The sequence below is a fragment of the Streptomyces sp. NPDC002490 genome, assembly GCF_040296045.1.
Taxonomy (GTDB): Bacteria; Actinomycetota; Actinomycetes; order Streptomycetales; family Streptomycetaceae; genus Streptomyces.
Map to the genome: position 1 here is coordinate 57672 of NZ_JBEOWM010000020.1, position 57671 is coordinate 115342.

Consider the following 57671-nt stretch of genomic DNA (forward strand, 5'->3'; position numbering starts at 1 on the left):
AGGTCGACCACGTGGCGCACGAGGCCGCTGCACGTGCCCGGGTCGCCGCCCGCCAGGCCGCGGAGTACTCCCGGCCCCGGCTCCAGCACGCGGTGGCCGCCGCCGGCCCGGCGCGGGACGAGGCCGCCTCCCGCGGGGTGGCCGCACTCGCCGCCCTCCGGGGGCAGGTATCCGCGGACGAGGTGCACCGACTGATCCGACGGTCCACCCGGCGCTCCCGGGCCCGACGGGTGGGGAAGGGCGTCCTCTTGCTGGGCGTCACCGCGGGTGTCGCCTTCGCGGTCTGGAGGTGGTGGGACAGCCAGGCCAACCCGGACTGGCTGGTGGAACCCCCCGCGGCGACGGAGGTGCCGGAGACCGCGGACGTGGATTCCCCCTCGGCACTCGACCCCGAAGTGGAGGCCAAGCAGGCGCAGACGGACGCCGCCTCGGACTCCGACCGCGAGTGAGCCCCGGGCGCGGCGTTTCACGTGAAACGCCGGGCCTACGCTCCACGTCCGTCGAAAGCGCCCTTCGGGCCAGGTCGACTTCGTTCGGGGAAGGGGCGGGCGGGGTCACGGGGGTCCGGGGCGGCCGGGCACGCGGAAAGTCGCGTCCCGACGGGAAGGCATAGGGCGTGCGGCGCCACGGGGGAGGGAACGCAACAGCGGCTCACCGCTGGGCGGGGGCGTGCGGTCCCGTGCGGGCGTCTGCGGGGTGACTCAGTCCGTTCGTCGTCGGGGTGTCGGGATCGTCGTCGTCCCGAGTTCCCGGTCCATCCGTCAGCGGCTGCTGCAGGTCGGCGTCGTCGTCATGAGGAGCGGCGAGAGCGGGGGCGCGGTCCGGCACGACCGGGAGTCCTAGGGGCGGGCTCCGGTCCGTGGGCGGTCGATCCGTGAGCGGTCGGTCCCTGGGCGGTCGGTCCGTGAGCGGTCAGTCCGTGAGCGGTCCGCGGGGTCCGGGTCGCACGGCGGGGGCCGTCGGGGGGGCACGACACCGGCGGGTTCACACGGGGCCGGACGCACGACGGGGAGGGCGACGGGGAGCACCGGATGCGCGGGGCTCGCGCCGGGTGCTCAGGAAGCGGCGGCAACGAGCGGTCCCGGTACGGCGGGAGCGTCCGGACCGGCGGGGCCCGACGGGACGAGGCCTCCGCGGCCTTGGCGGGCGGAGCCGTGGGGGCGCGGCAGCGGAACCGCGCCGGAGTTGCCTCGGACGTTGGCCGGGGCGCTCACGGGAGCCTGGTCCGGGGAGGGCGCGGGGAGCTGTGCGGGGATCAGCGGACGGGACGGGGCCTGTGCGCCGCGGTGCGGTGCGGGTGCCCGGAGGCCGGGATCGGCGAGGGCGGCGTTGACCATCTCGGTCAGGGCCGCGTCGAAGTCCTGGGACGCGGTGCAGGCGCGGCAGCTGGGGGAGGAGCCGTGCGCCTCGGCCCGGATCCGTTGCTTCATCGTCGGTGGCAGGGACCTGAGCTGTCGTCCGGGCGCCGCCGCCGGAACCCGGGCTTCGCGCACGGTCGGGGCGGGGTGGCGGGTGGCCTCGGTCCGCACCACCGGGGTGGCGGCGGCGGGGGAGGCGAGCCCCAGGGCGGCGAGCACCGCGACGATCGCGGCGACGAGCGCTGTCCACAGCGCCGCGAGCTTGTTGCTGACCATGATTCCTCACTTTCGGGTTGGGCGATTTGCGTACTTTCCTCATCATGTGTATGCGGGGCCGAGAGGGAAGGACCGACGGGGAGTGGCGCCGCGATCGTCAGATGAACACCACACGGATGGAGTCATTCGCCCGGAAAAAACGCCACATGCGGCGAACATCACCATGTGGTAGGGCAAGAGCGGAGCGCCGCCCTCCGCGGAACCCGCGTCGGGACGCCCCTCCCGGCGGCGGTCCGCACCTCCCCGGTAGGTCACCGATCGGTATCGACCGGTGTGTATAGTCGGGCGCCAGAGGTCCCCTACGTCAACGAAAGACGAGGTCGCGCGGTGAAGAAGCTTCTCCTGGTCGCCCTGGCCGCCATCGGCGGGCTCCTCGTGTACCGCCAGATCCAGGCGGATCGCGCCGAGCAGGACCTGTGGACGGAGGCGACCGACTCCGTGCCCACGGGTTCGTGATCAACCACAACCTTCACTCCGAAGGCCCTGGCCAACCGAACGGCCGGGGCCTTCGTGCGTTCCGGTCGGGTGGCGGCCGGGGCGCCGGATCGCACGGGTGGCACGGCCGCCGCGGGCGATGACTCCGGCCGACGAGGGGATGGGCGCGTGAGGGCGCGGCTGGCGAAGCGGTGGTACCGCGGGTTCGGGGGGATGGTAGCCGCGGGGACGGTGCTGTGCGCGGCGGTATCCGCCACCGGCCCGGCGGCTGGCGCACCGCGGGAACGGCCCGAACCGTACGCGTTCACCCCGGACGCCCGCTCGGTCGAGGGGGCGTCAGGGACCGCCCAGGCCCGGCGCCTGGCACCCGGCAAGACCTACCGGAGCGTGCTGCCGAAGGCCGGCAAGCGCTATTTCCGGCTGGAACTGGGCGCGACGGAGAACGCCTACGTCTCCGCGACGGCCGTTCCCGCCCCCGGTACCGAGGTCACCTTCAAGGACGGCTACTCCCTCGCGGTGGAGAACGGCGACGGCATCACCTGTCGGTCCGCCCGCGCCCGCTTCGGCTCCTCCGAGAGCCCCCGCCCGCTCACCGCCTGGGCGGCGCGCACGACCGGTCCGGGCGCCGGCAGTTGTCGGAACGCGGGCCCGTACTACGTGGTGGTCGAGCAGGAGGGCGAGGCCCCGCGGACCGCCTGGGACCTGGAGCTGCGGTTCTCCGCGGAACCGCAGCTCAGCACGCCAGGCCCGAGCGAGGCCCCGACGCCCGAGGCGTCCCCCTCGCCCGCCCCGGTGGCGGGCGCGGCCTCGACCCGGGCGGGTGGCAGCGGCTTCGCGACCGCCCCCCGGCTGGGCCACGGCGTCTGGCAGGACCACATCCGCCCCGGGCAGACCCTCTACTACCGGGTGCCCGTCGACTGGGGCGAGCGGCTCTCCGCCCACGTGGAACTCGGTTCGCTCACCGACGGGGTGGCCGGGCCGGACGGACCCGACGGACCGGACGGCCCCGGCGGCGGTCGGGGCCTGGGCAGGTTCGTGCCGTCCGCACTGGTCGTCGACCTGTTCAACCCGGCCCGGGGCCCCGTCGACCAGGTCCAGAGCAGCTACGACGGCAAGCAGAAGGTGGCCGCCCTCGGGACGCTGCCCCCGGTGCGGTACGAGAACCGGTTCGCGGGTTCCGACCGGGTGAACGGCATGCGGTTCAGCGGACGGTACTACCTGGCCGTGCACCTGCGGGCCGCCGTGGCCGAGCAGTTCGGGGACGAACGCATCGGGGTGAAGCTGCGCCTCGGCGTCAAGGAGGCCCCCGCCGGCTTCGGCCCGGTGCCCGTGTACGACGGGCAGCCCCTGCCCGCCGAGGAGTTCCGACCCGCCGCCGAGGAGGAAGGGCCCGAGCCGGGAACGGACGGCCCCACCGCCTCCGCGTTCGCCCGGGGACCCGTGATGCGGACGGTGGCCTTCGCGGCGTTCGGCACCGGGACGGCACTGGTGCTGGTGCTGGTGGTGTGGACGGTGGTGGCCCGGCGCGGTTCCCCGGGCGCCGACGCACCCCGGACCTAGGGCGGCGGCTCAGGCCCGGGGCAGGGCCCACAGGCCCACGGCGAAGCAGATCAGCGCCAGCACGAGCAGCGGCACGGCGACCTTCGCCGGCGGCCCGGGCCGCCGGCGACGGCGGTGCCCCCGGGGTGGCTCCGCCGTCCCGGGAAGCCCCCCGCCGGCGCCGTCCGCCGGGCCGGGGCGGGGACCGCGGAGCGCCCGACCGCCCTGCCCGTCCGCCGTGTCGGCCTCGGCGAGGCCGACCGGATCGGCGGGAACGGGCCGGGAGTACGGGGGATAGCCGTCGTACGGCCCCGCCACGGCCCGCCCGGCGACCGCCGCCGGGACCGGCGGCCGGGCAACGGGCGGCAGCGCGGGCTGCGGCGGGTGCGCCGGCGGCGGGACGTACGGGTCGTGGACGGGCAGCGGCGGATGGGGGTGCGCCGCTGCGGGCGGTTGCGCGGGGGCCCCGGGCGGGGCGAGGGGATAGCCGTCCGCGGTGGGGGTGCGCGGGTCGGGGGCCGCCGGCGGGGGCGGACCCGGGGCGAAGGCGCCCCCCGCGCGGGCGCCGGGGGTGTTCGGGCCGTGCGGGAAGGCGCGGAAGGCGTCGGGGACGCGGGGGAGCCCCGAGGCCCGGGCCTCGGGGCCCTCGGGGCCGAAGCCGGGCGGCAACTCCGCGATCTGGTGGAACACCTCCACCACTTCCTCGTCCGGCCCGGGCTCCGGCAGCATCTCCGCGGCCGAGGCCAGGGCCTTGCGGGCGCCGGTCGCGGTACGGAATCGACCGTCCGGATCGGGTTGGATCAGCCCCGCGATGACCTGCCACAGGGGCTCGTCCACCCCGAGCGGCGCCGAGGGGGTGCCGTGCTCGGTGAAGTGCTCGATCAGCGCCTTGGCGTCCGGTTTGGCGCCCGTGAGCAGGTAGAGGGCGACGAGACCGACGGCGAACAGGTCGGCGGGGAAGTCGGGTTCGGCCCCCAGCAGTTGCTCGGGGGCGAAGTAGCCGGGGGTGCCCACCACGTAGTCGGTCTCGGTGAGCCGCGGCTCGCCCTTGCGCATCGCGATGCCGAAGTCGGACAGCCGCAGATGGGGACGGCCCGCGCCGGTGGGCTCCAGCAGGATGTTCGCCGGCTTGATGTCCCGGTGGACGACGTCCTCCGCGTGCACGGCCGCGAGCCCGGCGAGCAACTGGTCCAACAGGGTGCAGACCAGCCGGGGCGGCAACGGCCCGTAGTCACCGATGAGATGGGCCAAGGAGCCGCCGGCGACGAGGTCCATGGTGAACAGGACCTTGTCGTCGTCGGCGGCCCAACTGGCGGGGGCCAGCACATGGGGGTGGTCGATGCGGAGCGCCTGCTCGCGCACGAACCTCAGCAGGGTGTGGGCGTCGCTCTGTTGGAGGACCTTGGCGGCCACGTACCGGCGCCGCCGGTGGTCCCAGGCGCGCCAGACCGCGCCCACTCCCCCGCGTCCGATCGGATCGACCAGTTCGTACCGGCCGGCGAAGACCTCGCCCATCGTCCTTCGTCGCTCCCCGTGTGGTGCCGCCGGCCGGGCGGCGGCTCAGCTCTGGTGTGCCTGGTAATGGGCGACCGCGTCCGCGGTGCGTCCGGCACCGTAGACCCGGAGGAACTCCGCCAGCTCGGGGTGGGTGGGTGCCAGGGAGTTCGCCGCGTCGATGATGTCGCCCGCCGCGGAGACCGAGCGCAGCAGCGACTGGATCTCGCGGACGACGCGCTTGACGGTGGGCGCACCCGAACTGTGGGTGGGCTGCGAGGTGGTGCTCAGCACCGAACCCCCCTGGGACTTCTTGATCTCGTCCATCCGCTCGGTGGCCTCGCCCGCGCTGACGCTGCCGTCCGCGACCTGGGCGGCGAGGTCCTGGAGCAGTTGGACGCGCTGCACGACCGCCGGGTTGCCGATCTTGGCGCGTTGCCCGCTCATCAGCTGCGACAGCATGGGCGCCGACAGGCCCAGCACCCCGGCCAGCCGGGCCTGGTTCAGACCGAGGTCCTCGATGAGCCTGCGGAAGAGGGCGCCCAACGGCTCCCCGTACCAGTTCCGCTGGAGCTCCCTCGCTCTTGCGGTGGCTTCCTGCTGCGCGGCGTCCATTGCGTCTCCCCATCGCTTCCCCAAGAACCGCGGTTCGCTGTCGCGAAGCGCGTGCGAGCATCTTACGGAGAGTGGTCGTTCCCGGGGACCCCAAACCTTTTGCGGAATTCCGGGGGTGACCCGGTACCCTGTTCCACGAGCGGATGGGCCCGACCGGGCGATCCGTCTCCCCCACGGGGCCTTAGCTCAGTTGGTAGAGCGCTGTCTTTGCATGGCAGATGTCAGGGGTTCGACTCCCCTAGGCTCCACTCCCAGCACCCCCTCTGACCTGCGGAAGCACGGTCAGAGGGGGTGCTTTTCTTCCCGCCCGTCCGTACGGGCGGGTCAGCACCGCGAGGCCGACGCGCTTCCTGGCAGGTCCGCACGGGCGGGGGCCGTGCGCACCGACCCGTGCGCTTGCCGCGGCGGCTCCGCGACGAGCGGGTGCCGCCCCCGTGACGGGACACCTTGCCCTGGCCCGACGAACTGCTCGGCGAGGGGGCCGGCGCCGGCCCCCTCGCCGAGCAGTTCATGCGGCCCCGCCCCTCCCGTACCGGTCGGGGGAAATCCGTGCACGATCGGCCCAGCGGACGGAGTTCCCCGCCGGGAATTCCCGCGATTCCGTTCCGGATCGGTGGAGAGGTGGTTCGCCGAACCGATCGGAAAGGCCCTCACCCGCCGCCCCGCCCCGGCCCTCCCGTTCGCGGATCGCACTCGAATCGAACACCAACGCCCGGGCGCCCCGCCCGACTGGGGCGGGCCCGAAGGAATATCGTAAAACCGCCACCCACCCCCGGGAAATCGCCACACCGGGGCCCTTTTCGGCCTCGTACGGACGAGCGGAAATTCCCTGCGATCGAGGACGAACCCGGCCATGGAGACCTGTTCCGGAATTCCTGTCAGCCAGCATCCACCAGGGGAAACGCATGCCAACCGGAGGATCGTGGTCGCCGTCGGTGGCATCGGCCGCCGGGCCGTCTAGCCAGCTGACGAACCCATACGCTAGGCGATTTTGGCCAACCCGGCGGCGATCATCGTCACATTGAGGGCGTTACGGAAAGTTCCTAGGGTGTGACGGGTCGCGTTCATGCTGCTCATCAATGGGGGATCACTTGCTGTCTCACGATGAAAAAGAGCTGTTCGGTACGCGAGGTTACGCACGGCGCGAATCCGCGGTCATCCAGGGCGGTCGCGAGATGCGCATGGGGATCAATCCGCCGCTCATCACGCCCATTCACATGACGGCGGCCTACGAATTCCCGGACGCGGCGACGGCCGCCGGGATATTCGGGCTCGAAGAGGACGGTCACGCCTACAGCCGGCTGGGGAATCCGACGCTCCAGGTGCTGGAGGAGCGCATGGCACAGATCGACGGCGGGGTGGCCGCCCTCAGCGCCGCCACCGGACAGGCCGCGGTGACGCTGGCGGTGCTCAACCTGGTCACGGCGGGGGACAACGTCGTGGCGTCCAACGAGTTGTTCGGCGGCTCGTGGAGCCTGCTCAGCGCCACCCTGAAACGATTCGGCATACAGACCCGCTTCGTCAGCCCCGAGGACCCGGAGAACTTCGGGCGGGCCACCGACGACCGCACGCGGCTGTACTTCGGCGAGACCCTGCCCAACCCCCGGCTACGGATCTTCCCCATCGCCGAGGTGGCCGACGTCGGAGCCCGGCACGGGGTGCCGCTCGTCATCGACAACACCCTGCAACCGTTCGTCTGCCGCCCGTTCGAGCACGGCGCGGCCGTCACCGTCTACTCGGGCACCAAATACCTCGGGGGCCACGGCGCCGCCCTCGGCGGACTCGTCGTGGACAGCGGGAACTTCGACTGGGACCGATCGGACCGCCATCCCCTGATGACCCGGCCGGACCCCGCGTACGGCGACGTCGTCTGGGGCGAACAGGCCCGCAAGCTGCCCGACACCGCGGCCGCAGCAGCTACCTCTTCAAGGCCCGCGAGACCCTGCTCCGCGACTTCGGCATGAGCATGAGCCCGTTCAACGCCTGGCTCATCCTCCAGGGCATCGAGACCCTGCCCCTGCGCATGGCCGCCCACTCCGAGAACGCCGCGAAGATCGCGGAGTTCCTGGTCGGGCACCCCAAGGTCGCCCTGGTGCGGCACCCCGGTCTCGCGGAGGGGGACGAGGCCAAGCGGGTCGCGCGCTACCTGAACGACGGCACCGGGCCGATGGTGACCGTCGAACTCGCCGGCGGACGGGCCGCAGGCGCCCGGTTCATCGAGGCGCTGAAGCTCTTCTCCCACGTCAGCAACATCGGTGACGTGCGGTCACTGGCCACCCACCCCGCCTCCACCACGCACCGCCAGCTCCCCGAGGCCGACCTCTCGGCCGCCGGCATCACCCAGGGCTCGGTACGCCTCTCCATCGGCCTGGAACACCCCGACGACCTGGTGCACGACCTCGCTCAGGCGCTGACCGCGGCCTGACGCACGCACACCACCGACACGGGGGGACACCGTGACCATCGACTGCCCGGCACCGGTCGGCCCGTACGTCGCCCACCGGCACCTCTTCTCGGCCGACCACCCGCTGCTCCTCGCCTCGGGCGTACCCCTGCCACGGGTGCGGGTGGCCTACGAAACCTACGGCGAACTCAACACCGCCCGCGACAACGCGGTCTTCGTCTGCCACGTCCTGACCGGCGACTCGCACGTGGCCCGACACGACCGCGAGGACGCGCCCGGATGGTGGGACACCCTGGTCGGCCCCGGCCGCCCGATCGACACCGACCGCCTCTTCGTCGTCTGCGCCAACGTCCTCGGCGGCTGCGCCGGCACCACCGCCTCCTGGCCCGCCGGCACCCGGCACGCCCCGGTGGACGTCGCCGACATGGTCGCCGTCCACCGCGAGCTGCTCGCCTCCCTCGGCGTCCACCGGCTGCGCGCCGTGGTCGGCGGCTCGTTCGGCGGCATGCAGGCGCTCGAATGGCTGCTGCGCCATCCGACCGACGCCGAGGGCTACTTCATCGTCGCCGCCACCAGCCGGCAGAGCGCGGACAACCTGGCCTGGAACGCGATCGCCCGCGCCGCCATCCGCAACGACCCCGAGTTCCACGACAGCCACTACGCACCGGGCGGCGGCCCGCGGTGCGGCCTGGGGACGGCGCGGATGATCGCCCACCTCACGTACCTCTCCGAGGCGTCCCTGCACCGCAAGTTCGCCCGCGAGGGCCGCCGCCCGGGCACCCGCCGCCACCCCTCCCCCGTGGTCCAGGGCGACTTCGCGGTGGAGAGCTACCTGGAACACCAGGCCGACAAGTTCGTCCAGCGCTTCGACGCCAACAGCTACCTGCTGCTGATGAGCGCCATGGACCGGTTCGACGCCTTCGCCGCGCCGGACGCCCTCGCCACCGCCGAGGTCCCACCGCGGGTGCAGCTGTTCAGCTTCGCCCGGGACCGGCTGTACGGCCCCGACCACAGCCAACGGATCCAGCGGCTGTTGGCGGCCCGCGGCCTGTGCGCACCGCACCAACGGGAGGAGAGCTGCGACATCGGGCACGACGCCTTCCTGCTGGACGTCCCGCCGCTCCTCGACGCCGTGGCGGGGTTCCTCCGCGCTCTCGAACCGAGCCGCACGCCCCCCTCCCGCACCCTCGCCCCCCGCTGACCGGGCACCCGAGCCGCAAAGGAAGAACTGATGAACTCCAGTCACCGCATCGGGGTGGCCCAGGGCACCGCGCTGTTCGTCGGCGCGGTGCTCGGGGGCGGCGTCCTGGTGCTGCCCGCGCTCGCGGCGGAGGAGGCCGGGCCCGCCTCCCTCGTGGCCTGGGCGCTGCTGGTCGCCTTCTGCATCCCCGTCGCCAGCGTGTTCGCGGCGCTGGGCATGCGCTACCCGGACGGCGGCGGGGTCGCCACCTACGCGGCGAAGGCGTTCGGGCCCGGCGCCTCGGCGCCGGTCGGCTGGCTCTTCTACTTCGCCGTCCCGGCCGGCGTCACCAGTGCGGCCATCGTCGGCGGCGCCTACGTCGCCGACGCGCTCGGCGGCGGACAGGGCATGACGCTGACCGTCGCCGCCCTGTTGCTCCTGGGCTCCTTCACCAGCAACTGGCTCGGCCTGCGGCTGTCCGGCGGCCTCCAACTCCTGCTGGTGGGGGTGCTCGCCGCGCTCCTGGTGGTGGCCATCGTCGTCGCCGCGCCCGACGCCCGCGCGGACAACCTCAGCCCGTTCGCCCCGCACGGCTGGCTGGCCGTGGGGCACGCCGCCACCCTGCTCTTCTTCGCCTTCTCGGGCTGGGAGGCCGTCTCCCACCTGTCGGGCGAGTTCAGCGACCCGCGCCGCCAACTGCCCGTCGTCACCGCCCTGACCATCGTCACCGTCGCGGTGCTCTACCTCGGCATCGCCTCCACCAGCGTCGCCGTGCTCGGCTCGGACCCGGAGCGGAGCGAGGTACCGCTCACCCTGCTGCTCGAACGCGGCATCGGCGACTGGGCCAGCGCGGTCACCGCGGTCGCGGCGGTCCTGCTCACCTTCGCCACCACCAACTCCTACATCGCCGGCGGATCCCGGCTCGGCGCGGCGCTCGGCCGGGACGGCGACCTGCCCTCCTGGCTCGCCCCCGGCCACCAGGCCGGTCAGACGCCCCGGCGCAGCCTCGCCGTGCTCGGCGCCCTGGTCGCCGCCCTGCTGCTGGCCGCCGCCGCCGCGGACATCGGCCTCGACCCGATCATGTCCGCCGCCTCGGCCTGCTTCGTCGCCGTGTACATCGCCGGGCTCTCCGCCGCCGTGAAGCTGCTGCGCGGCAGCCGCCTCGGGCAGGCGGGCGCCCTCGTCTCGCTCGCCGTGGTCCTCGTCGTCTTCTGGTTCTACGGCGCCTTCCTGGCCCTGCCCGCCGCCCTGGTGATCGGCGCCAAGCTCTTCCGCCTCGCCGCCCGCCGCCGACGGGCCCCCGCCCCGGGCCGTGCCCCCGACGCCGAGCCGGCCGCACGGCCCGCCGACCGCACGGCGTCCCCGTGAGCCCCCCGGCGTCCGTCGGACGCCCCGGAACCGCCCCGTCCCGTCCCGTCCCGGAGAGGACCCCATGAAACCCGTCCCGCTGCGCGTCGCCCTGCTCGGCTCCGGCTCGGTGGGTTCCGAAGTGGCCCGGCTGCTGACCGCCCGCCACGAGGAACTCGCCGCCCGGATCGGCGCACCGGTGGAACTCGCCGGCATCGCCGTGCGCCGCCCCCGCCCGGGGGCCCACGGCCCGGACGGCACCCCCTTCACCACGGACCCGGCCCGCCTGGTGTCCGGCGGCGAGATCGACGTGGTCGTCGAGCTGATGGGCGGCACCGAGCCGGCGAAGTCCCTGCTGGTGGCGGGGATGGAGGCGGGCGCCTCGGTAGTCACGGCCAACAAGGCGCTGATCGCCGCGGACGGCCCCGAACTCCACGAACTCGCCCAGAAGCACGGCGTGGACCTGGCCTACGAGGCCGCGGTCGCCGGCGCGGTGCCCCTGCTGCGCCCCTTGCGGGAGTCCCTGGTCGGCGACCGGGTGCACCGGGTGGTCGGCATCGTCAACGGCACCACCAACTACGTCCTGGACCGGATGGCCAGGACCGGGGGCACCTTCCGCACCGCGCTCGCCGAGGCGCAGCGCCTGGGGTACGCCGAGGCCGACCCCACCGCGGACGTGGAGGGGCACGACGCCGCCGCCAAGGTGGCGATCCTCGCCCGGTTGGCCTTCGGCACCCGGCTGGCCCTGGACGACGTCCACCGCGAGGGGATCTCCGCCGTCACCCCGGCCGACGTCGCCCATGCCGCCGAAGAGAACGCGGTGATCAAACTGCTCGGGGTGTGCGAGCGCACGGAAGCCGGCGTCAGCGCGCGCGTCCGGCCCGTACTGGTGCCCCGGGAGCACCCGTTGGCGGGCGTCCGGGGCGCGTACAACGGCATCCTGGTCGAGGCCGAGGCGGCCGGGGAGCTGATGTTCCACGGTCAGGGGGCGGGCGGCGCCCCCACCGCCAGCGCGGTCCTCGGCGACCTGGTCGCGGTCTGCCGCAACCGGGTGGCGGGCACCACCGACCACCACCGGCCGCCCGTCGACGCCCTGCCCCCGGTCCCGATGGCCGAGGTCGGCGCCCGGCGCTCCCTGAGCATGCTCGTGGCCAACCGGCCCGGGGTGCTCGCCGAGGTGGCCGCGGCGTTCGGCGCCCAGGGCGTCTCCCTCGTCACCATCCGCCAGGACGTGCTGGGCGCGGAGGCCACCCTCTCCGTCACCACCGGCACCGCGACGGACGCCGCGGTCGGCGCGGTGGTGCGGGACCTGCGGGCGCTGGAGTCCGTGCGCGGGGTGAACCGGAGCTTCCCCGTCCTCGGCGACGGACCGGACCGTCGACCGTGACCGACGCACCGCACGACCACGCCGCCGGAAGGGCGGCAAGAGGAGGAACCATGCGAGGACCGGCCATCCGCACCACCGCACCCGACCGCACCCGCGGGACCGCGCGCCCGGAGTCCGCCCGATGAGCGGGTCCAGGGTCCTGGAGACGGCCGCCACGGCCCGGCGGGCGGCCCTGCCGCTGGCCGCGCTCTCCCGCGCCGAGAAGGACGCCGCCCTGGAGGCGGTCGCCGATGCGCTGCTCGCCCGCTCCGGCGACGTGCTGGAGGCCAACCGCCGGGACGTCGAAGCGGCCCGGGCCGCCGGCCGGTCCGAGGCCGTGTTGGACCGGCTGCTGATGGACGGGGCCGGGCTGGAGGGGATCGCCGCCACCGTGCGGCAGGTGGCCGCACTGCCCGACCCGATCGGCGAGACGCTGCACTCCGCCGTGCTGCCCAACGGCCTCGACGTGCGACGGGTCCGGGTGCCGCTGGGCGTGATCGGGTTCGTCTACGAGGGCCGCCCGAACGCCACCGCGGACGCCGCGGCGCTCTGCCTCAAGAGCGGCAACGCCGTCCTGCTGCGGGGCTCCTCGGTCGCGCGGACCACGGACGCGGCGCTGATCGCGGTGGTCCGGGGCGCCCTGGCCGGCACCGCGGTCCCGGTCGACGCGGTCCAACAGGTGCCCGGCGACGGCCACGGACCGGTACGGGAGTTGATGACCGCCCGGGGCCTGGTCGACCTGCTGATCCCGCGCGGCGGGGCGGACCTGATCCGGACCGTGGTGACGGGCGCGACCGTTCCCGTGCTCGAAACGGGCGTCGGCAACTGCCACGTCTACGTGGACCGGGACGCCGATCCCGGCACGGCGATCTCGGTGCTGCTCGACGCCAAGGCGCAGCGCCCCTCGACGTGCAACGCGGCGGAGTCCCTCCTGGTCCACGCCGAGGTGGCGGACGCGTTCCTGCCCGGTGCGCTGGCCGCCCTGCGCGCGGCGGGCGTCACGGTGCACGGGGACACCCGGGTGGCCGCCTACGACCCATCCGTGGTGCCGGCCACCGAGGCCGACTGGGGTGCGGAGTACCTCTCGCTGGACATCTCCGCGGCGGTGGTGGACTCCTTGGACGACGCGGTGGCCCACATCCGGCGGTACGGCTCCGGGCACACGGAGTCGATCGTCACCCGTTCGCGCCCGGCCGCCCGACGGTTCACCTCGCTGGTCGACTCCGCCGTCGTCGCCGTCAACGTCTCCACCCGGTACGTCGACGGCGGTGAGATGGGCCTCGGCGCGGAGGTCGGCATCTCCACCCAGAAGGTCCACGCCCGCGGGCCGATCTCGCTCGCCGAGTTGACCACGGCGAAGTACGTCCTCACCGGCGACGGCCACGTCCGCGGCGCCGCCGCCGCACCGCCGGGCCTCGGCTGCGACGCCCTGGCCGGCGACTGAACGTGCGGCGGGGGCCGGCCCCCGTGGTCCCCGCCGCACCCCCGGGGCGTCACACGGCGAGCCCGTTCATCACCACCTGGCCGGGCTCGTCCTTCTGGTACCCGCGCCAGGCCGCGGCGAGCCGGCTCACCGCCTCGTCCAACTCCTCCTCGGCGAGCAGGAAGGGCAGCCGCAGCCGGTCCGCGTCGCCGCCCGCAGGGTGCAGCGAGGCGCCCGGCAGCACGGCGACCCCGTGCCGCAGCGCGGTCTGCGCGAAGGCGGAGGCGTCACCGTCGGGCAGCCGCACCCACAGGGTCTGGCCGCCCTCGACGGGGCGGAAGTCCCAGTCGGGCAGCCGGCGGGCCAGCGCGGCGCACAGGTGGTCGTGGCGCCGGCGGAGTTGCCCGGCCCGGCGGCGGGCGAGGCCGTCCAGGTCGTGCAGCAGTTCGGCGGCGCCCAGTTGGGAGAGGACGTTGCTGCCGAAGTCCTGCGGGGCCTTCAGCCGGGCCAGCCGGGACACCAGCGGGGCCCCGGCCCGTATCCAGCCGACCCGCAGCCCGCCCCAGGCCACCTTGCTCAGCGAACCGACCGTGATGACCGGGGCGTCGGTGTCGAAGGCGGCGAGCCCGGGCGGTGCGGTGGTGCCGAAGGCGAGCGAGCCGAGCACCTCGTCGTCGACGAGCGGGACCTCGTGGCGGCGGGCCGCTTCGACCAGGCGTCGGCGGACCAGGGAGGGCACCACCGTGCCCGTCGGGTTGTGACAGGTCGGCACCAGGTAGGCCAGCGCGGGGCGGTGCTCGGCCACCGCCCGGCACCACGCCTCCGCGTCCAGGCCCGTCGGACCGCTGGGCACCCAGTCCACGACCGCCGCCGCCTCGCGCAGCAGTTCCAGGGCACCGGGGTAGGTCGGTGCCTCGACCAGGACCCGGTCGCCGGGCGCGACCAGCAGCCGCACCAGCAGGGCCAGGGCCTGTTGGGCGCCGGTGGTGACGAGGATCTGCTCGGGTTCGGTGGCCGTGCCGCGCTCGGTGTAGTGGCGGGCCAGTGCGGTGCGCAGGGCCGGGTGCCCGGCGGGGTGGTAGCCGAGGTCCGGGGCCGGCTCGGCGAGCCGGGCCAGCCCCACCCGGTAGGCGTCCAGGAGTTCGACGGGCGGCGCGTCGGGGGCGGCGCAGGCCAACTGGATGACCCCGTCGGGCGGTTCGAGGAAGTTGAGGAACATCGGATGGGCGGTGCCGACCGTGCCCGGGGAGCGGGCGGGGGTGTCGGCCAGCGCGGAGGGGGCCACCCAGGTGCCGCTGCCCTGCCGGCGTTGGAGCAGCCCCTCCAGACGGAGCGGCTCGTAGGCGGCGACCAGCGTGGCCCGGCCCACGGCCAGCCGGTGCGCCAACTCCCGTTCCGGCGGCAGGCGGGTGCCCGGCGGGAGGTCGCCGGCGTCGATGAGTTCACGCAGCCGCCGGGCGAGCAGCAGGTGCAGCGGACCGCGCCCGGCCGACCAGCGGCCGAGTTGGAAGACCAGGAGACTCGCGTCGATTGGCTTCATCAGCAAGCCAATATACCGGGATTGGCCCTGCCGTGCCCTGGGCTTCGCGGTGAGGATCCTTGACATGCCCCTTCCTCCGCTGCTCCACGACCGAGCCGGCGACCCCGGCCGTTGCTCCCACGAACGCACCGGCGCCAACCTCGCCTCCCTCGCGGTCCATTCGGGCGACCTCACCGGGCTCGCCCCCCAGGCGCTGGAGACCGCCCTGGCCGACCTGGAGGACGGCGTCGCCGCACTCGCCACCACCACCGGCGCGGCGGCCCTCGACGGCGTGCTCGCCTGTCACCTGCGCCCGGGCGACCACGCCGTCGCGCAGTGCTCCCCGTACGGCGGCGGCCGGGCGCGGTTCCGCGCGCTGGAGCGCACCCGCGGCGTGCGGATCAGTTACGTCTCGGGCCGCAGCACCCGGGAGGTCGCCGAGGCGATCCGCCCCACGACCCGTCTGCTGTACCTGGAGACCCTCGCCAGCCCGTCGGCGGACGTCTGCGACCTGTCCGCCATGACGTCGCTCGCGCGCGGGGCCGGGCTCACCACGGTGGTGGACAACACCTTCGCCTCCCCGGTGCTGTGCCGACCGCTGCACCACGGGGCGGACGTCGTCCTGCACCTGACGACCGCTTACATCAGCGGCCACACCGACATCACCGGCGGTGTGGCCGTCTTCGCCGACGAGCAGCGGCACCACCGGGTCCGCGGCCGGATCCGCGCCCTGGGCGAGGAGGCCGACCCCTTCACCGGCTGGCTCACCCTGCGCGGCCTGCGCACCCTGTCGCTCCGGATGCGCCAGCACTGCCAGAACGCGGGCGCCCTGGCCCTGCGCCTGGCCGCGCACCCCGCGGTGGTCGCCGTCCACTGGCCGGGCCTGCCCGACCACCCGAGCCACCGGGTGGCCTCCCGGCTGCTGACGGACCACGGCGGACTGCTCGCCTTCGAGGTCGACGGCGGCCACGAGGCCGCGCGCCGGTTCGTCGACCGGGTGACCCTGGCCCAGTCGAGCACCGCCCTCGGCGGCATGGAGACCCTGGTCCACCATCCGGAGGGCTCCGTCCTGCGCGCGGTCGGCGCGGGCGAGGGAACGGTCCGGGTCTCGGTGGGCATCGAGGACCTCGACCACATCTGGTCCGACTTCGTCCACGCGCTCCCCTCGCCCTGGTAGCGGCGGGCGCCCCGGCGCGGGTCGCCCGCCGGGGCGGTACGCAGAAGGCCCCCGGACCGACGGTCCGGGGGCCTTCACGCTGTGGGGCTAACAGGATTTGAACCTGTGGCCTCATCCTTATCAGGGATGCGCTCTAACCAACTGAGCTATAGCCCCTCCGCGCGCTGCGCTGACCTCTGAAGATTAGCGCACGACGCGCCCAGTCCCAAAATCGGTGGTCGGCCCCCGGGCGGGGGCCGTGGGCACCGGCTCCGCCGCGGCTACTCGTCCTCGGCGAGGGTCAGCTCGATGCCGCCGACGAAGCCGGCGGACAGGTTGTAGATGAAGGCGCCGAGGGTGGCCAGCGCGGTGGCGAGCACCACGTCGATCACCGCGATGATGCTGGTGAACATCAGTACGCGCGGCAGCGACAGGAACGACTGGAGGTCGAAGCCGTTCGACTCGTTGGAGCCGGTGGCCTCCGAGATCGTGCCGCCGACCGTCGAGAACACGCCCATCGCGTCCATGACCATCCACAGCACGGCCGCGGCGATGACCGTGCAGATCCCGAGGGCGATGGAGAGCAGGAAGCTGACCTTCATCACGGACCACGGGTCGGCCTTGGCGACCCGCAGCCGCGCCTTGCGGGTGCGGGGCGTGGTGCGCGCACCGGTCCGCGGCCGGCGGACCGCGTCCCCCGGGGTCGTCTGGTACGCCTGGGGCGGGTGGTAGGGCTGGGCGGGCTGCTGGGGGCGTTCGCCCGGCAGCGGGCCCTCGGCGCCGGCGGTGCCGCCGGTGGCGGTGGTGGCTCCCGCGGAGGACCCTCCCGGGTAGCCCTCGTGCTGCTGGGTCCGGGGACCTCGGGTGTCCGTCACAGTTCCCCCCTGGGAGACGTGGGATTCTTCGTCGGACGCGGGAGGACCCGCGGCGGAGCCCCGGGCGCCGTCCTCACCGGCGCGCGTGCCGGTGGGTGCGGCGGACCGGGTCGGTCGACCCGCCGCCCCGGCGCCCGTGGCTCCGCTCACGTGTCCCTCCTCGCGCTACTCGGCCGCGGGCACCGTGCCCTCGTCCGTGCCCCGGTCCGCACCGCTGGTGCCCGTGACCTCGGCTGCCGCACCGGTGCCCACACCGTCCTCGGCGTCCTCACCGTCGACCTCTTCGGCCTCACGACCGGCCTCGGCGTTGCGCGCGATGCCGACCACGGCGTCGCGCTTGCCCAGGTTGATCAGTTGGACGCCCATGGTGTCACGGCCCGTCTCCCTGACCTCGCTGACTCGCGTGCGAATCACACCGCCGCCGAGCGTGATGGCGAGGATCTCGTCCGTCTCCTCGACCACCAGCGCACCGACCAGCGAACCGCGGTCCTCCACGATCTTGGCGGCCTTGATGCCGAGGCCGCCGCGCCCCTGGACGCGGTACTCGTCGACGGGGGTGCGCTTGGCGTACCCGCCGTCGGTGGCGGTGAAGACGAACGTACCGGGCCGGACGACGTTCATGGAGAGGAGTTGGTCGCCCTCGCGGAAACTCATGCCCTTCACCCCGGAGGTGGCCCGCCCCATCGGGCGCAGCGACTCGTCCGTCGCGGTGAACCGGATCGACTGGGCCTTCTTGCTGATGAGCAGCAGGTCGTCGTCGGCGGAGACCAGTTCGGCGCCGATCAGCTCGTCGTCGGAACCGTCCTCGGTCTCGCGCAGGTTGATCGCGATGACGCCGCCGGAGCGGGGCGAGTCGTAGTCCTTCAACGGGGTCTTCTTGACCAGCCCGGCCTTGGTGGCGAGCACCAGGTAGGGCGCCGCCTCGTAGTCGCGGACGGCGAGGATCTCGGCGATCGCCTCGTCCGGCTGGAAGGCCAGCAGGTTGGCGACGTGCTGACCGCGGGCGTCCCGGCCGGCGTCCGGGAGTTCGTACGCCTTCGCCCGGTAGACCCGCCCCTTGTTGGTGAAGAACAGCAGCCAGTGGTGGGTGGTCGAGACGAAGAAGTGGTCGACGATGTCGTCTTCCTTGAGCTTCGTCCCGCGCACGCCCTTGCCGCCCCGCTTCTGGGAGCGGTAGTCGTGGGTCTTGGTCCGCTTGACGTAGCCACCGCGGGAGATGGTGACGACGATGTCCTCCTCGGCGATCAGGTCCTCGATGGACATGTCACCGTCGAAGGGCACCAGCTGGCTGCGCCGGTCCTCGCCGTACTTCTCGACGATCGCCGCGAGTTCCTCGCTGATGATGCCGCGCTGACGCACCGGCGAGGCGAGGATCGCGTTGTACTCGGTGATCTTCGCCTGGAGCTCGTCGTGCTCCTGGATGATCTTCTGGCGTTCCAGGGCGGCGAGCCGGCGCAGCTGCATCTCCAGGATGGCGTTCGCCTGGATCTCGTCGATCTCCAGCAGCCCCATCAGGCCCGAGCGCGCCACGTCCACGGTGTCGCTGCGCCGGATGAGGGCGATGACCTCGTCGATGGCGTCCAGGGCCTTCAGCAGGCCGCGCAGGATGTGGGCGCGCTCCTCGGCCTTGCGCAGCCGGAAGCGGGTGCGCCGGACGACGACCTCGACCTGGTGGTTCACCCAGTGGCGGATGAACGCGTCCAGCGAGAGGGTGCGCGGCACCCCGTCGACCAGGGCCAGCATGTTGGCGCCGAAGTTGGCCTGGAGGTCGGTGTGCTTGTAGAGGTTGTTGAGGACGACCTTGGCGACCGCGTCCCGCTTGAGCACGATGACCAGGCGCTGTCCGGTGCGGGAGCTGGTCTCGTCGCGGACGTCCGCGATCCCGCCGATCCTGCCGTCCTTGACCAGGTCGGCGATCTTCTGGGCGAGGTTGTCCGGGTTGACCTGGTAGGGCAGCTCGGTGACCACCAGGCACTGGCGGTTCTGGATCTCCTCGACCTCGACCACCGCGCGCATGGTGATGGAGCCGCGACCGGTGCGGTACGCCTCCTCGATGCCCTTGCGGCCGACCACCAGGGCGCCGGTCGGGAAGTCCGGGCCCTTGATGCGCTCGATCAGCGCGTCCAGCAGTTCCTCGTGGCTGGCCTCCGGGTGCTCCAGGCACCACTGGGCGCCGGAGGCGACCTCGCGCAGGTTGTGCGGCGGGATGTTGGTGGCCATGCCGACCGCGATGCCGGCGGCACCGTTGATCAACAGGTTGGGGAAGCGGGCCGGCAGGACGGTCGGCTCCTGGGAGCGGCCGTCGTAGTTGTCCGTGAAGTCGACGGTCTCCTCGTCGATGTCCCGGACCATCTCCATGGACAGCGGCGCCAGCTTGCACTCGGTGTAGCGCATGGCGGCGGCCGGGTCGTTGCCCGGGGAGCCGAAGTTGCCGTTGGAGTCCACCAGCGGCATCCGCATCGACCACGGCTGCGCGAGGCGGACCAGCGCGTCGTAGATCGAGGAGTCGCCGTGCGGGTGGTAGTTGCCCATGACGTCGCCGACGACGCGGGCGCACTTGTAGAAGCCCTTCTCGGGCCGGTAGCCGCCGTCGTACATGGCGTACAGCACGCGGCGGTGCACGGGCTTGAGGCCGTCGCGGACGTCCGGCAGCGCGCGCGACACGATGACGGACATCGCGTAGTCGAGGTACGAGCGCTGCATCTCCGTTTCGAGCCCGACGGGCTCGATGCGCACCGTGGTGCCCTCGGTGTCGGGAGCGCCTGCGGGGTTCTGGTCGGTCATTGCTGGTGCGGGTCCTTTCTGTGCGGTCGGACGGAGACCGACTCAGATGTCGAGGAAGCGGACGTCCTTGGCGTTGCGCTGGATGAACTGGCGGCGGGCCTCGACGTCCTCGCCCATCAGGACGGAGAAGAGGTCGTCGGCCTGGGCGGCGTCGTCCAGGGTGACCTGGCCGAGGACGCGGTGCTCGATGTCCATGGTGGTGACCCGCAGCTCCTCGGCGTTCATCTCGCCGAGGCCCTTGAAGCGCTGGATCGAGTCCTCCTTGATCCGCTTGCCGCTCTGCCGGCCCAGGTCGATCAGGGCGTCCCGCTCCCGGTCGGAGTAGGCGTACTCGAAGTCGTCCCGACCCCACTTGATCTTGTAGAGCGGGGGGCGGGACAGGTAGACGTGCCCGGCCTCGACCAGCGGACGCATGAAGCGGAACAGGAAGGTCAGCAGCAGGGTGTTGATGTGCTGGCCGTCGACGTCGGCGTCCGCCATCAGGATGATCTTGTGATAGCGGAGCTTCTCGATGTCGAAGTCCTCGTGGACCCCGGTGCCGAAGGCCGAGATCAGCGCCTGGATCTCCTGGTTGTGGAGGATCTTGTCGATCCGGGCCTTCTCCACGTTCAGGATCTTGCCGCGGATGGGCAGGATGGCCTGGTACATCGGGTCCCGGCCGGACTTGGCCGAGCCGCCGGCGGAGTCGCCCTCGACGATGAAGATCTCGCACTTGGTGGGGTCGTTGGACTGGCAGTCGGAGAGCTTGCCGGGCAGCGAAGCGGTCTCCAGCAGGCCCTTGCGCCGGGTCAGGTCGCGCGCCTTGCGGGCCGCCACCCGGGCGGTGGCCGCCTGGATGCCCTTGCGGATGATGTCCGCGGCCTCGTTGGGGTTGCGGTCCAGCCAGTCGTTGAGGTGCTCGTAGACGGCCTTCTGGACGAAGGTCTTGGCCTCCGTGTTGCCCAGCTTGGTCTTGGTCTGGCCCTCGAACTGCGGCTCGCCGAGCTTGACCGAGATGATCGCCGTCAGGCCCTCGCGGATGTCGTCGCCGGTGAGGTTGTCGTCCTTCTCCCGCAGCAGCTTCTTGTCCCGCGCGTACTTGTTGATCAGCGAGGTCAGGGCCGCCCGGAAGCCCTCCTCGTGGGTGCCGCCCTCATGGGTGTGGATGATGTTGGCGAACGAGTACACGCCCTCGCTGTAGCCGCTGTTCCACTGCATGGCGACTTCGAGGGAGAGGCTCTTGTCCTTGTCCTCCGCCTCCAGGTCGATGACGGTCTGGTGGACCACCTCGCCCTTGCGGGAGTTGAGGTACTTCACGAAGTCGACGATGCCGCCCTCGTAGTGGTACGTCACCGTGCGCGCCTGGGCGTCCGTGTCGTCGCTGGGCTGGCCGGTGTCCGCCCCGCTGGTCGCCTTGGCGGAGTCGCGCTCGTCGGTGAGCCGCAGGGTCAGGCCCTTGTTGAGGAAGGCCATCTCCTGGAAGCGCCGGGAGAGCGTCTCGAAGGAGTACTCGGTGGTCTCGAAGACGTCCGGGTCGGCCCAGAAGGTGACCGAGGTGCCCGTCTCCTCCGTCGCCGCGCCCTGTGCCAGCGGCGCGGTGGGGACGCCCGTCTTGTAGTCCTGCGTCCAGTGGTGGCCGTCCGTCTTGATCTCGACGGAGACCTTGCTGGAGAGCGCGTTCACCACGGAGACGCCCACGCCGTGCAGACCGCCGGAGACCGCGTACCCGCCGCCGCCGAACTTGCCGCCGGCGTGCAGCACCGTCAGCACGACCTCGACGGCCGGCTTGCCCTCGGAGGGCACGATGCCGACCGGGATGCCGCGGCCGTTGTCGACCACCCGCACCCCGCCGTCGGCGAGGATCGTGACGTCGATGGTGTCCGCGTGCCCGGCCAGCGCCTCGTCCACGGAGTTGTCGACCACCTCGTACACCAGGTGGTGCAGACCCCGCTCACCGGTCGAGCCGATGTACATGCCGGGGCGCTTGCGGACGGCGTCCAGACCTTCGAGGACGGTGATCGCACTCGCGTCGTACGACGCGCCGTCCGCCGCGGGGGCGTCGGGCGCTACCGCTGCGGCCGGGTCGGCCGGTGCGGAGCCGGCGGCCCCGGCGGATTCGCCGGTTCCGGTGGACGGGATGGTCTCGTTGGGGTTGCCGGAATCGGCCACGAAGCGCCCTTTCTGGCACAGCACAAGCCAGGCTCCCGGCAATGGCCGGAGCGGCTGCGGCGTGTTGCGTTGGTAAGCCTGTATCAGCGTTGCTCGGTGTGTGTCCCACGAGTGGGGCGGGATTGTCCTCCAGTCTACCGGTAGCGCTGACAGTGATGGGGCTTTGCAGGTGCCTGAGTCCGCATGTGCCGCCCTGAACCGGTCTCTTCTGACTCCCCATATGCGCCCCCGGGGCTGAAGTGGTCCAGAGCGGCACTCAGCGCTTCGGCCCGTCAACCACCAGCAACCGTCCGCGACAGCCGCCCCGCCCCGGACCCGACCGGCGCCGGCGAATCCGGCACACCGCGGGTCCGAACGGGCCGCAGCGGCCCAGGAAAGCACCCTTCACCTGCGGAAACGAAGACGTCGCGGCGGCCCGACCGGACGGCTGCGGCACGGGACGGGCCGCCGCGGCTCAGCCGTAGGTGTCCCCGGGCCCGCTGCTGCCCGGCGCCCGCAACGGACCGTAGCGGTGACCCGGGCCCCCCGGGCCCACCACCTTGATCAACTTCACCGTGCCGTGGCCCAGGTCCTCGTTGAGCCGGGCCAGCACCTGCGGGGTCAGCAACCGCAGCTGGGTCGCCCATGCGGTGGAGTCGCACTGCACCACCAGCACCCGCGCCTCCTCGTCGTACCGCTGCGGAACGCAGTGCTTGGCGAGGTCCTCCCCGACGAGCTGGGGCCAGCGCCCCATCACCCCGCCGACCGCCGCCGGAGCCTCCCAGCCCCGCTCGGTGATGAGCCGGTTGATGGCCGCACCGAGCGCCATCGGGTCCCGCCCGTCCCCCCGCGCACCGGAGCGCAGCCCGCCCCGCCGCGCCTGCCGCCGCTGGGCCGTGGCGTCCCCGCGGGCCCGCGCCTGCTCCTTCGCCGCCCGCAGCGCCACCCGGGCGAGGTCCACCCCGCTCGGCCCGCCGGCGGGGGCCGCGGGAGCGCCGAAGCCCGGCGCTCCGGACCCGGGAAGGTCGCCGAAGCCGTTCACCGTCGCTCCACCCCGCCCCCGGCCACCGCGTACCGGGCGCCGGTGAGCACCCCGGGCACGTCCTCCTCCACCGCCGCCGTCACCAGGACCTGTTCGCCCGGGGCCACCAGGTCGGCGAGGCGCTCCCGACGTCGCGCGTCGAGTTCCGCGAAGACGTCGTCCAGCACCAGTACCGGCTCGTTGCCCTCGGCGCGCAGCAGCTCGTACGAGGCGAGCCGCAGGGCCAGCGCGAACGACCAGGACTCGCCGTGGCTGGCGTACCCCTTCGCGGGCAGCCGGCCCAGCCTCAGCACCAGGTCGTCGCGGTGCGGCCCGACCAGGGTGACGCCGCGCTCCACCTCCTGCTTGCGGGCCTCGCCCAGCGCGTCCAGGAGTTGCCCGTACAGCTCCTCCCGGCCGGCCGCCGGCCCCGGCGCGGAGCACTTGTACTCCAGCGCGAGGGGCCCGCCGTCGGGGGCGAGCTGTTCGTGGGCCTTGTCGGCCAGCGGTTCGAGGGCGGCGACCAGGTCCGTCCGCTGGGCGAGGAGTTCGGCACCGGCCCGGGCGAGGTGCTGGTCCCACACGTCCAGGGTCGACAGGTCCGCGCCGCGCCCGCCGTGCCGGCGGGCGAGCGCCGCCGACTTCAGCAGGGTGTTGCGCTGCTTGAGGACGCGTTCGTAGTCCGCACGCACACCGGCCATCCGCGGGACGCGCGCGGTGACCAGTTCGTCGAGGAAGCGCCGGCGCTCGCCCGGGTCGCCCTTCACCAGCGCGAGGTCCTCCGGCGCGAACAGCACCGTGCGCACGATGCCCAGCACGTCGCGGGGCCTGACCTGCGAGGAGCGGTTGACGCGGGCGCGGTTGGCCCGGCCGGGGTTGATCTCCAGTTCGACGAGCTGCTGCCGATCGCCCTGCCGGACCGCGGCCCGGACCACCGCCCGTTCGGCGCCCATCCGCACCAGCGGGGCGTCCGAGGCGACCCGGTGGCTGCCGAGGGTGGCGAGGTAGCCGACCGCTTCGACCAGATTGGTCTTGCCCTGCCCGTTGGGGCCCACGAACGCGGTGACGCCGGGGTCGAGCGGAACCTCGACCCCGGCGTACGAACGGAAGTCGACCAACGACAGGTGCGTGACGTGCATGGTCGCGGCCGACCTCCCTCGGTGCGGTGGCCCCGCGGCGGCGGAGCGGCGACGGGGGCGGAACGACCCCGGTCGCGAACGGTTGTCAGACGGCCCCGGTGCGGACCCGCCCGGAGGGTCGGGTCAGGCCTTCTCGACCGCGTGGCCGCCGAACTGGTTGCGCAGCGCGGCGATCATCTTCATCTGCGGCGAGTCGTCCTGGCGGGAGGCGAAGCGGGCGAACAGCGAGGCGGTGATCGCGGGCAGCGGCACCGAGTTGTCGATCGCGGCCTCGACCGTCCAACGGCCCTCGCCGGAGTCCTGGGCGTAGCCCCGCAGCCCTTCGAGGTGCTCGTCCTCGTCGAGGGCGTTGACCGCGAGGTCGAGCAGCCAGGAGCGGATCACGGTGCCCTCCTGCCAGGAGCGGAAGACCTCGCGCACGTCGGTCACCGACTGCACGGCCTCCAGCAGCTCCCAGCCCTCGGCGTACGCCTGCATCATCGCGTACTCGATGCCGTTGTGGACCATCTTGGCGAAGTGGCCGGCGCCGACCTTGCCGGCGTGGACCGAGCCGAACTCGCCCTCCGGCTTGAGCGCGTCGAAGACCGGCTGGACCTTGGCGACGTTCTCCTTGTCGCCGCCGTACATCAGCGCGTAGCCGTTCTCCAGGCCCCAGACGCCGCCGGAGACCCCGCAGTCCACGAAGCCGATGCCCTTGAGGCCCAGCTCCACCGCGTGCTTCTCGTCGTCCGTCCACCGGGAGTTGCCGCCGTCGACGACCACGTCGCCGGGGGACAGGAGCGCGGCCAGCTCGTCGATGGTGGACTGGGTGGCGGCGCCCGCCGGGACCATCACCCACACCACGCGCGGGCCCTTGAGCTTGCCCACCAGCTCTTCGAGGCTGTGGACGTCGGCGAGGTCCGGGTTGCGGTCGTATCCGATGACGGTGTGGCCGGCGCGGCGGATGCGCTCGCGCATGTTGCCGCCCATTTTGCCGAGGCCGACGAGACCGAGCTCCATCAGTGGTTCCTTAAAGTCGCGATGTGGCGTGCGGACACAGTGGTGTTCCTGCGTCCGACCCTACGCCCGCGGCCTTGTGCACAGCTGTGGGTACGGCCGCTCATACGTATCCCCACCTGCGGATCTTCCCCCTGGTGGCGGCCCGGCCCCGGGGACCGGACGCAGCTGCGGCGTCGTCGGGTCCACCGGGCCGGCACCGGCCGGGGCGTGCCGGGTCAGCCGGAGAGGCGGACCGGCATGATCAGGTACTTGTACGCCTCGTCCGCCTCGGCGTCCACCGCGGGACGGCCGCTGAGCAGCGCGGGCTTGGTGGAGGTCGTGAACGACAGCTGGGCCACCGGGGAGTCGATGGCGCTCAGCCCGTCGAGGAGGAAGGTCGGGTTGAAGGCGATGGAGATGTCCTCGCCCTCCAGCACCGCGTCGACCCGCTCCACGGCCTGGGCGTCGTCGCTGGAGCCCGCCTCCAGGATCAGCACGCCCTGCTCGAAGCTCAGTCGCACCGGGGTGTTGCGCTCGGCCACCAGGGCCACGCGCTTGACGGCCTCCACGAAGGGGGCGGTCTCGATCACGGCGACCGAGTTGAACTCGGTCGGGAACAGCGTGCGGTACTTCGGCAGGTCGCCTTCGAGCAGCCGGGTGGTGGTGCGGCGGCCGGCGCCCTCGAAGCCGATCAGCCCCTCGCCCGAGCCGGAGCCGGACAGGGCGATGGTGACGCTGTCCCCGCTGGTCAGCGCCTTCGCGGTGTCCAGCAGGGTCTTCGCGGGAACCAGGGCGACCGCGGAGGAGTCCGGGACCTCGGGCTTCCACAGGAACTCGCGCACCGCGAAGCGGTAGCGGTCGGTGGAGGCCAGGGTGACCGTGTCGCCCTCGATCTCGATGCGCACGCCGGTGAGCACCGGGAGGGTGTCGTCGCGGCCGGCGGCGATGGCCACCTGGGCCGCGGCGGCGGCGAAGACCTCGCCCGGCACGGTGCCGGTCGCGGACGGCATCTGCGGCAGCGCCGGGTACTCCTCCACCGGCAGGGTGTGGAGGGTGAAGCGGGAGGAACCGCAGAGCACCGTGGCCCGGACCCCGTCGGTGGAGATCTCCACCGGGCGGTTGGGCAGGGCGCGGCAGATGTCGGCGAGCAGTCGGCCGGAGACCAGGACGGTGCCGTCCTCCTCGACCTCCGCGTCGACCGAGACCCGTGCGGAGACCTCGTAGTCGAAGCTGGAGAGGCTGAGGGCGCCGTCCTCGGCCTTCAACAGAAGGCCGGCCAGGACCGGCGCCGGGGGACGGGCCGGGAGACTGCGCGCCGCCCACGCCACTGCTTCCGCGAGTACGTCGCGTTCCACCCGGATCTTCACCTAAGCCCGCCTCCTGTGTTGCTGGCCGCTCGCGCCCCGTGGGGGTCGTCCCGCTGTCCGTGCGGCGGTGCCGTTCGTCGCCCCGCCGTTTTCGTCGTCCCCAGGGTGGGGAGGACTCCGGGACCAGTCTGACTCACCGGACTGACAGTAGGTGCCGCTCGCGGTCAAGTCGCGCGAACGGCTCGCGGGCCGCCGGAGCCGAGTTGTCCACACCCCAGGCTTCGAAGCGAATTCCCCGGTAACTCTAGTCGGTAGTAGTAGTAGGGCCTGTGGATACCGTGGATAACCCCGTTTTCGCAGCTCAGCAGCGGTTTTTTGTCCACCGGGCCTGTGGGCGGTGGGGGTGGATAACCTCGCCTCGCTGTGGACGACCAGAAGTTGTGCACACCCCATGCACAGGGAGGGCCGGGTTCTCCCCAGCGCCGTCCCCAGTTTTGCCCCCGTTCCCCACAGGGCAACCCGGCACCTCGATGTGACGCCTTTCACTCGCCACGGTGACGCGGCGCGTTGGGTTGCCGAACAGTGGACAGCGCTGTGGAGAAGCCCCTCGGAGCTGGGGACAACCGGCGCTGAGCTGTGGGCGAGCGGTGGACAACGGGGCGGGGCCCTCGGTGCGCGATCACTTGTCCACATCCTGTGGAGAGTGGTTGTCCACGAATCCACACCCCCGTGAGCTGGGCCGATGATCGTCACCGGGCACAGCCTGTGGACACCGTTGGGATAACTCCGCAGTCCCCAAGGTGTGGAAACGAAAAAGTCCCCTGATCTGTGGAGAACACCCGTAACCCCCCGCGGAATTCGAACAGCCACGGCCGGGTGCCCGGCCGCGGTCGCCCCGGCCCGCGGCGTCCGGCGCGGGCCGGGGGCTCCGAAGGCCGTCCCCCGGGCCCCGGAGGACCGGCCCCGGACCCGCGGTCGCCCCGGCTGCCGCGGAAGGCCACGGGGCCGGTCCGGGCGGCCGGACACGAGGACGCCCGCACCCGTGGGACACGGGTGCGGGCGTGGGGACCGCCGGGGCTCAGCCGTTCTTGATGCGGTTGGTCAGCTCGGTGACCTGGTTGTAGATGGACCGCCGCTCGGCCATCAGCGCCCGGATCTTCCGGTCCGCGTGCATCACCGTCGTGTGGTCGCGGCCCCCGAACTGCGCCCCGATCTTCGGCAGCGACAGGTCCGTCAGCTCCCGGCACAGGTACATCGCGATCTGCCGCGCGGTCACCAGCACCCGGCTGCGGGAGGACCCGCACAGGTCGTCCACCGTCAGCCCGAAGTAGTCCGCGGTCGCCGCCATGATCGCCGTCGCGGTGATCTCCGGCGCCGAGTCCTCGCCGCCGGGGATCAGGTCCTTCAGCACGATCTCGGTCAGCCCCAGGTCCACCGGCTGCCGGTTCAGCGAGGCGAAGGCGGTCACCCGGATCAGGGCGCCCTCCAACTCGCGGATGTTGCGGGAGATCCGGGAGGCGATGAACTCCAGCACCTCCGGCGGAGCGTTCAGCTGCTCCTGGACCGCCTTCTTGCGCAGGATCGCGATCCGCGTCTCCAGCTCGGGCGGCTGCACATCGGTGAGCAACCCCCACTCGAACCGGTTGCGGAGCCGGTCCTCCAGGGTCACCAACTGCTTCGGCGGCCGGTCCGAGGAGAGCACGATCTGCTTGTTGGCGTTGTGGAGGGTGTTGAAGGTGTGGAAGAACTCCTCCTGGGTCGACTCCTTGTCCGCGAGGAACTGGATGTCGTCGACCAGCAGGATGTCCATCTCGCGGTAGCGCTTGCGGAAGCTGTCGCCCTTGCCGTCGCGGATGGAGTTGATGAACTCGTTGGTGAACTCCTCGGAACTGACGTACCGCACCCGGGTGCCCGGGTAGAGGCTGCGTGCGTAGTGCCCGATCGCGTGCAGCAGATGGGTCTTCCCGAGGCCCGACTCCCCGTAGATGAAGAGCGGGTTGTACGCCTTCGCCGGAGCCTCGGCGACCGCCACGGCCGCGGCGTGCGCGAACCGGTTCGAGGCGCCGATGACGAAGGTGTCGAACAGGTACTTCGGGTTCAGCCGGGCCGTGGGCTCCCCCGGACCGCCGGTGGACTGGCCGCCGCCGGGCACACCGCTCCCGGTCGGCCCGCCGTGCGGCACCGGCGCACCGGGACGCGGGGGCGGGCCGCCGGGCCCGCCGCGTCCCTCGGACGCCGGGGCGTCGAAGCGGCCCGGTCCCCCGTGCGGAGCCTCGGACGGCTCCCCGCGCTCCCCGGGGTGACCCGCCCGTCCGGGGGCGCCCTCGTACGGGCGGCGCCGCTGTTCGTACGGCGGGCGGTCCCCGTCGTAGGCCGGCCGCTCCTGGTCGTAGGGCCCGCGCTCGCCCTCGTACGCGGAACGGTCCGGGGCGTAGCCGGTCCGCTCCGGTGCGCCGCGGTAGTCGAGCTCCTGCTGGCCCGGGGAGGCGTACGGATCGCGCTCCGGGAAGCCGAGCCGCTGCTGGCGCCAGCCGTAGTCGTCCTGCGGACGGGGCCAGGCGCCCGGCTCGGGGCGCTGGTAGTCCGGATAGGCGGGGCGCACGATCGGCAGCTGGTCGGCCCGGCGGCCCGGGTGCTGCTCCCCGGCACCCGGCTGCTCCGAGGGTCCGCCCGGGTGCTCGTCCGGGGCCCGGCGGCCGTAGCCGTCGTACGGGTCCCGGTGCGGACGGGCGGGGGGCTCGGGCTCCTCGTAGCGCTGGGGCGGGACGGGCGCCGCGGTCGGCTCGGCGCCGGCGGACTCGTCGACGGTGATCGCGATCCGGATGGGGCGCCCGCACTCCCGGCTCAGCGTCTCGCTGACGATCGGGGCGAGCCGGCCCTCCAACACGTTCTTGGCGAACTCGTTGGGCACGGCCAGCAGCGCGGTGTCGAGCACCAGCGCCAGCGGCTGGCACCGCTTGATCCAGTGCTCGTCCTTCGTCTCGACCCCCTGCCCGCGCCCCTCCCCGAGGAGTTGTTCCAGTACGCGTGGCCACACTGCGGCAAGATCGGCAGGTACGTCAGCCACGGGGCACGCTCTCTCACGGGTCCCCGGAGGTCCTCGGGGACGGGTTGGAAGGAAACTCGGGAGATCGAGGGCCCGGAGTCGGCGGGCCGGGAACGATCGGGCGGGGCGGGAGGTCCGGCCGTTGGACGAGACGGAGACGAATCGGGGTCAAGTCACGGTAGTCAGGGCGACCGGTGCGGTTCAAGTTGTTGTCCACAGGCTGTGCACAGTGTCCCCCAGTCTGCGGCAGCGAGGGGACCGGCTGCCACCGCGGAGCCCGGAACCCCGGGGCCCTCAGGGCCCCGACGGCCGCGCCGGCCCGCCCCGGGTGGGGCCTCCGGACCGCTGGTTTGACCTGACGGTCCGGCCGCGCGTACCGTAACCAGGTCGAGTTGTCGATGGCTGCTGCCGCCTGCCTCCGATGGGCACAGATCACCTCTCAGTGATCGTGAAAGCGGTGCACTCGGGCGTAATACGAGCTTCTCGTGGGCGCACGGTGACAGCCAGGCGGCAACGGTCCCCGACAGCCACCGAGTCATTTCTGGAGCCCCCGAGTGAGCAAGCGCACTTTCCAGCCGAACAACCGTCGTCGCGCCAAGACCCACGGCTTCCGGCTGCGGATGCGCACCCGTGCCGGCCGCGCGATCCTCGCGTCCCGCCGCAGCAAGGGTCGCGCCCGCCTGTCCGCCTGATCCCAGTCAGGTCATGACGTCGTGCTGCCTTCCGAGCATCGGCTGAGGCGGCGCGAGGACTTCGCGACCGCGGTACGTCGAGGACGCCGGGCCGGCCGCCCCTTCCTCGTCGTCCACCTACGCAGCGGTGCCACCGACCCGCACGCGCCCGGGGAGAGCGTCTCCCCGCCGCGTGCGGGTTTCGTCGTGAGCAAAGCCGTCGGCGGCGCGGTCGTGCGCAACACCGTGAAGCGACGGCTCCGCCACCTGATGCGCGACCGCATCGACCGGCTGCCCCCCGGTAGCCTGGTGGTCGTGCGCGCATTGCCCGGCGCGGGCGACGCCGATCCCGCGCACCTGGCCCGAGACCTCGATGCCGCACTCCAGCGGCTCCTGGGAGGCGGTACGCGATGAAGTACCCGCTGCTGGCTCTGATCAAGCTGTACCAGTGGACCATCAGTCCGTTGCTCGGACCGGTCTGCAAGTACTACCCGTCGTGTTCCCACTACGGCTACCAGGCCATCGACCGGCACGGAGCGATCAAGGGCACGGCACTGACCGCCTGGCGGATTCTGCGGTGCAATCCGTGGTCGCTCGGCGGAGTCGACCATGTTCCGCCGCGCAAGCGTCCGCGGTGGCACGAAATGCTGCGCGACGCCTGGCGCGGACGCAAGGGCGGGAACGCCGCCCTCGGCGCCGTCGGGGATGACCACGCCCCCGTGAGCCCGGCCGCCGAGACCCCGTCCCATGCTCAAGGAGCCTGATTAGTGGATGACATCGTCAGTTCGATCGCAGGTCTGTTCAGCTTCATCACCACGCCTGTCTCCTGGGTGATCGTCCAGTTCCACAAGCTGTTCGGCGCGATCTTCGGTCCCGACACGGGCTGGGCCTGGGGTCTGTCGATCATGTGCCTGGTGATCCTCATCCGGATCTGCCTGATCCCGCTCTTCGTGAAGCAGATCAAGGCGACGCGGGCCATGCAGACGCTCCAGCCCGAGATGAAGAAGATCCAGGAGCGCTACAAGAACGACAAGCAGCGTCAGTCCGAAGAGATGATGAAGCTGTACAAGGAGTCGGGCACCAACCCGCTCTCCTCGTGCCTTCCCATCCTGGCGCAGTCGCCGTTCTTCTTCGCCCTGTACCACGTGCTCAGCAGCATCGCGTCGAACAAGACCGTCGGCGTCATCGACCAGTCGCTGCTGGAGAGCGCGCAGAAGGCGCACATCTTCGGTGCCCCGCTGGCCGCGAAGTTCATGGACAGCGCGGAGAAGGTGCAGAGCCTCGACTCCACGCTGCTGAACGTGCGGGTCGTCACCGCGATCATGATCATCCTGATGTCGCTGTCGCAGTTCTACACGCAGCGCCAGCTGATGACCAAGAACGTCGACACCACGGTGAAGACGCCCTTCATGCAGCAGCAGAAGATGCTGATGTACGTCTTCCCGGTCATCTTCGCCGTCTTCGGTGTCAACTTCCCGGTCGGTGTCCTCGTCTACTGGCTGACCACCAACGTGTGGACCATGGGCCAGCAGATGTACGTGATCCGGCAGAACCCCACCCCGGGCAGCAAGGCGCAGGGCGTGTACCTGGAGCGCCTGCTGAAGCAGGTCACGAACAAGAAGAAGATCGGCCATCGGCGGGATCGTGCGGCGGTGAAGATCATCGTGGCGAAGGGGCGCGACCGCAACGAGAACGAGCGCCGTTTCATCAACGGTCTCTCCAAGGTCGGCCTCGCCGCCCAGCCGGACGGTGCCGTGATGGTCAGCGATGTGGTGACCACCGAGGCCGAGGAAGGCCCCACCGGTACCGGTCGACGTCAGCAGCCGAAGCGGCAGTCGAAGTCCCAGCGGCAGTCTCGACACCCGGACCAGCCGGGCGCCCCGGAGCCCTCCGAGGACGAGGCGAAGCCCACCAAGCCCAAGCCCGCCGGCGGCCAGCCCGGCTCCGGTACCCGCAGCAGGGCCAAGAGTGGCCAGCGCAAGGGTCCGCACCGTCCATCGCACCCCTCCAAGAAGTAAGAAGGAGTCCATTCCGTGACGGAAGGCACCATCTCCGCCGCCGCTGAAGGCGACACCCTCACCCGCCTTGAGCAGGAGGGTGAGATCGCAGCGGACTACCTCGAGGGTCTGCTGGACATCGCTGATCTGGACGGCGACATCGACATGGACGTCGAGGCCGACCGCGCCGCGGTGTCGATCATCAGCGAGGGCGGTCGTGATCTCCAGAAGCTCGTCGGCCGCGAGGGCGAGGTCCTGGAGGCCCTTCAGGAACTGACCCGGCTCGCAGTGCACCGGGAGACCGGCGACCGTAGCCGACTGATGCTCGACATCGCTGGATACCGCGCGAAGAAGCGCACGGAACTGTCGGAACTGGGCGCCAAGGCCGCGGCGGACGTGAAGAACACCGGCGAGGCTGTCAAGCTCAAGCCGATGACTCCCTTCGAGCGCAAGGTCGTCCACGACGCGGTCAAGGCCGCCGGTCTGCGGAGCGAGTCCGAGGGCGAGGAGCCGCAGCGCTTCGTCGTCGTGCTCCCGGCCTGATCGAGTTCCCGGCCCCGTCTGTACACAGACGGGGCCGGTCTGTCAGTTCCCAACGGTAGGAAGGACGGTCCCCGTGACGGACACAGCGGAACTCCCGCCGGCGCCCGAGCAGGCCCGTGAGGTGTTCGGCGATCGTTTCCACGACGCCGTCCGGTACGCCGAGCTGCTGGCCGAGGCAGGAGTTCGACGCGGACTCATCGGTCCGCGCGAGGTGCCCCGACTCTGGGAACGACACCTGCTGAACTGTGCGGTCCTCTCCGAGGTGGTGCCGAAAGGCGTCACCGTCTGCGACGTGGGTTCCGGTGCCGGCCTGCCGGGCATTCCGCTGGCCCTGGTCCGCCCGGATCTGAAGATCACCTTGCTGGAGCCCCTGCTGCGCCGCACCAACTTCCTGAACGAGGTGGTGGAGCTGCTGGGACTGGACCACGTGACCGTGGTGCGCGGTCGGGCCGAAGAGGTCCTCGGCAAGCTGACCCCGGTTCATGTGGTGACGGCACGTGCGGTGGCCCCGTTGGACCGCCTGGCTGCCTGGGGGGTGCCGCTGCTCCGTCCCTACGGGGAGATGCTGCTCCTGAAGGGCGACACCGCAGAGTCCGAGGTCAAGAACGCCGGCGCGGCACTCAGCAAGCTCGGCGCCGAGCGGACCTCCGTCCTCCACGTCGGTGAAGGCGTCGTGGATCCCCTCTCGACGGTGGTGCGGGTCGAGGTCGGGGAAAGCCCCGGCGGAGTCCGTTTCGCAGCGAAGCGCGCGAAGGCCGCCCGGACCAGCCGTACCCGCCGGCGACGCTGACGGGGCTCCTACTCCACACAAGCTGCGGAGGCCCACGCACCGGAGTGTCGCCGTGGTGGGGGACCGGTTGGCTCGGCATGGTGTTTCACGTGAAACGTCGCTCACTGCTGCACGGGATCATTGGTCGCGGCCGGGCTGCGGCCGAACCTCGCGACCGGAGACTCGGCTCCCTGACACCCACAGGGGGAACGGAGTTCTCCACAGAGACGGATTTCTCCACAGAAGCACGGGCCTCGCTGGTTCCTCACCCCGATGGCATGGCAGGCTCTCTTCATTGCGAGCCTGAAGTCGAGGAGAGTGACGTGCGGTCCGACGCCAACATCGCGGGACCGATGACCGATCCGGTCCCCGGTCCCCGCACCGCGGAAGAGGATGTTTCACGTGAAACACCGCCGGGGGTGGACGGGGGCGAGGCCGGGGAGGTGCTGCCACGACCGGAGCAGACCCGTGTGATGGTGGTGGCCAACCAGAAGGGCGGTGTGGGGAAGACCACGACCACGGTGAACCTCGCTGCCTCGCTGGCCCTGCACGGCAACCGTGTTCTGGTGATCGACCTCGACCCCCAGGGCAATGCCTCCACCGCCCTCGGCATCGACCACCACGCCGACGTCCCGTCCATCTACGACGTGCTGGTGGAGAGCAGGCCCCTCTCCGAGGTGGTGCAGCCCGTACCCGATGTGGAGGGGCTGTTCTGTGCACCCGCCACGATTGACCTTGCTGGCGCGGAGATTGAACTGGTCTCCTTGGTGGCCCGGGAAAGCCGCTTGCAGCGGGCCATCCAGGCATATGAGCAACCTCTCGACTACGTCTTGATCGACTGCCCGCCCTCTCTCGGCCTCCTGACGGTGAATGCACTGGTGGCCGGAGCCGAGGTGCTGATCCCCATCCAGTGCGAGTACTACGCCTTGGAGGGCCTGGGGCAGCTCCTGCGGAACGTCGACCTCGTCCGGGGACATCTGAACCCCGCACTGCATGTCTCGACGATCTTGCTCACCATGTACGACGGCCGAACCAGGCTCGCCTCCCAGGTGGCCGAGGAAGTCCGGACGCACTTCGGTGAAGAGGTGCTGCGGACGAGCATCCCCCGATCCGTACGGATCTCGGAGGCACCGAGCTACGGGCAGACCGTGCTGACCTACGACCCGGGGTCCAGCGGCGCGCTCTCCTACCTGGAGGCCGCGCGGGAAATCGCACTCCGGGGAGCCGGGGTGGACGGACCGGGTCACCAGAACAAGCAGCAGAACATGGCGGAGGGGATTCAATGAGTGAACGACGTAGGGGGCTGGGCCGTGGACTCGGCGCCCTGATCCCGGCGGCCCCGACGCCAGGGAAGATCATCCCTGCCGCCCAGGGAGGCGGCGCGCCGGTCCTGCCGGCCGGGCTCCCGCGCCCGGCCGAGAACACCGTGCACTTCGCCGAACTTCCCCTGGACTCGATCAGTCCCAACCCTCGTCAACCCCGTGAGGTCTTCGATGAGGTGGCCCTTGCGGAGTTGGTGACCTCCATCAAGGAGGTCGGCCTCCTCCAGCCCGTGGTGGTCCGGCAGGTGGGCGCGGGGCGCTATGAGCTGATCATGGGCGAGCGGCGTCTTCGGGCCTGCAAGGAAGCCGGCCTGGAGCGCATCCCCGCCATCGTTCGGGCCACCGAGGACGAGAAGCTCCTCCTGGACGCCCTGCTGGAGAACCTGCACCGGGCACAGCTGAATCCCCTGGAGGAGGCAGCGGCCTACGACCAACTGCTTCGGGACTTCAACTGCACCCATGACCAGCTGGCCGATCGCATCGGCCGGTCCCGGCCTCAGGTCTCCAACACCCTGCGCCTGCTGAGGCTTTCCCCGCAGGTCCAACGCCGTGTCGCGGCAGGTGTGCTCTCCGCAGGGCATGCACGGGCCCTGCTGTCGGTCGAGGACTCGGAGGAACAGGACCGGCTCGCCCTCCGCATCGTGGCGGAGGGCCTCTCGGTCCGAGCGGTCGAGGAGATCGTGGCCCTGATGGGGACCGGTCCGCATTCCGCTCCCCGGCCCAAGGGGCCTCGGGCCGGGGGACGGGTCTCCCCCGCACTCAGCGATCTCGCCACCCGTCTCTCCGACCGGTTCGAGACCCGGGTGAAGGTCGATCTCGGGCAGAAGAAGGGCAAGATCGTCGTCGAGTTCGCCTCGATGGAGGATCTGGAGCGCATCCTCGGCACCCTGGCGCCGGGCGAGGGCCCGGTGCTCCCCGCACCGGCGGAGGACGCGGAGAGCTGAACCTCCGCCGGTGCGGGACACGTGAAACGAGCGGTGCACACCGCTCGTTTCACGTGTCCATCAGACGGACTTGTGGGAGATGAACTCCTCCAGGTCGCGCACGATGGCGGCCTTCGGCTTGGCGCCGACGATGGTCTTGGCGACCACACCGCGCTGGTAGACGTTCAGCGTGGGGATCGACATCACCCCGTACTTGGCGGCAGTAGCCGGGTTCTCGTCGATGTTGAGCTTGACGACCTCGATCTGCTCTCCGTACTCCTGCGCGATCGCCTCAAGCGAGGGCGCGATCTGACGGCACGGACCGCACCAAGCGGCCCAGAAGTCGACCAGAACGGGCTTGTCGCTCTTGAGGACGTCTTCGTCGAAGGAAGCGTCCGTCACATTCTTGAGTGTGCCGGCCACAGGGGGCTCCTGTTCTGTGAAGGGAAAGAGGATCAGACCGCGACAGCGGCGGCAGCCTCGGCATCGGCCAGAGCGGCGAGGTAGCGCTCGGCGTCCAGGGCAGCGGAGCAGCCGGTGCCGGCAGCGGTGATCGCCTGGCGGTAAGTGTGGTCGACGACATCGCCGGCGCCGAACACGCCCGTCTGGTTGGTACGGGTCGAGGGAGACTCCACCTTCAGGTACCCCTCGTCGTCAAGTTCGAGCTGTCCCTTGAACAGCTCCGTCCGGGGGTCGTGACCGATGGCGATGAAGAGGCCGGTCACGGGCAGTTCGGACTCCTCACCCGACTTGAGGTTCCGCAGGGTGAGGCCGGAGAGCTTCGGGTCGCCGTGGATGGCCGCGACCTCGCTGTCCCAGATGAACTTGATCTTCGGGTCGGCGAATGCCCGTTCCTGCATCGCCTTCGAAGCACGCAGCGAGTCCCGCCGGTGCACGATCGTCACGGACTTGGCGAAGCGGGAGAGGAAGGTGGCCTCCTCCATGGCCGTGTCACCACCGCCGATGACGGCAATGTCCTGGTCCTTGAAGAAGAACCCGTCACAGGTGGCGCACCAGGAGACGCCCCGTCCGGACAGGGCGTCCTCGTTCGGCAGTCCGAGCTTGCGGTGCTGGGAGCCCGTCGTGACGATGACGGCCTTGGCGCGGTGCACGGTGCCGGCGGTGTCCGTCACGGTCTTGATCTCGCCCGTGAGGTCGACCTTGACGATGTCGTCCGGGACGAGCTCGGCGCCGAAACGCTCGGCCTGGGCGCGCATGCCCTCCATGAGGGCCGGCCCCATGATGCCGTCCTGGAAGCCGGGGAAGTTCTCGACCTCGGTGGTGTTCATCAGCGCACCGCCAGCAGTCACGGCGCCCTCGAAGACCAACGGCTTCAGGGACGCGCGCGCGGTGTAGAGCGCTGCCGTGTACCCGGCAGGACCGGAGCCGATGATGATCACGTTTCGGACGTCGCTCACGGCTTCATTCCCTCGTCTCTGGAGATCCGTGTGGAAGCTGGAGGGCTCCCACACCACCCAACGGATACTACGGGGCGGGCATTCCCGCGTTCTCGCGCCGCGGTCATCGGGGATAGGAGCGGGTGAAGAGGAGTTCACCCGGTCCGTCACAGGACGCGTCCACCACATAGGCGGAGACCTGGGAGCTGTCGGAGGCATGGGGCAGCACGACCAGATACACGGCCTGGCTCCGGTAGGTGCCCTCCTGGACCGCGAGCACCGGATCGGTGCGGCCGATGGCGTCCTGGACGCAAGCGGGTACAGGAGTGTCCGAGTAGAGGCCCGCGGTTCCGCCGAGGGGCGCGCGGAGCGGGGACGGTTCGCCGGCGCCCGTCTCTGCCGGTGTCAGGAGTTCCGCGACCTGGCGGGGGAGGGTGTCCTCCGAGAAGGTGGTGCGGGCGATCTCGGGACGGGGGTCTGCACCACCGTCCCATGCCAGCAGCCCTCCGGTGCCGAGGAGGGCGGTGAGGGCAGCGCCGAGGAGGGCCGCCCGCCGGGATCGTCGCCTCCGCCCGGGTCGTTCCCCACGGCGGGGAGGGCGGGCTCCGCGTGTTTCACGTGAAACACGCGGAGGGGTGCCGCCCGGGAGACCGGTCTCGGCAGCCAGGGCGTGGTCTATCCGCGAGACCACGTCCGCGGGCATGGACTCGGGTTGGTCGGCGTCACCCAGCAGGAGCCGGATCTCCTCCAGCGAGCGACAGATCTCCGCGCACTCCTGGCAGGTGTCCAGATGGAGACGCAGGTCCGCGGCCCGGTCGGCAGCCAGCAGGCCCTCGGTGAGGTCCGAGACCTCCTCGACGGAGGGATGTTCCTTCGGGTCGGTGCTCGTCGTCATGCTCTCCCACCTCCGCCCTTCACCGCAGGGGAATCCGTTGCGTCCGGCGTGCGCGCTGCGGGTGGGACGGAGGTCCGGGGCGACTGGTTCCCCGGCTGCGGGGTGCGGAGGTGGGAGAGCAAGGGGAGGAGCTTGGCCCTGCCCCGGGAACAGCGGCTCTTCACCGTGCCGGGAGGAACCTCCAACACCCGCGCCGCCTCGGTGACGGAGTACCCCTGCATGTCGACCAGGACGAGGGCGGCTCGTTGGTCCGGGGGAAGGGTGTCCAGCGCGGCGGCCAGCTGCCGCTGGAGGTCGCCGCGTTCGGCCGGGGCATCGGCCGGCTCGTGCGGTTCGAGGAGGTGTTCCAGGCGCTCGGTGTCATCCACGGGTGAGGTCCTCCGGGACGTCGCCTTGCGCACCCGGTCCAAGCAGGCGTTCACCGTGATGCGGTGCAACCAGGTCGTGACGGCTGCCTGCCCCCGGAAGGCACCCGCGGCGCGATAGGCCGAGATCAGCGCGTCCTGCACGGCATCCGCCGCCTCTTCCCGGTCCCCCAGGGTGCGCAGGGCCACCGCCCAGAGGCGGTCCCGGTGCCGCCGTACCAGTTCACCGAAGGCGTTCGGGTCTCCGTCGACATGGCGGGCGAGGAGGTCCTGGTCCTCCACCCCGTTGTACGCGGCGTCGGCCACGGTCGAACCACCCTCCCCGGAACTGCTCAGCCAGTGAACTTCACATCCGTGATGGCCTGCTTGTAACCCGATTCTCGGTACTGCTCCCCCGTGGCGTAGGGCAGTTCGGTCAGCCAGAGCAGGACATAGCGCGTCTTGGTGGGCTTCTCGACGCTGACCTTGAGTTCCCGCCCCGTGGTGCTGGCCGCGGCGAGCTTCTTCATCGAGCTGAGCGGAGCCGAGGAGGAGAGGGACCCAGCAGCGTACAGGCTGGCCGTGGTCCGATCCCCGCCGTAGTTCAATTCGACCGTCGCGGAGGCCAGCGACTTCTCCGAACCCAGGTCGTAGACGATCCCGACGCCCTGCTTGTAGGGGGCGAGCGGCGGACCGTCCTTGAAGGTGTAGGTGCGCCAGTGCGTCGCCGCGTTGCCGTCGTGGGTCAGCCCGACGTCCTGGGCGCGCTGCGGGTTGCCGTCCGGGTAGTACTCGGCGGCCCCCTGGACGGACAGCGGCTTCGGTTTCTTCTCGGCGTTCTTCTTGTTCGTCGTGACCGTCTCGGTGTCGCGGGGCTCGGCGCCCTTGTCCTGTTCCATCAGGGCATCGGCGAGCTGCCAGCTCCCGAGCCCGAGAGCCGTGATCAGCAGGGCGGACACGGTCCACTTCAGGGCCCTGCCGGTGCGGCTCTGCAAGGGGGGCGGAGGAACGGGCACGGTCGCTCCGGCACCACCGCGGGGCCGACCGTACGAGCCCGGGTGGTAACCCGTCCGCTGGTAGTCCGGTGGCGCTGTGAACAGGGGCTCCGGCGGGCGGACGCGGGGCATCGCCCCCACGGCCTCGACCAGGTCGTCCGGCGTGGTGCAGGGCGGCTCCTGGCGGGAGGCGGTGGCGCCCTCGTTGACCAGGGCCCGCATGGCGAGCTCCGCAAGTCCCCGGTGGACCCCCGCCCGCACTTGGTCGGGAGCGATCAGCCCGACGCCCTTGGGCAGTCCGTGGAGGCCGTGCGCATCGTCCGGATAGGGCCAGCGTTGAGTGAGCGAGGCGTACAGCAGCGCACCGATCGCCTCGGTGTCGGTGCGCTGCGGGGTGGGGGAGACGATGCCGCGCAGCGCGGCGTTCACCGCGAGCCCGCGGATGCGCCACTGGCCCGTGGAGGTCCTGAGCACCGCGCTCGGGGTCAGCCGCAGATGGGACAACCCCTCCCGGTGGGCGGCGGCCATGGCGTGGGAGATCTGGGACACCATCTGGTAGGCGTCGTGGGCCTCCAGGGTTCCGGCGGCGAGCAGGGCGGTCAACTCGGTGGCGTCGGGCAGCCACTCGTGGACGACGTAGACGAGGTCGTTCTCCTCGACCGCGTCCAGCACCTGGACGAACCGGGGATCGCCCAACAGGGCGGCGGAGCGGGCAGCGGCGAGGACGGCGCGCGCCCGGGCGTGGTCGGCGGGCAGGACGTGCACCCCGACGGCCCGCCGGAGCTTCTCGTCCACGGCCCGCCAGCTGCTGAACCCGTCCAGACGGGTGACGCACTCTTCGAGACGGTAGCGCCGGGCCAACTTGTGCCCGCTGTGAAGTTCCGGCGGAGTGGTCCGCTCGGACCCGCTCGCCGTGTTGCCGTTCTCCGCGTCCGTGTCCGTGGTGTTCTGCTCCCCGGTCTCGCCGGTACTGGCCACCCCGTCGGCCGTGGTCTGCTCCGCCTTGGCGGTCAGCGGCTCGTCACCGCTGTTGTCTGCCACGTCGACGGCAGCCGTGCTCCGTTCCGCCACCGTCGTTCCCGCCTCCCCACTCCTTGCGCGCTGTCGACGCCCACGCCAATTGTGCCCACAGTCCGGTGCTATGCACGACACGCGGTGGTCGCCGATGGTTGTGCGCCTGCCCCGTTCTCAGCGTCCCAGACGTCCCCGCACCATGCCGACCATCGAATTGAGCTCCTCGATGCGCATCCTGCGGGCCGCGGCGTAGAACACCGCCAGCAGGGCGATCCCCCCGCCGATCAGGGCCAGGGCCGATCCGAGCACTCCCTGGCCGAGGGCCCGGGTGATGAGGTAGCCGACCGCACCGCCGACGAGCGCGGCGGGAACCGACGCCATGGACAGTCGGGCGTAGGTCCGCACCACCTGGGAGCCGTCCAGGTCACCGCCCAGTCGGACCCGCAGCCGCCGCCAAGCCACCCCCACGCCCACCGCATAGGCGAGACCGTAGGAGGCGGCCATGCCGACGACGGCCCAACGCGCGGGCAGGACGACGTAGCAGACCGCGGACGCGGCGGCGTTCACCGCGGCGACGATCACCGTGTTGTAGAAGGGCGTCCGGGTGTCCTCGTAGGCGTAGAAGCCCCGGAGGACCACGTACTGCACCGAGAAGGGGATCAGCCCCAGGCCGAACGCCATCAGGATGTAGCCCATCGACTGGGCGGAGGTCAGCCCGGTGGAGGCGAACAGCAAGGTGCACATGGGCACGCCCAGCGCGACGAACATGAATGCCACCGGCACGATCGCGACCGCCGAGGTGCGCAGGCCGCTGGAGAGGTCGTCGCGGACGGCGCCCGGATCGTCGTCGTGGGCGGCGCGGGAGATCCGGGGCAGCAGCGCCGCCATCACGGAGACGGTGATGATGGCCTGGGGCATGCCCCAGATCAGCTGGGCGTTGGAGTACGCCAGGATGCCCGCACCGTCCTGTTCCGCGGCCTTCCCCGCCGCGGTGGCCAACTGGGTGACGATCAGCACGCCGGCCTGGTTGGCGAGGACGAAGAGGACGGTCCACTTGGCGAGCTTCACCGCCTTGCCGAGTCCCTGGCCCTTCCAGTCGAACCGGGGGCGGAACCGGAAACCGGCCTCCCGCAGGTACGGAATCATCGCCAGGGACTGGACCACCAGTCCGAGGAGGGTGCCGATGCCGAGCAGCCGGATGCCCTCGTCCGGGATGGTCTCGACCTTCAGGCCGGACTCGGCGGCGCTGCCGTAGACCCAGATGAAGAGGCCGAAGGTGGCGATCATGACGATGTTGTTGAGGACCGGGGTCCACATCATCGCGCCGAACCTGCCGCGTGCGTTCAGGATCTGACCCATCACCACGTGCACGCCCATGAAGAAGATCGTGGGCAGGCAGTAGCGGGCGAAGGCGACGGCCACGCTGTTCGCGGCCTCGTCGTCGGCGATCGAGTCCGACATCAGTTGGACCAGGAACGGAGCGGCGACCACGGAGAGGGCGACGATGAACCCCAGCACCACCATGACCAGGGTCAGGAGGCGGTTGGCGTACGCCTCGCCACCGTCCTCGTCCTCCTTCATGGCACGGACGAGTTGCGGGACGAACACCGAGTTGAGCCCGCCGCCGATGCTGAGGATGTAGATCATCGTGGGCAGCGTGTAGGCGACGGTGAACGCGTCACCGAGGAGCGCCGCACCGAGCGCCGCGGTGATGACGACCGTGCGGACGAACCCGGTGAGCCGGGACACGATGGTGCCCGACGCCATCAGCGCACTGGACTTCAGCACACTGGAGCCACGGCTCTTGCGGGCCGGCGGGGCTGCGGGCTCGGGCGCCGGAGCGGGCACCACGGGAACCGGCTCGGCCGGCGGCGGGAACGGTGCCGCGGGCGCCGTCGGCGGCGCGCCCTCGTAGCCCGGACGGACACTCCCGCCCGCCTGCTGCTGGTCGCGGAAGAGATGGGCGAAGGCGTCCGGCTCGTGCCGGACGCCCGCCTGGCTGACGAGGTCGTCAACCCCCACGAACTGCGTCGTGCGGGCGTCGTCCCCGTACGGGAGGTGCTGGGTGGGGCCCTCCGGTTCGGGGGCCGGGGGCTGGGCCCACAGCCGGGGGTCCGGAGCGTACTGGGCGGTCGGCGGGGCGTAGAGCTGCTGGGGGTCGGGGTAGGTGCCCGGCGGGGGCGGGGGGTGCGCGGCGCGGTCGTACAGGGCCTCGGTCACGGGGTCCTGGGCGGAGAGGTCCTGGTTCCGGTAGGGATCCTGGGCGTAGGCGTCCTGGACGTACATGTCGGCGGCGGGCTGCTGCGGGTACGCGTGCGGATCGTGGGGTGGCATCCCGGGCTCCCCGGTGGGGGCGGACGGGTCGTGGGGGTCACCGCCCGCACCCTGCCCGCGGTCACCGTCGTACGGCGCGTTCATGCTCTACCCCACCTCATCGTCCCCGGCCCCACGGGCCACGACATCGCTCAACGGTCCACTCTCTCACCCGGGCCGGACGGGTCGGTGCTTTCCGCAGCGGTGTCCGGCGCGGGGTCACTCGGCTGCTCGGGTTCCCCGGCCCGCGGAACCGGGCGGGGAGCGTCGTCCCCGGTCGACGCCCGCGGGTCCGCTGCCGGTTCCGTCCCCTCATCGGCGTCGCCCGGGGTCGCGCCGGCCTGCTCCGCCTCCCGACGAGCGGCACGCTTGCGCTGGTGGTACATGCGGAACCCGGCGAGCACCAACAACAACAGACCGCCCGCGATGACCAGCATCACCGTGGGCGTCACCTCGTTGACCTGCACGCGGAACCGCATGGTCTCGCCGTACTGGGTGCCGTCGGCGGTGAAGAGCTGCGCCTCGACGTCGACGATGCCGTTGGCGTTGGCGTTGGTGTCGAACTTCAGGGTCTGGACGCGTTCGCCGGCCAGCTTCACGGGCTGCTCGTCGTACCCCTCGTCACCGATCTTGAGGCGCTTCGGCTTGGTGGAGGTGAGTCGCAGGCGGAGGTTGTCCACGCCCTGGACCAGGTTGTTCTTCACCGTGACGGGAATGGTGGCACTGCGTCCGGAGAGCTGGGCGTCGGACTTGTCGATCAGCTGGACGCTGCGCATCAGGGTGATCAGGTGCTCCTCCACCCCCTCGCGGAAGGTGTTCCCCTCCGCGGTCCGGCCGCGCCAGGAGGTCGACATGCCGCGGTGGATCGCCAGCCCGAAGGGCGTCACCACGCGGTGGGGCGCGGTCAGGATCGTGCTGAAGTCGTCGAGCTTGCGCTGCGTGCGCTGGATCTGCTGGAACGCCGTGATGTTCAGTTCCTGCTTGCGCAGCCGCTCGGAGTAGGCGCGCGCGGACGGCACGCGCGTGGTCGCACCGGGATCCGGCTCGGCCTTGGCCGCGGCCGTCAGTTCCTGCAACTCGGTCCAGCGGCCCGTCTGGAGCGTCTGGATCGCCTTGGCCATGGCCTGCGCCTGGCTGCCCGAGGGCATGCGCTGCGGGGCGACCACGATGCTGCGCGGCTCCCCGGGGTCCTGGAGCGAGATCATCAGGCTGTGCGCCAGGAACTCCTGCACGGCCAGTGCGGAGTCCTCCGCCCGGAGGAGATCGCCCCGGAACACCTTGGAGAGCCGGGCGTCGGCCACCACGGCGGTGGTGCCGTCCCCGATGGGACGGGCCGCGCTCGGGGTGTACGGGAGGTTTCCGGTCTCGCTGAGGGAATCGCTCCGGGCGATGACCGTGTCGGCGCCGGCGGAGGTGGCGACGTCGATCACCGAAGGATCCACGGCTCCCTCGGCCGGCCAGGCGAAGTTGGTGACCGGCTTGACGTGCAGGGTCGTCTCCACGGTCAGGGCGGCCACGTCGGTGGCGCTCTTCAGGTGGCTGAGCGAACCGGAGACGTTCTTGCCCCGGTGCGCGAGGGAGGCGAGGTCGGGATCGGCGAACGGGAGCGCCACCACCGTTTCACCGCGGACGGCCTCCTGGAGGTCGGTGAGCCACCGGCCGGCCACGGCCCGGTTCTTCCCGGCGATCGTGCGGTCCCCGTCCTTGATCCGGTAGCCCTCGGCCATCGCGGCGACGGAGGCCAGGAGGTCCGGATCGATCACCCAGGTCACGTCCAGGGAACTACCGAGGTCCAGCATCTGCTGGAGCCGGCCGCCCGGCCCGATCTCCTTGGCGAGGCCGTCGTCCTCGAAGACCCGGGTCTGCTGGTCGTTCGAGCTGGTCTCGGCGGTGAGGTGGGTGGTCGAGATCAACGGCCACAGGAACGCCGTCTTGGCCTTGGCGTCGAAGTCCTCGGGCTGCCACGGCAGGAACGCCCGCTCGATGCCGAGCACCTGGCCGTAGGACTGGGCGGCGCTCCCGGTCAGCGCTATCCCGAGCTGGTACACCGCGTCGGTGCCGAGATCCAGTTCCTTCACGGGCACCGAGATGCTGAAGTCCCGGGTGCGTCCGGGCCCCAGCTCGTCGATCTCCTGCACGTACTTCCCGCCCACCGGGGTGCCGTCCACGCCCGGCACGTGTGCGGTACGCCGTTCGGCGGCGTCCAGGGCGCTACGGGTCCGGAGGGGCTGCCCCACCAGGAGGTCGACCCGGCCGTCCGTGATCGTCTGCTTGCCCGTGTTGGTCAGGGTGCCGCGGACGGTCAGGGTGTCGTCCTCGTCCGGGGCCGTGGGCGTGAGGGCGTCCACGGAGACGTCGACCACGCCCTTGGTCCGGTCCACCGCTTGCGGGGCCGGGGCTTCCGGAGCCGCCGCCGCCCCGGAAGCCAGGGGAAGGGTCGCCGTGGCGAGGAGGGGTAGGGAGAGGAACAGGGCTCCGGTGCGCCGCAGCCAGCGGCGGGCAGGTGAGGGACTGGTCCCCATGAAGTCTGCCGCCTCGGCCACGCGCTCGCCCGTCCCTCGTCGTCGTCAGTGGTCGTCCAGAAGTGCGTCCACGCATGGTAACGATGCAGGCTGCCCGCAAGTGCCACGGTCCACGACGGATCACCAAGAGGATGCGAGCGCGGAGCGACTCGATCAGCATTTCTCCGGATGAGTGCATGGAAGTCCGGAGATGGCTCACCCCATGCAGGGTACGGGGCCGCTGCCGGTGATCGAGAGGGATTCCCGGTGCCGGGGCACGTACCCTTTTCTGTTGTGCCGAACGCCAAAGAAGACAACCTCAGCGCCCTGAGCCAGGCGCAGCACCGTGCCGTCAGCGAGCTGCTCCGGGTCTCCCCCGTCGCCGATGAGCTAGCCCGCAGATTCCAGCAGGCGGGGTACACCCTCGCCCTGGTCGGCGGGTCGGTCCGCGATGCGCTGCTCGGGCGCCTCGGCAACGATCTCGACTTCACCACGGATGCCCGCCCCGCGGAGGTGCTGAAGATCGTGCGCCCCTGGGCGGACTCCGTCTGGGAGGTCGGTATCGCCTTCGGCACGGTCGGCTGCCAGAAGGACGCCCGGGTGGAGGACTCCGCCCCTGCCCAGCGGTTCCAGATCGAGATCACGACCTACCGTTCCGAGGCGTACGACCGGACCTCGCGCAAGCCCGAGGTGTCCTACGGCGACTCCATCCAGGACGACCTGGTGCGTCGTGACTTCACGGTGAATGCGATGGCCGTCGCCTTGCCGGCGAAGGAGTTCATCGATCCCTACGGAGGGCTGGAGGACCTGGCCGCCGGGGTGCTCCGGACGCCGGCCGCTCCCGAGGACTCCTTCTCGGACGATCCCCTCCGCATGATGCGGGCGGCCCGGTTCGCGGCACAGCTGGACTTCGAGGTCGCCCCGGAGGTCATCGAGGCGATGACCGCGATGGCGGACCGCATCGGCATCGTCTCGGCGGAACGCGTCCGGGACGAGCTGAACAAGCTGCTCCTCTCCGCTCACCCTCGGGAGGGGCTGAGCCTGCTGGTGGAGACGGGGCTCGCCGAGAAGGTGCTTCCCGAGCTTCCCGCGCTGCGCCTGGAACGGGACGAGCACCACCGGCACAAGGACGTGTACGAGCACACCCTGATCGTGCTGGAGCAGGCGATGGCCCTGGAGCAGCAGCCGGACCTCACCCTGCGGATCGCCGCTCTGCTGCACGACATCGGCAAGCCGCGGACGCGACGCTTCGAATCCGATGGTCGGGTCTCCTTCCACCACCACGAAGTGGTCGGGGCGAAGATGACCAAGAAGCGCCTCACCGCCCTCAAGTACCCCAATGACGTGGTCAAGGACGTCTCTCGGCTGGTGGAGCTGCACCTGCGCTTCCACGGCTACGGAACGGGTGAGTGGACGGACTCCGCCGTACGCCGCTATGTCCGCGACGCCGGCCCGTTGCTGGAGCGGCTGCACAAGCTGACCCGCTCGGACTGCACCACGCGGAACAAGCGGAAGGCGTCTGCCCTCTCCCGGGCGTATGACGGGCTGGAGCACCGCATCGAGCGCCTTCAGGAGCAGGAGGAGCTGGACGCCATCCGTCCCGATCTCGACGGGAACGAGATCATGGAGATCCTCGGTGTGGGGCCTGGACCGGTGATCGGCCGTGCGTACTCCCATCTGCTGGAGCTCAGGCTGGAGAACGGCCCCATGGAGCGGGACGCGGCGGTGACCGCACTGAAGGAGTGGTGGACGAACCAGTCGGATTGAGCGGCCCTCCGGTGGTGTTTCACGTGAAACACCACCGGGGTCGGGCGGTGTTTCACGTGAAACACCGCCCACGTCCTCGGGCCAGGAGGAGGGCAACCAGCGCGTACAGCGCCGCCACGAGCACGGCCAGGAGGACGGAGCGTCCATCCGGCGGGAGGACCAGGGCCGCCACCCCGGCAGCCCCGACGAAGGCGATGTTGAACAGCACGTCGTACACCGAGAAGATCCGTCCTCGGAACGCATCGTCCACCGCACGCTGCACCACGGTGTCCGTCGCGATCTTGGCCCCCTGTGTGGTGAGGCCGATGGCGAAGGCGCCGATCAGGACCGACGTCGGTGTGAAGGGCAGGATCGAGACGGGCGTGAGGACCGCAGCGGCTCCCGCGCACACCGTGATCCAGCCGTAAGGACCGATCCTCCCCGCCATCCAAGGCGTGATCAGGGCTGCGACGAAGAATCCGGCACCGGAGACGCCCACCGCGAGTCCCAGGAGGGCGAGGCCGTGCGCGCCGGACGGCCAGGCGTAGCGGCACAGCATCAGCACCATGACGGTCAGGGCTCCGTAGCAGAAGCGCATCACCGTCATGGCGGTCAGTGCCCAGGCAGCGCCGCGGCGTCGGTGCGCCGTGAGATGCCCGAGGCCGGCGCCCAGCTCGCGTGCGGTGCTCGCCAGCTGTGTGCTCCAGCGGAGGCGCAGCGGCTCGGGCCCGAGTGCATGCCGCCCGATGCGGAGCGAGGCCAGGGCCGCACCCAGATACAGCACCGCCCCGAGCAGGACCACGGCGGCGTCGGAGTCCGAAAAGACCAATCGCACGCCGAAGGCGAGACCACCGCCGGCGGTGGCGGCCACGGTGCCGGCAGTCGGGGACAAGGAGTTGGCGATCACCAACCGCTCGCCGTCCACCACCCGGGGGAGTGAGGCGGACAGCCCGGCGAGGACGAACCGGTTCACGGCGGTGACGCAGAGGGCGGAAGCGTAGAAGAGCCAGTTCGGTACGTCACTCAGGATCAGGACCGCGGTCGCCACGGCCAGCCCGGCGCGCAGCAGGCTGCCGAACAGGAACACCTGACGGCGGGACCAACGGTCGAGAAGCACCCCCGCGAACGGTCCGACCAGGGAGTAGGGCAACAGCAGGACCGCCATCGCCGAGGCGATGTCCGCAGCGGAGGTCTGCTTCTCGGGCGAGAAGACCACGTAGGCGGCGAGAGCCACCTGATACACGCCGTCACCACTCTGGGAGAGCAGCCGTACGGTCAGGAGGCGCCGGAACCCCGGGAAGCGCAGAAGGACTCGCAGATCCCTGACGACAGCCATGGGCCTCACCCTCACATACGCGAGGGGTCCCCGGGCGATGCCCGGGGACCCCTCGGCGGCTCCTGGAGGGTGGCGAGGGCCACCCTCTCGGGCCTCGGTGCGTCAGACCTCCGGCAGCCGGACGTCCGCAACCCGGGATCAGCGCTCGACTTCACCCTTGATGAACTTCTCCACGTTCTCGCGGGCCTCGTCGTCGAAGTACTGCACCGGCGGCGACTTCATGAAGTAGCTGCTCGCGGAGAGGATGGGGCCGCCGATGCCGCGGTCCTTGGCGATCTTCGCAGCGCGGAGGGCGTCGATGATGACACCCGCGGAGTTCGGGGAGTCCCACACCTCGAGCTTGTACTCCAGGTTCAGGGGGACGTCACCGAACGCACGGCCCTCCAGGCGCACGTACGCCCACTTGCGGTCGTCGAGCCACGCGACGTAGTCGGACGGGCCGATGTGGACGTTCTTCTCGCCGAGCTCCCGGTCGGGGATCTGCGAGGTGACGGCCTGTGTCTTGGAGATCTTCTTGGACTCCAGCCGCTCTCGCTCCAGCATGTTCTTGAAGTCCATGTTGCCGCCGACGTTCAGCTGCATCGTGCGGTCCAGGACGACGCCCCGGTCCTCGAACAGCTTCGCCATCACACGGTGCGTGATGGTGGCGCCGACCTGCGACTTGATGTCGTCGCCCACGATCGGGACGCCGGCCTCGGTGAACTTGTCGGCCCACTCCTTCGTGCCGGCGATGAAGACCGGGAGGGCGTTCACGAAGCCGACCTTGGCGTCGATGGCGCACTGGGCGTAGAACTTCGCCGCGGCCTCGGAGCCGACCGGCAGGTAGCAGACCAGCACGTCGACCTGGCGGTCCTTGAGGACCTGGACGACGTCGACGGGGGCCTCGGCGGACTCCTCGATGGTCTCGCGGTAGTACTTGCCGAGACCGTCGAGGGTGTGGCCGCGCTGGACGGTCACGCCGCTGGACGGGACGTCGCAGATCTTGATGGTGTTGTTCTCGCTGGCACCGATGGCGTCCGCGAGGTCGAGGCCCACCTTCTTGGCGTCGACGTCGAAGGCCGCGACGAACTCCACGTCACGGACGTGGTAGTCGCCGAACTGCACGTGCATGAGGCCCGGCACCTTGGACGCCGGGTTGGCGTCCTTGTAGTACTCGACGCCCTGCACCAGCGAGGCGGCGCAGTTGCCCACGCCGACGATGGCTACGCGAACCGAACCCATTCCGGTTGCTCCCTGTGTGTACTCGGAGAAGTCCTGAGCGGACTTCACATGGCGGTGTCGTCGGACGGGTCCGGCCGGGAGTCCCCATGCCGGGGCAGGCCGCCCGCTTTCCCTGAGGTGTCCTGCTGAGCCGTCTCGTGCCGGGCGGGGTCCCCGCCGGGGGCCGGGGCGGGCGGCTGCTGCCGCTGCTCCCGTCCGGCCCGCTCGCTCTCGATCAGCTCGTTCAGCCAGCGCACTTCCCGTTCCACGGACTCCATGCCGTGGCGCTGAAGTTCGAGGGTGTAGTCGTCGAGGCGTTCCCGGGTCCTCGCCAGAGAGGCGCGCATCTTCTCGAGACGCTCCTCCAGCCGGCTCCGGCGCCCTTCCAGCACGCGCATGCGCACGTCCCTCGACGTCTGCCCGAAGAAGGCGAAGCGAGCAGCGAAGTGCTCGTCCTCGTATGCATCGGGACCTGTCTGGGAGAGCAGGTCCTCGAAGTGCTCCTTACCTTCCGCGGTCAGCCGGTAGACGATCTTCGCGCGGCGCCCCGCCAGTGCTGTGGCGAGGGCGTCTTCGGAGGTGCCTCCGGACTCCTCGATCAACCATCCGTTGGCGACGAGGGTCTTCAGGCAGGGATAGAGCGACCCGTAGCTGAAGGCGCGGAACACCCCCAGCGATGTATTGAGTCGTTTCCGCAGCTCGTAGCCGTGCATGGGGGCCTCGCGCAGCAGGCCGAGAACGGCGAACTCAAGGATGCCGGAACGCCGGCTCATCGTTGCCTTCCTCCTGTCGGTCCGCTGTGCCATCCGCCGGGGCCGGGCCCCTGCACGGCCTTTATGCCGAACTGATGTATCGACTCGATACATCACGACGATAGAACGGCCTTCCGCCTGCGACAAGAGGGGGCACGGTGAACGGCGTCACATCACTGATTCGTGGGAAGCAAGTTGCCTGATTTGGGGTGAACTTCAGGACTAGGCGGGTTTTGACGGTGCGTAGTCTGTGCGGCATGCAGTCCAGCGGAGCCGAGCAGCGCACTCGTGCGTGGTGGTCCTGGGCGCATTGCGGATGGGTGTCGAGCGGTGCCGCATCCGTATGTCGGGGGAACCGGGAAGACAGCCGCCGTTTTCGGGCGCGGGAGCGCCTGCCCTAGGAGTAGTCGTTCGATGAGCGAGCACCGTCGGAAACCGCCGCAGCCGCAGAGCGGCGGACGCGCCGCGGCACGACGCGGCACGTCCGGATCAACGGGGCGTCGTGCGGCCCCGCACCACACCACGCCGTCCCCCTCCGCCTCGTACGGCTCCCCGGAGGGGGGCCAGGACGCGGAAGAGCGCCCCTACGGAGGAAGGGCGGACGCCCGGCGGGCCGCGCAGCGGTCGGGGACCCGCCGCCGCCCCGCGGACGGCGGCGGCCGCGGGGCCGGTGGCGGCGGCCGCAGGCCGGGCGGGGGCGGCGGACCCGGTCGCGGGCGGGGCCGCGGGGGCGGTCCGGAGAAGAGGCGCTTCATCGACTACCCGCGGTCGGACACGTACGGCTGGCGTCGCTGGTTGCCCTCGTGGCGCCTGGTGACGGGCACCTGCCTGGGCTTCCTGACCCTGATGATGGGGGCCGCGGGGCTGGGGTACGCCCTGGTCGACGTGCCCAACGCCAACAATGCCGCCCAAGCGGAGAGCAACGTCTTCTACTGGGCCGACGGTTCCCAGATGGCGGCCACCGGAGGCACCAAGAACCGCCAGATCGTGGGGGTCGACCAGATTCCCACCTCCATGCAGAACGCCGTCATCGCCGCGGAGAACGCCACGTTCCGCGAGGACCAGGGCGTCGACCCGATGGGCATCGGCCGGGCCATGTTCAACATGGCCACCGGCGGCGAGACCCAGGGCGGTTCGACGATCACCCAGCAGTACGTGAAGAACATGTACCTGAATCAGGAACAGACGATCAGTCGCAAGGTGCAGGAGCTCTTCATCTCGATCAAGGTCGATGCGAAGAAGAGCAAGGACGACATCCTCGCCGGGTACCTGAACACTGCCTTCTACGGGCGCAACGCGTACGGGATCCAGGCCGCGGCGCAGGCGTACTTCGGCCGGGACTCCAAGCAGCTGAGCACCGAGCAGTCCGTTTTCCTCGCCGCCCTCCTCAAGGGGCCGAACCTCTACAACCCCGACGGCGGCGTGGGCGCCGCGGCGACGCCCGAGGCCAACCGCGAGCGGGTCGAGAAGCGCTGGGCGTGGATTCTGGACCGCCAGGTCGACGTGGGCCTGATGGACGCCGCGGAGCGGGCCAAGTTCACCAAGTTCCCCAAGCTGAAGAAGCAGACCTCGACCCTCGGCGGGCAGACCGGCTACCTGGTCGACATCGCCAAGGACTACGTCGCGAAGAAGACCGGGAAGAAGCCCGAGGAACTGGAGCGCGGCGGCTACCACGTCTACACGACGTTCGACAAGAAGAAGGTCCGGCAGCTGGAGAAGGCGGTGAACGACACCCGCAAGGGCTTCCTCGACGAGAAGAAGCGCGAGAAGGACCGGCTGGTGCAGTTCGGCGCGGCCTCCGTGGACCCGGACAACGGCAAGATCGTGGCGCTGTACGGGGGCCCGGGCTACGACGAGGGCCACTACACCAACAACGCCAACACCAGCGGCGTCCCGGTCGGCTCCACCTGGAAGCCCTTCGTCCTGGCCTCGGCGATGGAGTTCGGCACCTACGCCAACGGCCGTGAGCCGCTCTCCCCGATGACCAAGTACAACGGCAACGACCTCATCGTCATCAAGGACCGGAACGGGAATCCGATCGAGGACGCCCAGGGCCGGCCCTTCCGTCAGAAGAACGAGGGCACCAAGCCCTGGGGCCAGGTCACGCTGGTCGAGGCCATGCAGGAGTCCATCAACACCCCGTTCGTCCAGCTCGGCATCGACGTGGGGCTGGCCAACACCCGCACGACGACGAAGAAGCTGGGCATCCTGGAGGAGAGCTTCGACAAGGGGAACCTGGGCAACGCCTCCTTCTCCCTGGGCACCTCGACCCCGAGCGCCATCCGGATGGCCGACTCCTACGCCACGTTCGCCAATTCCGGCAAGCAGTACGAGCCCTACTCGGTGACCAAGGTCGAGTACAAGAAGAACAACCAGACCCAGGTCCTCTCCGGATTCGAGGCGCCCACCGGGCGGAGGGCACTCTCCGAGCCCGTCGCGGACACCGTCACCAAGGTCCTGGAGAACGTCGTGCAGAACGGTACGGCGAAGCGGATCAAGGACATCGGGTTCCCGGTCGCGGGGAAGACGGGCACCACGGACAAGAACAAGTCCGCCTGGTTCGTCGGCTACACCCGGGAGCTGTCCACCGCCGTCACCCTCTTCCGGACGGACCCCAAGGAGGGCGAGCTGCTCTCCATGAACGGCACCGGGGGCATGGACTCCATCCACGGCGGTGACATCCCGGCACAGCTCTGGGAGGACTACATGGCGGAGGCCCTGAAGGACGCGGAGCACAAGCCGTTCCCCGAGCCCAGCAAGGAGGTCGGCAAGGTCTTCGATCCCTCGCCCTCCGCGACGTCCAGTGCCTCGGCCCCCGAGCCGACCAAGGAGGAGACGAAGGAGCCGAGTACTCCGCCCACCACCAAGGAGGAGGAAGAGGAGGAGGAAGAGGAGGAGAAGCCCACTCCGCCGCCCTCCCCCGACCCGTCCTGCGACCAGTGGGACTGGGACTGCAACAACAGCTCGGCCAACAGCGTCGGCGGTGCCAACGGTGCCAACGGCAGCTCTTCGGACGGTGGGAGCACCGACGGCAGCGCTGCGAACAGCGGGGGCACCAACGTCGGCACCCCCAACGGCGGAACGACCGACGGCGGAGCCAACGGCGGAGTCTCGACCGGCCCCGGCACCACCGGGCAGACCGGCACGACCGGCACCACCGGGCAGACCGGTGCCGGTGGAAACAACGGGACCAACGGAGCCAACGGGGGGACCACCGACGGAGGCACCGACGGCGGTTTCCTCGGAGGGTCGGGCTGATCGCTGAAGGCGATCGATGTTTCACGTGAAACGAGGACCGCTGCACGAACGTGCAGCGGTCCGTGCGCTCGGACCCTCCGGGGTTCGTACGGCAGGATATGCGCCATGCCCAGTGCCACGACACCGCCCGATGCGCACCCAGCCGCGGCTCCACCGCCTCGGACGGACGTGGTCGCACCGACCCGGGAGGACAAGGTCTCCGCGGTCGGCAGTGAGCTGATCGGAGGCCAGATCGGTCGGCGTGCCCTGGTCGGCGCCCATTGGTGGACCCCGGTGCGGGTCATCGCGCTCATGACGATCGGCATGTTCGCCCTCGGCATGGTGCAGAAGTTCCCCTGCTACGACGGGGGCTGGTTCTTCGGCGCGAGCTCCCAGTACACCCATGCCTGCTACTCGGACATCCCCCACCTGTACCCGGGGAGGGGCTTCGCCGATGGCTTGATTCCGTACTTCGATCGCCTGCCCGGTGAGATGGAGTACCTGGAGTACCCGGTGCTCACCGGCGCCTTCATGGAGGTCGCCGCCTGGCTCACCCCGGGCGGGGGCAGCCTTCAGCACCAGCAACAGATCTACTGGTACGTGAACGCCGGCATGCTGATGGTGTGCGCGGTGATCATCGCGGTCTGTGTGACCCGGACCCACCGGCGGCGGCCCTGGGACGGTCTCCTGGTGGCGTTGGCCCCGGCCTTCGCACTGACGGCCACCATCAACTGGGACCTGTTCGCGGTGGCCCTGCTGGCAGCCGCGGTGCTGATGTGGTCCCGGGGCCGACCGCTCGCCTTCGGGGTCCTGCTCGGGTTGGCGACCGCCGCGAAGTTCTATCCGTTCCTGGTGCTGGGACCGCTGTTCCTGCTCTGCTTGCGAGCGGGTGCCTGGCGGGCCTTCGGCAAGGCGCTCTTCGGGGCCGCCGGCGCCTGGCTCGTGGTGAACGTCCCGGTCATGGTGCTGGCTCCCGAAGGCTGGGCGAAGTTCTACGCGTTCAGCCGTGAACGCGGTGTCGACTTCGGGTCCGTCTGGTTGATGATCTCGCAGCGGCTGAACGTGCACATCAGCCCCGACAGCGCCAACAACTACGGCATCGCCCTGATGGCGATCGGCTGTGCGGCGATGATTCCGCTGACCCTGATGGCACCGAGACGGCCCCGGTTCGCCCAACTGGCCTTCCTGGTCGTCGCCGTGTTCATCCTCACCAACAAGGTCTACTCCCCCCAGTACGTGCTGTGGCTGATCCCGCTCGCCGTGCTGGCCAGGCCCCGCTGGCGGGACCTCCTGATCTGGCAGGCGGGAGAGGTGGCGTACTTCCTCGGCATCTGGATGTACCTCGCGTACACCACCAGCGGAGACGCCCACCGCGGCCTGCCCCCGGACGGGTACCACGCCGCCATCGTGGCGCATCTGCTGGGCACTACGTACCTGTGCGTGGTGATCGTGCGGGACATCCTGCGGCCGGACCGGGACGTGGTGCGCCGCAACGGTGAGGACGATCCCTCGGGCGGGGTGCTGGACCGGGCGCCGGACGTCTTCGCCTGGGTTTCCGCAGCACGGCGGGAGCGGACCGCGGAGCCGGCACCGGCCCGCGTGGGGTGGGGACGCCCCGACCCGCCGGAGGACGCCCTCCGGAAGCCCCCGGAGCCCATCCGCCCCGTCTGACGGAACGGCGGGAGGGCGGCACCGACCGGTGCCGCCCTCCCGCGGATCAGCGCTCGACGAGGCGGTCGAACTGGGTCGTCGTGTGCCGGAGGTGCGCCACCAACTCGTCGCCCACCCGCGGCTCGGGAGCGTCCGAAGGCACGAACAGGATCGACACCTGCATGTGCGGCGGCTCCGCGAACCACCGCTGCTTGCCGCCCCACACGAAGGGCGAGAGGTTGCGGTTCACCGTCGCCAGGCCCGCCCGCGCCACGCCCTTGGCCCGGGGCATCACCCCGTGCAGCGCCTTCGGCGCCTCCAGGCCGACCCCGTGCGAGGTTCCGCCCGCGACGACCACGAGGTAGCCGTCCGACGCCACCTTCTGCTGGCGGTAGCCGAACCGCTCGCCCTTGGCGACCCGGGTGACGTCGAGGACCGCCCCGCGGTACTCCGTGGCGTCGTGGTCGCCCAACCACAGCCGGGTGCCGATGCGGGCACGGAACCGGGTCTGCGGGAACTGCTGCTGGAGCCGGACCAACTCCTCGGCCCGCAGATGGCTGACGAACATGGTGTGCAGCGGCAGGCGTGCCGCCCGCAGCCGATCCATCCAGCCGATGACCTCCTCGACGGCGTCCGAGCCGTCGGTGCGGTCCAGCGGCAGGTGGATGGCGAAGCCCTCCAACCGGACGTCCTCGATCGCGGCGTGGAGGTGGGGCAGGTCCTGCTCGCTCACCCCGTGCCGCTTCATCGTCGACATCACCTCGATGACGACACGGGCGCCGACCAGGCCGTGCACCCCGTCCACCGAGGACACCGAGCGGATCACCCGGTCCGGCAGCGGGACGGGCTCCTCACCGCGCCGGAACGGGGTGAGGACCAGTAGGTCCCCGCTGAACCAGTCCTTGATCCGTGCGGCCTCGTAGGTGGTGCCCACGGCGAGGATGTCCGAGCCGAAGCGGGTGGCCTCCTCGGCGAGCCGCTCGTGCCCGAATCCGTAGCCGTTGCCCTTGCAGACCGGGACGATGCCCGGGAACTGTTCGAGCACGTGCTTGTGGTGTGCCCGCCAGCGCGCGGTATCGACGTAAAGCGTGAGCGCCATGCCGGTCCCGGTACCTTTCTCGTGGCTGCGGTGTAACAGAGATATCGACGGAAATTCTGCCAAGTGCCCCCGAAGGCCGTTGCACCGGAGGTCGCGGACCGGCCTCAGCGACGCGACATGTAGATGTCGAGGGCCTTGTGGAGCAGCTTGTTCAGCGGGAAGTCCCACTCGCCGAGGTACTCGGCGGCCTGGCCGCCGGTGCCCACCTTGAACTGGATCAGACCGAAGAGGTGATCCGACTCGTCCAGCGAGTCCGAGATCCCGCGCAGGTCGTAGACGGTCGCCCCGAGCGCGTAGGCGTCCCGGAGCATGCGCCACTGCATGGCGTTCGAGGGGCGGAACTCGCGCCCCTTGTTGTCGGAGGCCCCGTAGGAGTACCAGACGTGCCCGCCGACGACGAGCATGGTGGCGGCGGCCAGGTTGTCGTGGCCGTGGCGGGCGAAGTACAGGCGCATGCGGTTGGGGTCCTCGGTGTTCAGGGCCGTCCACATGCGCTGGAAGTACGACAGCGGCCGGGGCCGGAAGCGGTCCCGCACGGCGGTGATCTCGTACAGCCGCTGCCACTCCTGGAGGTCGTGGTAGCCGCCCTGGACGACCTCCACGCCCGCCTTCTCGGCCTTCTTGATGTTGCGCCGCCAGAGCTGGTTGAAGCCCTTGTGCACGTCCTCCAGGGAACGGTTCGCGAGCGGAACCTGGAAGATGTAGCGGGGCTGCACGTCACCGAACCCCGCGCCGCCGTCCTCGCCCTGCTGCCATCCCATGCGCCGCAGTCGGTCGGCCACCTCGAAGGCGCGCGGCTCGATGAAGTCGGCCTCCACGTCCCGCAGCCGCTTCACGTCCGGGTCCTGGATGCCCTTCTTGATGGAGGTGGACTCCCAACGGCGGATGATCACCGGCGGGCCCATCTTCACCGAGAAGGCACCCTGCTGCTTCAGGTGCGCCAGCATCGGGCGCAACCAGTCGTCGAGGTTCGGCGCGAACCAGTTGATGACCGGGCCCTCGGGCAGGTAGGCGAGGTAGCGCTTGATCTTGGGGAGCTGTCGGTACAGCACCAGCCCGGCGCCCACCATCTCGCCGGTCCTGCCGTCGAACCACCCGAGGCTCTCCGAGCGCCACTCCGCCTTCACGTCGGCCCACGCCGGCACCTGCATGTGGCTTGCCGCGGGCAGGCTCTGGATGTACGCCAGGTGCTGCTCTCGGCTGATGGTCCTCAGGGTCAGGCTCATGCGGGGCGCTCCTCGGGCTCGTATGTCCCCATGCTGACAGGGGCTCCGGCTCTCGCGCCGAAGCCTACTGCGCCTGGGGACGGCCCCGACTGGCCCGTGTGCCCTTCCCCCGCGGGGGAAGGGCACAACGTCGTCAGCTGATGACGCCGCCGAACAGTCCGCCGTGCGCCATGCCGATGAAGAAGCCGACGGCCGAGGCGCCCAGCCCCAGGACCAGACCGAACCGTTCGCGGGTCGTCTCCGAGATGTACTGGCCGTATCCGCCCACCAGGATGCCCACCAGGCCGGTCCAGGAGCTGAGCAGGTGCAGACCGCTCCAGATCGACGAGATGATCGCGGTCAGTCCCAGGAC

The 57671-nt window shown here is 71.0% G+C and carries 45 protein-coding genes, 2 tRNA genes and 2 pseudogenes (2 of these 49 cut by a window edge); 22 read left to right on the top strand and 27 right to left on the bottom strand.

Annotated elements, in window-relative coordinates:
- Positions 1-449 carry the 3' portion of a DUF5324 family protein gene (locus ABT092_RS15235; protein ID WP_351243840.1) on the top strand. The gene continues 250 nt to the left of window position 1, outside the view, so only the last 449 of its 699 coding nucleotides appear in the window; its start codon lies off the left edge, out of view; it ends in the stop codon at positions 447-449.
- A gap of 606 nt (positions 450-1055) precedes the next feature.
- Here the strand turns inward: ABT092_RS15235 and ABT092_RS15240 are convergent.
- Complete coding sequence (locus ABT092_RS15240) at positions 1056-1634, bottom strand: DUF6344 domain-containing protein (RefSeq protein WP_351243842.1); 579 nt, start codon at positions 1632-1634, stop codon at positions 1056-1058.
- Between the two features lie 327 nt (positions 1635-1961).
- Between ABT092_RS15240 and ABT092_RS15245 the strand changes: the two genes are divergently transcribed.
- Complete coding sequence (locus ABT092_RS15245) at positions 1962-2090, top strand: DLW-39 family protein (protein ID WP_003999697.1); 129 nt, start codon at positions 1962-1964, stop codon at positions 2088-2090.
- Between the two features lie 192 nt (positions 2091-2282).
- Positions 2283-3629, top strand: coding sequence for a hypothetical protein (locus ABT092_RS15250; RefSeq protein ID WP_351243844.1), 1347 nt, complete (start codon positions 2283-2285; stop codon positions 3627-3629).
- A gap of 9 nt (positions 3630-3638) precedes the next feature.
- Here the strand turns inward: ABT092_RS15250 and ABT092_RS15255 are convergent, their stop codons facing one another.
- Both ABT092_RS15255 and ABT092_RS15260 read right to left on the bottom strand, forming a co-directional pair.
- Positions 3639-5123 carry a serine/threonine-protein kinase gene (locus ABT092_RS15255; RefSeq protein WP_351243846.1) on the bottom strand — a complete coding sequence of 495 codons (1485 nt, stop codon included), beginning with the start codon at positions 5121-5123 and terminating at the stop codon, positions 3639-3641.
- Between the two features lie 45 nt (positions 5124-5168).
- A complete protein-coding gene (locus tag ABT092_RS15260) occupies positions 5169-5717 on the bottom strand; it encodes a helix-turn-helix domain-containing protein (RefSeq protein WP_351243848.1) in 549 nt (182 codons plus the stop codon).
- Positions 5718-5892: 175 nt separating this feature from the next.
- On the opposite strand from ABT092_RS15260, the gene ABT092_RS15265 reads away from it, so the two are divergent.
- From ABT092_RS15265 to ABT092_RS15295, 7 genes are all read left to right on the top strand, one after another.
- A tRNA-Ala gene (locus tag ABT092_RS15265) sits at positions 5893-5965 on the top strand.
- Positions 5966-6934: 969 nt separating this feature from the next.
- A complete protein-coding gene (locus tag ABT092_RS15270) occupies positions 6935-7681 on the top strand; it encodes a PLP-dependent transferase (RefSeq protein ID WP_351243850.1) in 747 nt (248 codons plus the stop codon).
- Positions 7678-8142: a PLP-dependent transferase gene (locus ABT092_RS15275; protein ID WP_351243852.1), complete on the top strand. Its 465-nt coding sequence runs from the start codon at positions 7678-7680 to the stop codon at positions 8140-8142. Before ABT092_RS15270 ends, ABT092_RS15275 begins: the two co-directional genes overlap by 4 nt.
- A 31-nt stretch (positions 8143-8173) precedes the next feature.
- Positions 8174-9322 (top strand): homoserine O-acetyltransferase MetX, encoded by a 1149-nt coding sequence (gene metX, locus ABT092_RS15280; RefSeq protein WP_351243854.1) that lies wholly within the window; start codon positions 8174-8176, stop codon positions 9320-9322.
- Positions 9323-9352: 30 nt separating this feature from the next.
- Entirely contained in the window at positions 9353-10669 is a 1317-nt protein-coding gene (locus tag ABT092_RS15285; protein WP_351243856.1) for an APC family permease, read from the top strand.
- A 64-nt stretch (positions 10670-10733) separates the two neighbouring features.
- Positions 10734-12035: a homoserine dehydrogenase gene (locus ABT092_RS15290; protein ID WP_351243858.1), complete on the top strand. Its 1302-nt coding sequence runs from the start codon at positions 10734-10736 to the stop codon at positions 12033-12035.
- Between the two features lie 121 nt (positions 12036-12156).
- Complete coding sequence (locus ABT092_RS15295; RefSeq protein ID WP_351243860.1) at positions 12157-13458, top strand: glutamate-5-semialdehyde dehydrogenase; 1302 nt, start codon at positions 12157-12159, stop codon at positions 13456-13458.
- A gap of 49 nt (positions 13459-13507) precedes the next feature.
- On the opposite strand, the gene ABT092_RS15300 is transcribed toward ABT092_RS15295, so the two are convergent.
- Positions 13508-14977, bottom strand: a complete 1470-nt coding sequence (locus ABT092_RS15300; RefSeq protein WP_351243862.1) for an aminotransferase-like domain-containing protein — start codon at positions 14975-14977, stop codon at positions 13508-13510.
- Positions 14978-15041: 64 nt separating this feature from the next.
- Here ABT092_RS15300 and ABT092_RS15305 point away from each other — a divergent pair, with 64 nt between their 5' ends.
- Positions 15042-16133 carry a trans-sulfuration enzyme family protein gene (locus tag ABT092_RS15305; protein WP_351243864.1) on the top strand — a complete coding sequence of 364 codons (1092 nt, stop codon included), beginning with the start codon at positions 15042-15044 and terminating at the stop codon, positions 16131-16133.
- 82 nt (positions 16134-16215) lie between these two features.
- Here ABT092_RS15305 and ABT092_RS15310 read toward each other — a convergent pair.
- The 10 genes and pseudogenes from ABT092_RS15310 to ABT092_RS31020 form a co-directional block, all read right to left on the bottom strand.
- Positions 16216-16289, bottom strand: a tRNA-Ile gene (locus tag ABT092_RS15310).
- Positions 16290-16393: 104 nt separating this feature from the next.
- Positions 16394-17137: a DUF3566 domain-containing protein gene (locus tag ABT092_RS15315; RefSeq protein ID WP_351243866.1), complete on the bottom strand. Its 744-nt coding sequence runs from the start codon at positions 17135-17137 to the stop codon at positions 16394-16396.
- A 15-nt stretch (positions 17138-17152) separates the two neighbouring features.
- Positions 17153-19771, bottom strand: coding sequence for a DNA gyrase subunit A (gene gyrA, locus ABT092_RS15320; protein WP_351243868.1), 2619 nt, complete (start codon positions 19769-19771; stop codon positions 17153-17155).
- 42 nt (positions 19772-19813) lie between these two features.
- The gene (gyrB, locus tag ABT092_RS15325; RefSeq protein WP_351243870.1) at positions 19814-21943 is read right to left on the bottom strand and encodes a DNA topoisomerase (ATP-hydrolyzing) subunit B; all 2130 of its coding nucleotides are present in this window, start codon (positions 21941-21943) and stop codon (positions 19814-19816) included.
- A gap of 430 nt (positions 21944-22373) precedes the next feature.
- Positions 22374-22940 carry a DciA family protein gene (locus ABT092_RS15330; protein WP_502968446.1) on the bottom strand — a complete coding sequence of 189 codons (567 nt, stop codon included), beginning with the start codon at positions 22938-22940 and terminating at the stop codon, positions 22374-22376.
- Positions 22937-24058 carry a DNA replication/repair protein RecF gene (recF, locus tag ABT092_RS15335; RefSeq protein ID WP_351243872.1) on the bottom strand — a complete coding sequence of 374 codons (1122 nt, stop codon included), beginning with the start codon at positions 24056-24058 and terminating at the stop codon, positions 22937-22939. Before recF ends, ABT092_RS15330 begins: the two co-directional genes overlap by 4 nt.
- Positions 24059-24181: 123 nt before the next feature.
- The gene (gnd, locus tag ABT092_RS15340; RefSeq protein ID WP_351243874.1) at positions 24182-25057 is read right to left on the bottom strand and encodes a phosphogluconate dehydrogenase (NAD(+)-dependent, decarboxylating); all 876 of its coding nucleotides are present in this window, start codon (positions 25055-25057) and stop codon (positions 24182-24184) included.
- A 215-nt stretch (positions 25058-25272) separates the two neighbouring features.
- Positions 25273-26403 carry a DNA polymerase III subunit beta gene (gene dnaN, locus ABT092_RS15345; protein WP_351243876.1) on the bottom strand — a complete coding sequence of 377 codons (1131 nt, stop codon included), beginning with the start codon at positions 26401-26403 and terminating at the stop codon, positions 25273-25275.
- 1018 nt (positions 26404-27421) lie between these two features.
- Positions 27422-28960, bottom strand: a pseudogene (dnaA, locus tag ABT092_RS15350) (chromosomal replication initiator protein DnaA); the annotation flags it as partial.
- Positions 28961-29031: 71 nt separating this feature from the next.
- Positions 29032-29410: pseudogene (locus ABT092_RS31020) on the bottom strand (chromosomal replication initiator protein DnaA); the annotation flags it as partial.
- A gap of 533 nt (positions 29411-29943) precedes the next feature.
- On the opposite strand from ABT092_RS31020, the gene rpmH reads away from it, so the two are divergent.
- The 8 genes from rpmH (at position 29944) to ABT092_RS15390 (ending at position 35635) form a co-directional block, all read left to right on the top strand.
- Positions 29944-30081: a 50S ribosomal protein L34 gene (gene rpmH / locus ABT092_RS15355; RefSeq protein ID WP_003956500.1), complete on the top strand. Its 138-nt coding sequence runs from the start codon at positions 29944-29946 to the stop codon at positions 30079-30081.
- Positions 30082-30102: 21 nt separating this feature from the next.
- Positions 30103-30474 carry a ribonuclease P protein component gene (gene rnpA, locus ABT092_RS15360; RefSeq protein ID WP_351243879.1) on the top strand — a complete coding sequence of 124 codons (372 nt, stop codon included), beginning with the start codon at positions 30103-30105 and terminating at the stop codon, positions 30472-30474.
- Entirely contained in the window at positions 30471-30824 is a 354-nt protein-coding gene (yidD, locus tag ABT092_RS15365; protein ID WP_351243881.1) for a membrane protein insertion efficiency factor YidD, read from the top strand. The genes rnpA and yidD overlap by 4 nt, the downstream gene beginning before the upstream one ends.
- Positions 30825-30827: 3 nt before the next feature.
- Positions 30828-32078 (top strand): membrane protein insertase YidC, encoded by a 1251-nt coding sequence (yidC, locus tag ABT092_RS15370; protein ID WP_351243883.1) that lies wholly within the window; start codon positions 30828-30830, stop codon positions 32076-32078.
- A gap of 15 nt (positions 32079-32093) precedes the next feature.
- A complete protein-coding gene (locus ABT092_RS15375; protein ID WP_351243885.1) occupies positions 32094-32600 on the top strand; it encodes a Jag family protein in 507 nt (168 codons plus the stop codon).
- A 73-nt stretch (positions 32601-32673) separates the two neighbouring features.
- Positions 32674-33390, top strand: coding sequence for a 16S rRNA (guanine(527)-N(7))-methyltransferase RsmG (gene rsmG / locus ABT092_RS15380; RefSeq protein WP_351243887.1), 717 nt, complete (start codon positions 32674-32676; stop codon positions 33388-33390).
- A 257-nt stretch (positions 33391-33647) separates the two neighbouring features.
- Positions 33648-34655: a ParA family protein gene (locus tag ABT092_RS15385; protein WP_351243889.1), complete on the top strand. Its 1008-nt coding sequence runs from the start codon at positions 33648-33650 to the stop codon at positions 34653-34655.
- Positions 34652-35635, top strand: coding sequence for a ParB/RepB/Spo0J family partition protein (locus ABT092_RS15390; protein WP_351243891.1), 984 nt, complete (start codon positions 34652-34654; stop codon positions 35633-35635). The genes ABT092_RS15385 and ABT092_RS15390 overlap by 4 nt, the downstream gene beginning before the upstream one ends.
- 60 nt (positions 35636-35695) lie before the next feature.
- Here the strand turns inward: ABT092_RS15390 and trxA are convergent, their stop codons facing one another.
- The 7 genes from trxA to ABT092_RS15425 form a co-directional block, all read right to left on the bottom strand.
- Positions 35696-36037 carry a thioredoxin gene (trxA, locus tag ABT092_RS15395; RefSeq protein ID WP_351243893.1) on the bottom strand — a complete coding sequence of 114 codons (342 nt, stop codon included), beginning with the start codon at positions 36035-36037 and terminating at the stop codon, positions 35696-35698.
- A 32-nt stretch (positions 36038-36069) separates the two neighbouring features.
- Positions 36070-37032, bottom strand: coding sequence for a thioredoxin-disulfide reductase (gene trxB, locus ABT092_RS15400; RefSeq protein WP_351243895.1), 963 nt, complete (start codon positions 37030-37032; stop codon positions 36070-36072).
- 103 nt (positions 37033-37135) lie between these two features.
- On the bottom strand, positions 37136-37906 hold the full coding sequence (locus ABT092_RS15405) for an RsmA family anti-sigma factor (RefSeq protein WP_351243897.1): 771 nt from the start codon (positions 37904-37906) through the stop codon (positions 37136-37138).
- The gene (gene sigM, locus ABT092_RS15410; RefSeq protein WP_351243899.1) at positions 37903-38577 is read right to left on the bottom strand and encodes an RNA polymerase sigma factor SigM; all 675 of its coding nucleotides are present in this window, start codon (positions 38575-38577) and stop codon (positions 37903-37905) included. The genes ABT092_RS15405 and sigM overlap by 4 nt, the downstream gene beginning before the upstream one ends.
- 26 nt (positions 38578-38603) lie before the next feature.
- Positions 38604-40316 (bottom strand): protein kinase family protein, encoded by a 1713-nt coding sequence (locus tag ABT092_RS15415; RefSeq protein ID WP_351243901.1) that lies wholly within the window; start codon positions 40314-40316, stop codon positions 38604-38606.
- 117 nt (positions 40317-40433) lie between these two features.
- Positions 40434-42677, bottom strand: coding sequence for a murein biosynthesis integral membrane protein MurJ (murJ, locus tag ABT092_RS15420; RefSeq protein WP_351243903.1), 2244 nt, complete (start codon positions 42675-42677; stop codon positions 40434-40436).
- A gap of 47 nt (positions 42678-42724) precedes the next feature.
- Positions 42725-45115 carry a DUF6049 family protein gene (locus tag ABT092_RS15425; protein WP_351243905.1) on the bottom strand — a complete coding sequence of 797 codons (2391 nt, stop codon included), beginning with the start codon at positions 45113-45115 and terminating at the stop codon, positions 42725-42727.
- 252 nt (positions 45116-45367) lie between these two features.
- Here ABT092_RS15425 and ABT092_RS15430 point away from each other — a divergent pair, with 252 nt between their 5' ends.
- A complete protein-coding gene (locus ABT092_RS15430) occupies positions 45368-46840 on the top strand; it encodes a CCA tRNA nucleotidyltransferase (protein ID WP_351243907.1) in 1473 nt (490 codons plus the stop codon).
- A gap of 52 nt (positions 46841-46892) precedes the next feature.
- Here the strand turns inward: ABT092_RS15430 and ABT092_RS15435 are convergent, their stop codons facing one another.
- The 3 genes from ABT092_RS15435 to ABT092_RS15445 all read right to left on the bottom strand — a co-directional run bounded on the left by ABT092_RS15435 (position 46893) and on the right by ABT092_RS15445 (position 50128).
- The gene (locus ABT092_RS15435) at positions 46893-48155 is read right to left on the bottom strand and encodes an MFS transporter (RefSeq protein WP_351243909.1); all 1263 of its coding nucleotides are present in this window, start codon (positions 48153-48155) and stop codon (positions 46893-46895) included.
- Between the two features lie 138 nt (positions 48156-48293).
- The gene (locus ABT092_RS15440; RefSeq protein WP_351243911.1) at positions 48294-49376 is read right to left on the bottom strand and encodes an inositol-3-phosphate synthase; all 1083 of its coding nucleotides are present in this window, start codon (positions 49374-49376) and stop codon (positions 48294-48296) included.
- A 44-nt stretch (positions 49377-49420) separates the two neighbouring features.
- Positions 49421-50128: a PadR family transcriptional regulator gene (locus ABT092_RS15445; protein WP_351243912.1), complete on the bottom strand. Its 708-nt coding sequence runs from the start codon at positions 50126-50128 to the stop codon at positions 49421-49423.
- Positions 50129-50521: 393 nt separating this feature from the next.
- Here ABT092_RS15445 and ABT092_RS15450 point away from each other — a divergent pair, with 393 nt between their 5' ends.
- Together ABT092_RS15450 and ABT092_RS15455 are read left to right on the top strand one after the other, a co-directional pair.
- On the top strand, positions 50522-53365 hold the full coding sequence (locus tag ABT092_RS15450) for a transglycosylase domain-containing protein (RefSeq protein ID WP_351243914.1): 2844 nt from the start codon (positions 50522-50524) through the stop codon (positions 53363-53365).
- 105 nt (positions 53366-53470) lie between these two features.
- Positions 53471-55015 carry a glycosyltransferase family 87 protein gene (locus ABT092_RS15455; protein ID WP_351243916.1) on the top strand — a complete coding sequence of 515 codons (1545 nt, stop codon included), beginning with the start codon at positions 53471-53473 and terminating at the stop codon, positions 55013-55015.
- A gap of 46 nt (positions 55016-55061) precedes the next feature.
- On the opposite strand, the gene ABT092_RS15460 is transcribed toward ABT092_RS15455, so the two are convergent.
- The 3 genes from ABT092_RS15460 to ABT092_RS15470 all read right to left on the bottom strand — a co-directional run.
- Positions 55062-56093, bottom strand: a complete 1032-nt coding sequence (locus ABT092_RS15460) for an alanine racemase (protein ID WP_351243918.1) — start codon at positions 56091-56093, stop codon at positions 55062-55064.
- Between the two features lie 104 nt (positions 56094-56197).
- Positions 56198-57319 (bottom strand): lipid II:glycine glycyltransferase FemX, encoded by a 1122-nt coding sequence (locus ABT092_RS15465; protein ID WP_351243920.1) that lies wholly within the window; start codon positions 57317-57319, stop codon positions 56198-56200.
- A 133-nt stretch (positions 57320-57452) separates the two neighbouring features.
- Positions 57453-57671, bottom strand: the 3' portion of a protein-coding gene (locus ABT092_RS15470; RefSeq protein WP_351243922.1) for a hypothetical protein. It continues 96 nt past the right edge of the window; the window shows 219 of its 315 coding nt (coding positions 97-315); the start codon falls outside the window, past its right edge; it ends in the stop codon at positions 57453-57455.

Bases quoted from the DNA above. Each gene is read 5' to 3' on its own strand.
- ABT092_RS15240 (WP_351243842.1), bottom strand. From the start codon at position 1,634: ATGGTCAGCAACAAGCTCGCGGCGCTGTGGACAGCGCTCGTCGCCGCG.
- ABT092_RS15250 (WP_351243844.1), top strand. From the start codon at position 2,283: ATGGTAGCCGCGGGGACGGTGCTGTGCGCGGCGGTATCCGCCACCGGC.
- ABT092_RS15255 (WP_351243846.1), bottom strand. From the start codon at position 5,123: ATGGGCGAGGTCTTCGCCGGCCGGTACGAACTGGTCGATCCGATCGGA.
- ABT092_RS15260 (WP_351243848.1), bottom strand. From the start codon at position 5,717: ATGGACGCCGCGCAGCAGGAAGCCACCGCAAGAGCGAGGGAGCTCCAG.
- ABT092_RS15270 (WP_351243850.1), top strand. From the start codon at position 6,935: ATGACGGCGGCCTACGAATTCCCGGACGCGGCGACGGCCGCCGGGATA.
- ABT092_RS15275 (WP_351243852.1), top strand. From the start codon at position 7,678: ATGAGCATGAGCCCGTTCAACGCCTGGCTCATCCTCCAGGGCATCGAG.
- ABT092_RS15285 (WP_351243856.1), top strand. From the start codon at position 9,353: ATGAACTCCAGTCACCGCATCGGGGTGGCCCAGGGCACCGCGCTGTTC.
- ABT092_RS15290 (WP_351243858.1), top strand. From the start codon at position 10,734: ATGAAACCCGTCCCGCTGCGCGTCGCCCTGCTCGGCTCCGGCTCGGTG.
- ABT092_RS15295 (WP_351243860.1), top strand. From the start codon at position 12,157: ATGAGCGGGTCCAGGGTCCTGGAGACGGCCGCCACGGCCCGGCGGGCG.
- ABT092_RS15300 (WP_351243862.1), bottom strand. From the start codon at position 14,977: ATGAAGCCAATCGACGCGAGTCTCCTGGTCTTCCAACTCGGCCGCTGG.
- ABT092_RS15305 (WP_351243864.1), top strand. From the start codon at position 15,042: ATGCCCCTTCCTCCGCTGCTCCACGACCGAGCCGGCGACCCCGGCCGT.
- gyrA (WP_351243868.1), bottom strand. From the start codon at position 19,771: ATGACCGACCAGAACCCCGCAGGCGCTCCCGACACCGAGGGCACCACG.
- recF (WP_351243872.1), bottom strand. From the start codon at position 24,058: ATGCACGTCACGCACCTGTCGTTGGTCGACTTCCGTTCGTACGCCGGG.
- gnd (WP_351243874.1), bottom strand. From the start codon at position 25,057: ATGGAGCTCGGTCTCGTCGGCCTCGGCAAAATGGGCGGCAACATGCGC.
- yidD (WP_351243881.1), top strand. From the start codon at position 30,471: ATGAAGTACCCGCTGCTGGCTCTGATCAAGCTGTACCAGTGGACCATC.
- ABT092_RS15385 (WP_351243889.1), top strand. From the start codon at position 33,648: ATGGCAGGCTCTCTTCATTGCGAGCCTGAAGTCGAGGAGAGTGACGTG.
- ABT092_RS15390 (WP_351243891.1), top strand. From the start codon at position 34,652: ATGAGTGAACGACGTAGGGGGCTGGGCCGTGGACTCGGCGCCCTGATC.
- ABT092_RS15405 (WP_351243897.1), bottom strand. From the start codon at position 37,906: ATGACGACGAGCACCGACCCGAAGGAACATCCCTCCGTCGAGGAGGTC.
- murJ (WP_351243903.1), bottom strand. From the start codon at position 42,677: ATGAACGCGCCGTACGACGGTGACCGCGGGCAGGGTGCGGGCGGTGAC.
- ABT092_RS15435 (WP_351243909.1), bottom strand. From the start codon at position 48,155: ATGGCTGTCGTCAGGGATCTGCGAGTCCTTCTGCGCTTCCCGGGGTTC.
- ABT092_RS15440 (WP_351243911.1), bottom strand. From the start codon at position 49,376: ATGGGTTCGGTTCGCGTAGCCATCGTCGGCGTGGGCAACTGCGCCGCC.
- ABT092_RS15445 (WP_351243912.1), bottom strand. From the start codon at position 50,128: ATGAGCCGGCGTTCCGGCATCCTTGAGTTCGCCGTTCTCGGCCTGCTG.
- ABT092_RS15450 (WP_351243914.1), top strand. From the start codon at position 50,522: ATGAGCGAGCACCGTCGGAAACCGCCGCAGCCGCAGAGCGGCGGACGC.
- ABT092_RS15455 (WP_351243916.1), top strand. From the start codon at position 53,471: ATGCCCAGTGCCACGACACCGCCCGATGCGCACCCAGCCGCGGCTCCA.
- ABT092_RS15460 (WP_351243918.1), bottom strand. From the start codon at position 56,093: ATGGCGCTCACGCTTTACGTCGATACCGCGCGCTGGCGGGCACACCAC.
- ABT092_RS15465 (WP_351243920.1), bottom strand. From the start codon at position 57,319: ATGAGCCTGACCCTGAGGACCATCAGCCGAGAGCAGCACCTGGCGTAC.